Origin of the sequence: Pseudoalteromonas sp. MQS005, assembly GCF_001661605.1 — a bacterium.
In the GTDB taxonomy this organism is placed as follows: domain Bacteria; phylum Pseudomonadota; class Gammaproteobacteria; order Enterobacterales; family Alteromonadaceae; genus Pseudoalteromonas; species Pseudoalteromonas tetraodonis.
Window position 1 is genome coordinate 1 of record NZ_LYRQ01000003.1, and the last position, 57,671, is coordinate 57,671.

Genomic DNA, 57,671 nt, shown 5'->3' on the forward strand with positions numbered 1-57,671 from the left:
CATCGAGTAAATCGTCAATATCAAATTCGTCATCGTCTGCTGATGTGTCAGTTGCCTGCTCATTATTTTCATCGAGTAAATCATCAATGTCGAAGTCTTCGCCCTCTTCGGCGAGCTCTTCACTGAGTGCAGCCATATCATCATTCGATTCACCTTGGGGTTCATCTGGTAATGAATCGTCATCTTCTTCATCAAACAGGCTATCTAAATCATCCGCACTTAAAATATCATCCGATTCGTCAAGATTAATTGTATCGCCCGTGTCATCTTCATCAGGGCTATCAAAATCTTGTTGCATGAAAACATCAAGTTCATCGCCCTCAGTATTTTCATCTTCAAAAACAACATCATCATTAAGTAAGCTTTCTAACTCATCTTGATCTAATAAACTGTCATCATCGAGATCATCATTAAACTCCACATCATCATCAAGTAATACGTCATCCATGTTCTCATCTAACTGCACACTTAAATCATCAAGTGGATCGGGAGCAGGCGCTTCGTCAAGCGTGGGTTCTGGCATTTCATCTAGAGGGTCAGTATAAGCAGGCGCTTGTGGTATAAATTCATCATCGTTACTCTCAGGCTCTTGGTTATTACCACGCTTACGCAGCCACATAACTACAGCAAAAATAATCAACAACGCTGGAATGGTCATTAATAAAATGAGTACCAAAGGATTCGAGAGTAATGCAGCAAAGCTAAATTCATTCTCTTGCTCTTCATCTTTTAATTTTTGCTGTGCAATGATCTCGTTTTGCTTAACGATTAATTCTTTTAACTGTTGTTGAATTTCACTATCTTGGCCTAGTTGTAAACGAACGTTTTCTAACTCGTTTGAAATACCTGTCAGCTGTTTTTTAAGGTTGTTGTTTTCAACTAAAATCTCTTCTACGTTACTAACCGAACTTTTAAACTGCTGCTGAAGCTCAACTAATTTATTACCTTGATCTGTTTTAATCGCTTTTAATTCTTGTTGTAATTCTTTTTTGGCTTCATCAACGTCTGCTTTGCGGGCTTGGGTTACTTGTGTTTGTGCTGAATTGATCTCTGCTTGAGTGAGTGTGCCATTTTTCTTTTTTTCCCACAGTTCATCGTCTTGCTCAGAACGTTGCTTAGCTAATTGCGGGTTTACTCGTCTAATTTCTGCCAAAGTAGGTATTTTTAAATACGAACCACTTTGCATGTGATTTAAGTTTTGTTCTAAAAATGAGTTGGGGTTTTTGTTATACAAGGCCTGCATAACTTGATAAATGCTGACTGAGTTATCTGGGCGAACTTTAACGGCAATACGCCAAAGTGTATCGGTTGGTTTTATTGGCCCAATAGAGCGACCCTGCGCGCCGTAATCTGCGCCTTTAGGCCCTCTTAATTGGGTACTGTCTTGAGAGTAAACAGTCGTTACCATCAGTGCAGACGCTAATATAATAAGTGAAACGAAACCGCGCATGCTGATCCTTTAATGTTTAAATGTTAACGCAGCGCTTTAAAATTAGCGCTTAAACATTGATTATTCTTGCCGTTGTTAGCCACGTGGCCAACGCACATTTTTATTACAATCTATTTTTATTGCAAGCTCTATTCCAGTTACAAACTATAAACCAGTTAAGCCATAATATCCATCGCAACGCATTGAAAATAAATACCTTAAACATCATGATAAAAATGTTTTTATGTTGTTTATCAAGATGTTTACACTCTCTCAGTTAATAAGTGGCAAAAAAATGGCGGTTAAAGCATAAAAAAACGGCAAACCACTGTGGTTTGCCGTTTATTGAAATTATCACTATTTTCAGGCTAATTATATATAATTAGCAATCAGTTCTTCTGCTATTTGTACACTATTAGTTGCAGCCCCTTTACGGGTATTATCACTTACTACCCACATATTTAATCCATGTGGGTGTGAAATATCAGCACGTAAACGGCCGATATAAACAGTATCATTACCACTGGCATCCGACACAGCCGTTGGGTAATCGCCAGCATCATCAATTAGCTCAACACCTGGCGCATCACTCAATAGTTGCTTTACATGCTCAAAATCATAAGGCATACGCGTTTCAATATTAATTGACTCAGAATGACCAAAAAATACAGGGACGCGAACACAAGTCGGGTTTACCGCAATGGTTGTATCGCCTAAAATTTTATGCGTTTCGTTTACCATTTTCATTTCTTCGCGCGTATAGCCGTTATCTTCAAAGCTATCGATTTGCGGTATTACATTAAACGCAATTTGCTTAGGAAATATTTCGTTTTCCATTGGGCGTGCATTCATTAAATTTGCAGTTTGTTTAGCCAGTTCATCAACTGCCTCTTTACCCGCTCCCGACACCGCTTGGTAAGTTGAAACGTTAATACGATCAATGCCGTATGCATCATAAATAGGCTTAAGCGCAAGCATCATTTGAATGGTTGAACAATTAGGGTTGGCAATAATATTACGATTTCTAAAATCGGCTAAGCTCGATGCATTTACTTCTGGCACAATAAGCGGCACTTCAAAGTCATTTCTAAAGTGCGATGTGTTATCAATAACGATACAGCCAGCGTCTGCGGCAATAGGGGCATATTTTTCAGATACACTGCCACCAGCAGAAAATAAACCGATATGCGCTTGGCTAAAGTCAAAGCCTTCAACATCACGTACTTCTATGGTCTCACCACGAAACTTTATATCTTCGCCAGCACTGCGGCTGCTTGCTAATAAAAACAGCTGATCGACCGGAAATTTACGATCTTCCAAAGTTTCAATGATTTGACGACCTACAAGGCCTGTAGCGCCGAGTACGGCAACGTTATATTTTTGCGACATATTTCATCCTCTGTAAGCACGATTAAAACAACCGTGCTAATTAAATTAGTTTGCTGTAGTAAAACCAAGCTGCGCAAGTGCAGCAAGCTCGGTGCTATCACCTTCAACCACCACGGTGCTAAACTCACGTCGGGTTGGATAATTTTTTCGTAAACTGTCAAAGCCTTCATCGGCCAAGTGACGCAGTAAAATGCCATCATCACGGCGTACGTCATAAACTAAGTGCACTAAACGGGCTATATCTGTTTCGCTAAAACTACTTCCTAGGGCGACTTTTTTAATTGCAGGAGGCGGTAAAAAATCATCAAGTGATTTTATTGCGTTAACCCCTTTTAGCTCACACAAGCTTTGATACAACATTTGTGTACCCCGAGCTTTACCCTCAAGAGTATGTCCGGCAATGTGCACACTGGCATAGCGAACATGCTCAAGTAACTCGGTTAAAATGTTAGGTTCGTTTTCCCACACATCCAACACTAAATCGAGCTCAGCGCCGGCTTCCATCACCTCAAGTAATGCTTGATTATCAATCACATCACCTCGGCTGGCGTTAATTAAAGTAAGCCCAGGTTTAAGCGTAGTTAAGCGCTTTTTATCAAGCATATGCAGTGTTTTATGCGTACCTGTTTTTACTAACGGCACATGAAACGTGACTATATCTGACTGCGTTAATAGCTCATCAAGCTCAACGTGCTCGGGTAATAGCCCTTGCTCATACTTTATTGGGTCGCACAATAGTAAATTAACGTTAAGTGCTTTTAGCTTGTGCGCGAGGCAACTACCAATATTACCCACACCCACAATACCAATTGTTTTCCCGCTTAATGGGCTGGCGTTTTCTTGACTTAATGCAAATAAACTACTGATCACATATTCAGCAACCGCAATCGCATTGCAGCCTGGTGCACTGGTAAAAGCAATATTTTTTGCGTTGAGCAAATCGGTATCAATATGATCCACACCAATCGTAGCGGTACCTACAAAGCTTAGCTTATTAGCCTGTGCTAATAATTCACTATTGACCTGCGTGACTGAACGAGTGAGTAATACATCAACATCAATGAGTTGTTCTGGAGTTAATTGCCTGCCATCAAATCGTTCAACCTCACCCATATCTTTAAAGAATTGCTCAACTAAAGGCATATTTTGATCGGCAAGAATTTTCATTGTGAATCCGTTTGGCAAAATGAGACCCTATTGTAACGAACAACCGCCTATTTGCACAAACGAAAAAGCCGAGCATTTTGCTCGGCTTTAAAATAGTTAAAGGTTTACTTAGCCTTTGTATTTGCTCATTACTAATGTGGCATTGGTGCCGCCAAAACCAAAACTGTTAGACATAACCGTATTTAGTTCAACGTCTTTGGCTTCAGTTACAATGTTCAAGCCCGCTGCTTGCTCATCAAGCTCATCAATATTGATAGATGGCGCAACAAAACCATGCTCAAGCATTAGCAATGAAAAGATGGCTTCGTGTACACCTGCCGCACCCAGTGCATGGCCTGTCATTGCTTTAGTTGCGCTGATCATTGGCGAGTTACCACCAAATACTTCTTGAATAGCGCCCAGCTCTTTCACATCGCCTACGGGTGTTGACGTACCATGGGTATTCAAGTAATCAATGCTATCAACGTTTTGCATTGCTTGGCGCATACAACGTACTGCGCCCTCACCTGATGGTGCAACCATATCGTAACCATCTGAGGTTGCGCCGTAACCGGTAATTTCAGCATAAATGTGCGCGCCACGTGCAAGTGCGTGTTCTAGCTCTTCAACAACCACAATACCGCCACCGGCTGAAATCACAAAACCATCACGGTTAGCATCGTATGTACGTGATGCTTTTTCAGGTGTGTCGTTATATTTAGTCGAAAGCGCGCCCATAGCGTCAAATTCCATCGCTAGCGTCCAGTGAAGTTCTTCACCCCCACCTGCAAAAATAACGTCTTGCTTGCCTAGTTGAATCTGCTCAACGGCATGGCCAATACAATGCGCAGAGGTTGCACACGCAGAGCTAATTGAGTAGTTAACGCCTTTAATTTTAAATGGCGTTGCTAAACAAGCCGAGGTGGTGCTCGCCATAGTACGTGGCACCATGTAAGGGCCAACGCGCTTAACGCCTTTTTCGCGAAGGATATCGGCCGCTTCTACTTGCCATTTTGATGAACCGCCGCCAGAACCCACTAATAAACCAGTGCGCTCGTTTGATACTTGTTCGTCGCTAAGGCCCGCATCTTCAATCGCTTGTGCCATTGAGATATAAGAATAAGCCGCTGCATCACCCATAAAGCGCATTGCTTTGCGGTCAACATGCTCTTTAACATCAATATCAATTTTACCTGATACATTGCTGCGCAATTTGTAATCAGCAAATTCTTGGTTAAAAGCAATACCGCTTTTACCCGCTCTTAGTGACTCTAATACTTCTTCTTTATTATTGCCGATGCTTGATACAACACCGATGCCTGTTATTACGGCTCTTCTCATGGGTAATTCCCTTAGCTTAATACTTAATTGTGTTCTATTTTACGCGAATTTAATCACCTAAGTGGTCAGCTTTCTAGCGTACACTTGTACTCTGAACCTACAGCTTATAAATAACGCCAGACTATTTCAAAGAAAACACGTAAAATAATTAAAAAATTATCTATAAAATTGAATTGGTCATGATAAAAAACGCCCACATACACTTTAATGATTTAGGGACACCGGTTGCTAATGACTTTGATGATGTTTATTTTTCTAATGACGACGGCCTCGCTGAATCTCATTATGTGTTTTATCAACAAAACAATATAGAGTCACGGTTACAAAATCATGACCGTGAGCACTTTGTTATAGCCGAAACCGGTTTTGGTACAGGGCTTAATTTTTTAAATACATGGCAGCAGTTTTATGACCACCTGCAATGCCCACAAGTTCAAAGTCAACAGTCTAATAACGTGCAACGACTGCATTTTATTTCTTTTGAAAAATATCCACTTAGCGTAAATGATTTAAAACAAGCCTTGCAAGCTTGGCCTAGTTTAAGTCATTTAAGCGCCCAACTCGTCTCCCACTACCCGATTAATTTAACCGGTTGTCATCGCCTTGAATTTGCCAATGGCCTTGTGGTGCTCGACCTCTACTTTGGTGATGTGCTGGAATGTATTAATAGCATGAGCTACCCACAAAGTGGACTCGTTGACGCATGGTTTTTAGATGGTTTTGCACCGAGTAAAAACCCCGACATGTGGCAGCAAAGTGTATTTAACGCCATGGTTGATATTTCCAGATGCAACGCGACATTAGCCACGTTTACCGCTGCGGGCTTTGTTCGCCGTGGTTTAATTGAAGCGGGCTTTAGCATGCAAAAAGCTAAAGGCTTTGGCCGAAAACGAGAGATGCTAGTTGGCACACTCGCTCAGGCTAATTCAAAACAATCGGCCCCCGCCTATTTTGAGCATCACTTCTCTCCCCTTACCAATGTGGCTGTTATTGGCGGTGGTATAGCCAGCAGTTGTATTCTTTATAGCCTTGCGAAACGCGGTATACCAAGCCACTTATTTTGCCAAGATAAACAACCGGCCATGGGGGCATCTCACAATGTACAAGGGGCGATATATCCGCATTTACAAGCAAAAAATTCGCCACACAGTGAACTATTTGCCCATAGTTTTTTATACGCAAAGCGGCTTTACAATCAATTACTCAACAATGGCTTTTTGTTTGATCACCAGTGGTGTGGTGTGCTGCAACATGCAGTAAAAAAACCATTGGCAGAGCGTCATCAAAATCTCGCTGATAAACAACTGTGGCCAGAGCAGCTTATGCGAAATGTGACTGCTGATGAGGGTGATGCTATTGCTGGGGTTAAAACAGGTTACTCAGGGGTGTTTTTTGAACAAGGCGGCTGGGTTAATCCCCCCCAGTTAGTCAGTGCTATGTTAGATGCCGCACAGCAATTAAATGAGTTTGAGAGCCTATTTAATTGCCACATTGAGCAACTTAACAAACAACCCGATGGCTGGTACTTAACCACGCAAAAACAAACATTTGGCCCTTTTAGCGATGTGATTATTTGCGCCGGTGAACACAGCGATGCATTTGCGCAAACTAAAACGCTCCCTATTGTTGGCGTACGCGGACAGGTGTCACATGTTCAAGCAAGCACGCAATCACGTAAGCTAAAAACCGTGTTGTGTCATAAGGGGTATTTCACCCCCGCTTATTTAGATCACCATTGTATGGGCGCCACCTTTGAAAAAAACAGTAAAAGTCGTGAAGTGACCGAGCAAGATAATCAAACCAACCGCGAGCAACTGCTGAGCTTTTATAACAACACTGAATTTGCCACCAGCTTAGGCAAAATTAGCTCAGCTAAAGCCGCTGTTCGCTGTAGTTTTATTGACCATTTACCTATGGCCGGTGAATGGGTGGAGCAAACTGACTATACACATGCATTTGCTAATTTACGTTTGGGTAAGCGCTATCAATACCAAGCATTAAAAAAACCACAACAGGGCCTGCATATTTTTACCGGCTTTGGCGCGCGAGCATTATGCAGTGCACCGCTATCTGCCGAGCACATAATTAGTAGTTTAAACAATGAACCTCGCCCACTAAGCGAACGCGTAAGCCAAGCTATTCACCCAGGCCGCTTTATTGTTCGTGACCTTATTCGCAATAAAATTTAAAGGTAATAATACCTACAAAGCCCTTTACCGTAATTACCAAGAACGCAGTGTACGTATTGGCTTATACCACCGTAGCTTTGTAACCGAAGTAAGTATAATGATCGAGTAAAAAGTTCTAAAAAACGCCTTAAAAAATAGCTAATTTTAATACTCAGTTAAGTAATAACTTTTCACTAATATGTTTTTTTTAAATAAGCTCGTTTAAATCCCATTTACTCTTTAAAAATAATTTCCTACCCCAAGGTCTGTTTGTACGAACAATCTTTACACTATATTGAGAAGGAATTAATTATGAGTAAGACTTTAATTATTGGCGCAAGTGGTCAAATTGGTAAAATGGCTACCAAACTACTTTTAGAAAATGAGCAAAATGTTGTTGCACTTGTAAGAGACAAAAGCAAACTGCGTGATTTAGAGAGCCCATTTTTAAGTATTGTTGAACAGGATTTAGAAGGTGACTTTTCAAGTGCCATTAATGGCTGCGACCAAGTTATCTTTGCAGCAGGTTCAGGTGGAAGTACAGGCACAGATAAAACCGTACTTATTGATTTGTGGGCAGCGACAAAAGCAGCAACTTATTCTAAAGAGCACGGTGTAAAACACTTTATTATGGTCAGCTCTATTGGTGCAGACGATCCTGATGCGATAGATAGTGACTTAAAGCCTTATCTTGTAGCAAAACATATGGCTGATGAGCATTTAATTCACAGTGGACTCAATTACACAATTGTCCGCCCAGGAACATTAACTGACGAAAGTGCCTCTTTGGAAGTAACAACAGAGCGCCCTAGCGATCAGTCAAAGGCTAAAATTAGCCGCGAAAATGTAGCCAACGCATTGCTTCACGTTGCTACAAACTCATTTAATAGCAATCGTATTTTTGAGTTATTTGATGGCGACAAACCAATAAAAGCCGCTATTAAGTAAGCATTACACTCACCCCTTGCCATGCAAGCTGCATGGCAAGCAGAGTTAAAATCACTTTAAAAATAACCCTAAAACGCGCCACCGAGAGCCGCTTAAGTAATCCAATCCCTAACCAGGTGCCAATGGCTCCGCTTAAAATCATCGCCAGTGTTAACGGCAACCATTGCCAAAAGCTAAAACCCAGCCCCGCATAAACAACGGCTTTTAAGCTATGCTGCAAGGTCATAATACTTGAAAATGTCGCGGTAAATTTAAGCTTATCGTAATGATTAATGTGTAAATAACTCGCCACCAGAGGCCCACTTGCTCCCACAAAAGTAGAAATAAATGCCGTAACTACACCCGCTATTAAACGCCCTAATCGTGAGTCTTTATTAAATTCAGGGATTGTTCCCCACAGTAAATAAATCACAAATAAAGCCACAAACAGCTTCATGCTATCAAGGTTAATATCGCTCACTACTTGGCTCGACAACCCGGCACCAATTAACCCACCCAGAGTAAAATACAACAACATCGGCTTATCAAGATGAGCAATACTTAACAATAATCGATTGGCATTAGAGCCTAACTGCACTAAACCATGAACCGGCACAACCATTGCCATCGGCATAACCGACGCCATTACCACCAACAGCATTAAACCGCCACCCGCACCAAAGGCCGCCGATACAAACGAAGTAAACCCCGCCAGTAAAATAAGTAACAGCGAGATCAAAGGGGAAATGTGTTCAGCTGTAAAAATATCCATATCAAAGCTCGCAGTTAATCATTGGCTCATGATACAAAAAATAGGTAAGTAAGCGACTAGTCTATTAGTTGTAAGGGGTTCGGGATCAGCGGTCAGCGGTCAGCGGTCAGCGGTCAGCGGTCAGCGGTCAGCGGTCAGCGGTCAGCGGTCAGCGGTCAGCGGTCAGCGGTCAGCGCAAGATAAATCAAAGCACAATAAATTCAATCATTTTAGCCATAAAAAAACCCGCAGCTTGATTGCTCAAGTTGCGGGTTTTTTAGGGTTTTTAAACAAACGAATTTAAAAACCGTTATTGGTGGAGCTGGGGGAATCTTAACTAAACATATAACCAACTGAAAAATAACAAAACCCACCTACAAGAAACCACTTGTTGTTACCATTGTTGTTACAATTTGTTTTTGTGTGGGTTCAAATTCGCGTTTTGCAGCTGAACTAACTTAATAACATAGATGCTACTATATTTACTTTGCATTAAAAATGGATCTTGGTGTATTTTAAGAAGCAATTTTATAATGACTTATCAAAGCCTGCTAATGGTTAAAGGAATAACTATGCTAATCCGTATTATTTTATCTATCTTCCTTATTTTTTCTACAAGCTGTTTATCAGCAGAAATTGAATTAGGTATCAACTACGTAACTATAAAAAAATTAAATGTACGCAGCTCTCCCTCGATCAATGGGGATATTGTAAGTAAAAAAATTTTTAGACAAGGCGTAGAAGTAGTTGAATTAAAAAACGGTTGGGCAAGAATATATTTCCATGACAAAAACATTCAACATTGGGTTTCTGAAAAGTACTTAGCTCGAAAGCAGCCAAGTGCAACAATACTTGAGTCAGCAGACCATCACTTCATAAACGAGTTAATTCCAAGAACAATGAGCGATAAAGCGATCTACTATCTACTAAAGGTAAGTAAAAAAGAAAAAACAATAGTAACAATACATAAGCGAGTTAGTTCAAGGTCTATAGGCTACTCCAAAACCGAAATTAATTGCAAAGACAGCACATATAGATCACTTGGATACACTGAAACAAACCCTGAATACTTTTTCAGCTCTAAGGATAAACCTAGAAATTGGACTAAAATTATTAATGGTTCGAGTAAAAGTGATCTGGTTAAGTTCATATGCAATATAAGACAATACCAATAACCCTAAGCTTTACTGATTTAAAAGTCAGGTTTATAAACTAAGCTGAGTATAAAGCCTATATTACAACACTATGAGCCTACTAAACTGACTTCCGAAAACCCGTGTAAGATAAAGCCCAAAAGCCATGACAGATAAAACTTACAGGGCTTAGAATTTTAGCTCGTTTAGAGCTTAATGAATACACGTGCATATCTCTCCGTAAAACAGCTGTAAAGTGTATATTTGGTACTGTCTTTTTATGAGCCTAAAATGATAGGTTTTGTAAGGTTTTGTTAGGTTTTGTTAGGCTTATCAAACTAAGTTTTACTAAGTATTAACGGCTCATACAGTTGAGGTTTTATCAGGTATAAAGACTAGGATAATTTAGATTTCATCAGTGCAAAAACAAATCCATTCGCTAAGCTCTTAAAATAAATAGAGCCATTTAAAAATCAATTTTTGACAATGTTTGATAACCTGACAGCAAACAAAGTTAGATATAAAGTGTTTAATTGCTTTGTATTGTATACATTCCTTAAAGCTTAGGCTTAACCCTACTTGAGCCGTGGTTTTTAGTTTGTATTGGTTTATAGCCCTTCCCTCTGGCTTTAGCAAGGTAAGACATACGCCATATAGCGCCTTGCTTTTTATCATGCTCATTTCGTTTAAATCTATAAAAACAATTTTTTGGTATCCATGGACGCACACCCAATGTATTTCCCATTTCTAAAATAAATTCATTTATCTTACTTGGGTAGCATACTTTGTTAGCATCAAGAATAACTACCACATGATAATGCTGCTTTTTCGCTCTTTCTTGCTCCCGCGTCCAATGGTAGCCAAAGATAGGCATTTTATACCTTTGCTTTATAAAACCGCTTAAACTTTCCATAACAGCAATAATAAAACGGTTATCATTTGTTTGATATGGAATACCGATATCAAATCGTAAAACTAAAACTTGGCTATAGTGTGTTAAAACTGCCTCAAGCTGATCTAACATACTCTTCATTTGCGCTGTGTAAATGCCGCTCTTTGACGTATGAACTTGCCAAATGTTCTGTTTATGGCAAATTACAGGTGAGTGACTCACATACTGATAATTAGACACAAATACTTCCTATTAGATAATATAAATATCCGAATGATAAAAGGGGTGTTTTCACTAGTGTCATTATTCCACGGCTTGCTAACTCGACCTTATACAGTAAGTAGTAACTAACAACCTTCATTTTTAATGAAAACAAACCTATAAACCACTGCCGCTAAAGACCGCAATAAAAAAGGTTTAAGGGAAAAGACTGGATACACACGCCCTTCAATGTTAGTGGAAACTCACATGAAAGCCTTTTTTATTATGAGCTTTACTTATTATATAATGCTAAAAGCTGGTGGCAGTTTAGCTACTCACCACCAGCCCTCAAAATAACCAATCTAAAGCCGTCTAACTAATCCTTAGCCGGTTTTTCTTTATCAAAGACAGGCTCATTAGCCGCACCAGTAACCTTTAAATGCTCGGTCACAATAATAGTTTTAACCTGCTCAATACCCAGTTGTTTAAGGATTTTAACAAGGCTCTTTTTTGCCCTTTGTTCTCTTTCCTTTTTGACTTTATGCTTAACTTTTTCACGCTGAGCCGCTCGTTTATTGAAAAACTCAAATCGTTGTAGCTCTGTCATAGAGTGAGAAACCTTTAACCCAACCTCACGCTTACTTTGATAATCAATAAAGCATTTCATTTTAAGGTGGCTATGCTTTGCATCTTCCTTATCTAATTCAACATTGGCATACCCTCTACCAATTGGGCTTGTAGATTGACCGTTGAGCCATGCGAGCAAGATTGAACGGTGAATAATGTCCATTCGAACTAGCTCCTCAAAAGCTGCTGGCGCTAACTTTTCCATATATTCCAATGTGATTGGTGTTGGCAGTTCATTTAAATTAATCATTAGCTGCCTCCAAGTGAGTGTATTTTTTTAGTAACTCTTTGCGTCTTGCTACAAGTTCAGAAACAAATTTTTTAATTTGCTCATCGTTATAGCCTACTATTGTTACGGCAAGCGTTGCGTTTATTTCTGTTTCATAATAAGCGACACCACGTTGTCCAGTTGATATTGGTGGGGGCATTAGTCCAGCTTTTATTTTTTCTTGCTGCTTAGTTCGAGCCCAAGGAACAATTTCCATTAGCTCTTTGGTGCGAATTAATTTAAGAATATCTACCATCTTGTTACCTCTTGTTGAGTGTTGTTAATAAACTAAGAGGTAATTTATGAGATTTTAAAGTAGCTAACGGGGAAGATAATTTAAAAAATTAAAGAAGATTTTCCCTTTCTAGCTTTTTAATAGCTTTTTTGACTGCATCAATATTAGAGCCTGAAATGTGATACTCCTCAAATATACAAACCAATATTTTTCTAAACATAGTTTTTTTGTCATCGTTTAAGCCTGCTTTATTAGCAACTTTGCACCAACCACCAAACAATCGAATAATGAAATAATCCTTAGATGTTAGCTTTCTATGTTTTAGCTTAAAATTTGTTAAATCCTTTTCAAGGGTATCAATAGAACTCCATTGTTCACGTACTTTTTCACCTTTGTAATACCTTAAATCATTTCTTATTTTTTTTATTTCTGATAGTTTTTTTTCAAGCTTTGATATTTCAGCAATTTCATTTTTCATTAAGTCAGATTTAGTGCCATCTGTTGCCTGCTCAATGTTAGAGGTTGCAATCATCACAAGCAGGTTTATCCCGTTCAGTATAAGTGTGTTATTTTGATGATCCTTTAACCCCAATTCTATCATTATATTTTTAGCTAAATAGTTAACGGTTTTATTACCCTCAAGCTCAGAGTAAGTAACTAACTCATTTGTTTTCATATTACTTTCAACCCCTTGATCCCTGCCAAGGAGCTACTCCCACTAGCCGCATTTTCGATATATTCAGACCACCAGCACATCATCACTTTTCTACGCTCAAAGTAATCTGTACGGTTATATGCTCGCCTTACTTCGTTTGTATCAACATGCGCTAAAGCTGCCTCTATTACGTCAGGGTCAAATCCTTGTGCGTTAAGTGTTGTACTAGCAAGCGAGCGCAAGCCATGCGCCACCAGCTCGCCTTTAAACCCCATACGCTTTATTGCTGCATTAGCTGTTTGCACGTTCGCGTGGCTGCGTGGGTCTCTATCTGCGGGAAATACATATTCACGGTGCACGCTTATTGGTTTCATTAATTCAAGTAAAGCGAGTGTTTGCGGTGTAAGGGGTATGCGTTGCTCTTTACCCTTTTTCATTTGCTCGGCTGGTATAACCCACATGCCAGTATTTAAGTCTATATCTTGCCATTTAGCTGTTGCAGCCTCATTAGGGCGTGTCATGGTATGTAATTGCCATTCGATTAAACAACGCGTTGTAAGCTTAATACTGGCACGATTTAAGGCACTCATTAGCTCTGGCAATCTATCCACTTCAATAGACGGCATAGCGCTTTTTTTAGGCGTTTGGAATGCTTGCCTTATATTCGCTAGTGGATTGGCTTCTATAAGCCCACAGTTAACCGCATGCACCATTACTTCGTTAATGCGCTGGCATAGTCTTTTTACAGTCTCTAAACTGCCCTTTGCCTCTATGGGTCGCACTAGCTCTATTACCTGAAAGGCTTTTAGTTTACTTATTGGTTCATCACCAAACGCAGGAAAGGCATGATTAGTTAACAGATTTAAAGCGGCTTGTGCTGTTTGTGGTTTTATTTCTGTTTTCTTTTTTTCAAACCACATTAAAGAAACTGCTTTAAATGTTTGTAGGTGTGTTTCATGTGCTTGCTTTTCATCTAGCTGGCGCTGGTGGATAGGATCGATATTTTCAAGCACTAGGGCTTTATATTTCTTATGGCGTTCTCTAGCAGTTTTAAGGCTTATATCAGGGTAAGAGCCAAGCCCCATATTTTTACGTTTTTTAGTAATTGGCGCTGTGTAGTTATAAAGCCAAAATTTACCGCCACTGGGCTTTATTCGTAATGTTAAGCCGCCACCGTCAGTAAGGTTATATTCTTTATCATCTGGTTCAGCTGATTTAACTCGGTTTGCAGTGAGTTTGTGAATAGCCATTTGTAACAACGATCCCTATGTAAAATTCCAGTTGTTACGATTAGTGTTACAACAAATCGCGGTTGTTACAAGTTTTAAACGGTCACTAATGGTTAAACTATAGGCATAAAAAAACCCGCAAGGCTCGAATTAACTAGCGTTGCGGGTCTTTTACGGTTCTTAGCAACGTATCTAAAAACCTTTATTGGTGGAGCTGGGGGGATTTGAACCCCCGTCCGAAAAGCCTCGACCGTCGGTACTACATGTTTAGTATTGTCATTTAATTAACCTTTAAATCCCGGACAAACACGGTAGATAAAGGCGAGGCCGCTTAGTTTTAACGCTTCAACCCCGGCCAGGGTTTCCGTCGCGATCAGGTGTTAGGGTGACACTCCAAAATCCAGTCCACAAGAATACATGGAAGGAGCGCTAGCCAGCCTAAGCTGCTAGAGAGTAGTTATCGTCGTTTGCGATTACTTTAAATTGCGGCTTTTTTACGAGGCAAACCGCACCTCGACATGCACCTTGGGCTTCTTGAATTCCGTCGAATCCTAATCAGCCCCTGAATAAGGTTACTCATTCAGAGCGTACAAGCAGTATAACTGAGTAACCCATCAATACTCAACACCTTAGGCGTTTTATTTTATTGGTTGGTTAATCCTGCATCAAATACACTTTTAAATGTAAAATATTGGATAATTAAGAAACAATTACTTAACAAGTATGATGCTTTATGCTCAAATGTAGGGCTAGACCTTGGTCTAATACAATATAAAAAATAATAACAGGCATATTACCTAGAGGATTTATAAATGTCGGTTTTTTCTTTTGATGAGCAAACGGGGCATATCTCTTTGCTCTCCCACCCTAATGTCTCAGGTTTAGCCTCAACAGCAACACAGCTTATTGAATTAATTAGTCAGTCAGAATATTGCGAGTGTGACATTATTGTTAGCAATATTGGTAAGTTGTTTGCTCAAAATAACGCCGAAGAAGCCCCCTCTTTGGTGGTTGCTCAAGCCATTGATGCAAAACTAACCATTAACATTGATGAAAAAAATATGCTTGTTGAAGCTACCCTTATTACTGCTAAGGGCGGTAAATTACTTAACATGGAACAAGCTATTGACGTGTTAGCTCAGGCAGGGATTGTAAAGGGTATTAGCTCTCATGCATTAGAACAGTTATTGGCACAACAATTTGAACAATCCTCAGGAAGCACGCATTGCGCTGAAGTCGCTTTTGGTCGCGCGGCTAAAGTGGGTAACGATGCCAAATTTGTGCGTCTTTGCTGCACAGCGCAAGACCGCGTACTTAGCCCGCAAGCTAAGGGCGGTGGTAAAGTCGATATGAGAAACCTAGGTGATATTATTACTGTAAAACCTGGGTGTGAACTAATGCGGCGTATTCCAGCAACATCGGGAGTTGATGGCTTTACTGTGTTTGGAGATGTGCTAACTGCAATCCCTGGCAAAGAGCATAAATTACAACCTTTTGACGGTACTAAAATTGCGCCCGATAACCCCAACTTACTAATTGCCGACTGTACTGGTGTACCGGTTGCCCTTCCCCGTGGTATGCGTGTTGATGATGTTTTATGTTTTCATAATATTGACCCAAGTACCGGCCATGTTGAATTTGATGGCAGTATTATAGTCAGTGGTGATATAAAAGATGGCATGCGCGTGACTGCTACCGGCGATATTACTGTTTTAGGTTTTGTTGAATCGGCGCAGTTAAAAAGTAATAACGCCATCACAATAGTAAAGGGGGCAATTGGCAGAAAACGAGAAGCCGATGAGCCATTCACCTGTTCTATTTTTGCTAAACGAACCGTTGCACTTGGTTACTCTCAATACTGTGACATAAAAACGGAGCAAAACTTATTAATAGAACGCCAATCATTACATTGTGACTTGAGTGCTGGAAATTTAATTAGGGTTGGCAGCGCAAAAGATCCTAAAGGGAAAATTATTGGTGGTCATATTCTAGACGCAATGCGCATTGAAACAGGTGAATTGGGCGCACCAGCAGGAACTAAAACCCGTGTTTGCATTGCACAGCGATGGTATGTGCTAAAACAAAAACAAGCGCAAATCACTGACTTTGAAAAAGTTTTAATTAGTAAGTCAATTGAACTACAGCAAGCGCGCCAGCGAATTAGTAAACAAGTTGCAAGCGCACAGCGTCAGCAGTTTTTGAATAAAATAACAACGAATGAAGAACACATAGCAAACCGAAGCGCCAGTATCAGTCAGCAAAAGCAGTTGCTAAGAAAGAAAATGGCGCAGCTTTTAGCGCTCAGTCGTTTAAAAGTGAATGAGCTTATGCACCCCGGGGTGGAGCTTAAAATTGCACGAGAATCAATTAGCTTTTCGCGTAATTATCCACCACATTTAATCACTCACAGTGAAGGTAAAATAACGCAATCGTTTTAATAACGCATATTAAGACTGGCTCAGCCCACACAGTGAACACTCATTAATATGAGCTGAGTTTACGCTAATCTTGGTTGCTTACTTCGTCTTCGTTTTGTTGTGTTTCATCTATAGCAAGTGGCCAACCACCTAGTTGCTGCCAACGATTAACAATTAAACAATATAATTCAGCGGTGCGTTCTGTATCGTATAACGCAGAGTGTGCTTGTTTGTTATCAAACTCTATTCCTGCCGCGCGGCACGCTTTAGCCAATACTGTTTGCCCTAATGCCAAGCCTGCAAGTGATGTGGTATCAAAACTAACAAACGGATGAAATGGTGTGCGCTTAATATTATTACGCTCAATAGCCGCATTTAAAAAGCCATGATCAAAAGCAGCATTATGAGCAACCACCACTGAGCGCTGACACCCTGCGGCTTTTTGCGCTTTGCGCACTACTTTACAAATTTCTTTAATCGCCTCTTCTTCAGGGACTGCCCCTCTCAGTGCTGAAAAAGGCTCAATCCCATTAAACTCAATAGCGGCTTGTTCAATGTTTGCACCCTCAAACGGTTGCACATGAAAATGAACGGTATGATCGATACTAAGCAGTCCTTCGTCATCCATTTTTAAGACGGATGCTGCAATTTCTAGTAGTGCGTCAGTTTCTTTGTTAAAACCGGCGGTTTCAACATCAATAACCACAGGAAAAAAGCCACGAAAGCGTTGTGCGAAAAGTGTTTGCTCAGTATTTGCCATAGTATTCTTGGTTTATAGGGATTAGCTATCTATTATGTCAAAGTTGATGGCCTGTCGGCTAGGGGATTTATTGATTAATTGCAGTTAAACTATAGGCATGTTACTTGCTTAGTAATTAGGGTCTGTTGACCTTTTCGGATTAAAATTTGTTCAAACTAGGGGCGGTTTAATCGCGGCGCGAGGTTTGTAACCTAGTGGGCTAAGTAAAAACCGAGCAACAAAGAGTAAATCGCCCCTAGGCAGAACCCAAAGGGCAGCGCCTGTTTGGCATTAATGCTGTGTTATCGCCTATTTATGGGGAATAACCACACCACATAGGCTCTGCCTTGCCTAAATACCAAACAGGCTGCTGCAAATTTAACCTTGAAAGGTCAACAGACCCTAGCGTTTGCGCTGAATTATTTGCTGTTGCGTAATATTTTACGGTTTTTGTCACTTTTTTGGCAGAGCTAGATAACTGGAGAATTCTCGATGAAGTGTAAGTTGTTATTTATTAGCCTAGGCATTAGTAGTGTGCTGTATAGTTTGAATACAACTGCGGCAATGCGCCAGTACACGGCTAACCAAGATAATTCAAACTGGAACTTGGTTAAAACAACTCGCTTACAATGCCAATTAAATCATGAAGTTCCCTACTATGGCGAGGCTATTTTTAAAGCATCTGCAAGTAAAAACAAAGATCTCACTTTTAATTTAGACATGGTGGTACGCCCAGAAAATTACGCGATTGCCGGTTTAAAAGCGGTGCCACCTAGTTGGCGAGCAGGTCGCCCTGCCCGTGATATTGCTGATATGAAATTACTTAAAAAGTTTGATGGTGAACTAGGTAATAAAACAGCGTGGGAAATGCTAACTGAGCTTGAAAAAGGCAACCAACCTACCTTTTACTATCAAGATTGGCAAAATAGTGCCGACAAAATTGCCGTGGGAATGTCTAATATCAACTTTAAACAAGCTTATTGGGCGTTTTTACAATGTCGCGACGAATTACTGCCATATAATTTTGAAGATATTTCGTTCACTATAATGAACTACGAATCCAATAGCAGTAAATTAACCAAATCATCTCAGCAACGCCTTGATAAAATTGCTGAGTATTTAAAAAACGACCCGAGTATAGAATCAATTAGTATTGCATCGTACACCGATAGTTATGGCGGTCGCTGGAATAACCTCGATTTATCAAGAAAGCGTGCTAAGGAGATTAAAGATTACATGGTTGGCTTAGGCGTTGATGAAGCTAAAGTGGTTACTGAAGGCTTTGGTGAAAAACGCTTTGTAGATACTAATGACAATATTTTAGGCCGTGATAAAAACCGCCGCTTAGTGATTCAAATCGCTAAAATGTAAATTGTCGTATTCCTTTTCGACCGACGGTGTAATGGATAACGCTTTCGGTCAATACATACCATTTTTGTGATGCCTATTTTATACATAGCAAACAACCTCCCTTTTAATTATTAACATTTAGCTTTTTATTTTTTCATTTATATTAATAAGTTAAATTTCCTTTTTTTGATGATTTTGGCTTTTTTAATACAGTTGTAAATAGAAGATTACATTTTATTTTGTCTCTTTTATGACAAAACTATTTAAGTTTTACACAACTAGTTATATCTTGCGTGTCTCTCACGTTTGATCAGGATCATTAAGTGCTTAAAAATAAAACAATAGGTAGCATGTTAATTGTTGCAGGAACCACCATAGGTGCAGGTATGCTTGCCCTGCCTATCGCCTCTGCAGGGCTTGGATTTAATACCGCGATGGTATTAATTATCGGTTGTTGGTTACTTATGACCTACACCGCTTTACTTATGTTGGAACTACATCAATACGCCCCTCGCGACGCCACCTTAAATACCTTGGCTAAGCTTTGGCTAGGTAAGCGCGGTCAGTATGTGGCTAACTTTTCAATGATATTTTTATTTTATGCGTTATGCGCGGCCTACATAGCAGGTGGCGGAGCCCAGCTACAAGAACGTATAAACACTGGTTTTAACTTAAGTATTGCCCCACAGTTAGGCTCCGTTATTTTAGCAGTGGTGATTGCAGGTGTTGTCACTTTAGGCACCAGCAAGGTAGATAAGCTTAATAGAGTGCTGTTTAGTATAAAAATAGTAGTATTGGGTAGCTTATTTTATATGCTTACGCCTTATGTGCATGGCCAGCACTTACTTGAAATGCCGGTTGAGCAAGGGCTGATACTTTCGGCTATTCCGGTGGTATTTACCTCTTTTGGCTTTCATGGCTCTATTCCTTCTATTGTTAAATACGTTGGCCTTGACATAAAAACCTTACGCAAAGTTATGATTGCAGGCGCCTCTTTACCACTGGTTATTTATGTATTTTGGCAAGTATTAAGCCAAGGTATAATGAGCCAAGCCCAACTTCTCGAAAGTGAAGGCTTAAGCGGGTTTGTAGCCAGTGTGGCAAATATTGCTAACAACACGAGCGTTTCTACAGCGGTTAAGCTTTTTGCTGATTTAGCGCTGGCAACGTCATTTTTAGGGGTGAGCTTGGGGTTGTTTGACTTTTTTGCTGACACATTCAAAAAAGCAGATACGAGCGCAGATAGAATAAAAACCGCATTTATTACCTTTATCCCTCCTCTTGGGTTTGCTTTATTTTATCCGCAAGGGTTTATTATGGCGTTAGGTTATGCCGCCATTGCATTGGTGATATTGGCTGTATTTTTGCCGGTGAGTATGGTGTATAAACAGCGTCAAGGTGTTGAAAAAAGCGGTTATAAAGTACGAAGCGGTAATATTGGTTTAGCCATAGCCGCTTTGTGTGGCATTTCAATTATTAGTGCGCAATGCCTGCAAATGGCAGGGCTAATACCTGCAATAGGTTAATACCCAATAATAAGTAATACTCTATTGGCAATACCCCCAAACAAGAGTTTGGGGGTATTGCCATGCAAACGCTAACGTTAAAACACGATTGCTTTTCCTCTACCGCTTTGCTCTGACGCCGCATCTAATTTGCCATTATGATTAATAATCACATGCATATCACCAAAGTGGCGTTCGTCCACTGTGTAGCCCATTTTTATCAGCTGTTGTATTACTGATGGCTCCAAGCCGGCATGTGCTCTGATCACATTTTTTGGCCATAACTGATGATGAAAACGTGGGCTATTTACCACATCATCGGCGCTCATATTAAATTCAATCGCGTTGAGTATCGATTGATACACCGAGCTAATAATAGTAGTGCCACCTGGCGACCCTGTTACCATTTTCACCTGATTATTACTGAGTAAAATAGTGGGGGTCATAGAGCTGAGCATACGTTTATGCGGCTGAATTTCATTTGCTTTGCCGCCAATGGCACCAAATACATTCATAACCCCGGGTTTAGCGCTAAAGTCATCCATTTCATCGTTTAAAATAAAGCCTGCGCCTTCTACCACCACACCACTACCAAAGCCTAAATTAATGGTGGTGGTATTAGCTACAGCGTTACCCATGTTATCGACAATGGAAAAGTGAGTGGTTTGCTCGCTTTCTTTTAAACCGGGTTTAATGTTTTCGGTGGTTGAAATAGCCTTTAAATCTATACTGCTACTACGGTTTTTAAGATAGTTTTCTGCAAGTAGTTTTGCTGTAGGTACTTGGTAAAAATCAGGATCGCCTAAGTACTCTGCTCTATCGGCAAATACTCGCTTACCTATTTCAGCCAATAAATGCACATACCCTACTGAATTATGTTGTTGTGCAGGCGTTGGTTTTTTAAGCTCATACATTTTCAGCCATTGCAATATAGCAATGCCGCCTGAACTTGGTGGCGGTGAAGTAAGCACTTGGTAGCCATTCCAGTTCGCTTTTATAGGAGTCCGCGATTTAGCACGATAACGTTTTAAGTCATCTTGGTTAATGATCCCGCCATGTTGGTGCATAAATTTTGCAATAATTGCGGCAGTTTCACCTTGATAAAAGCCATCTTGACCGTCATCGCGAATGCGTTTGAGTGTGGCAGCTAGCTCTGGTTGTTTAAAAAGCGCACCTGCCGTAGCTGTAGCAAAATAACTGGCAAAATTTACTTTAATGTTTTTATTATTTAGATGCGCTATATAGTCCTCAATCAGCTGAGCCAACTTTTCAGGCACAACAAAGCCCTGCTCTGCTAATGTTACCGCAGGTTGCACTAACGCTTTCCACGGTAACGTACCATGCTTTTTATGGGCTAACCACATTCCTGCGACACTGCCAGGCACGCCACTAGCGTGTATGCCGTAAATAGATTTATTTTCAATTACTTGCCCCTGCTCATCTAAATACATATCACGATGCGCGGCACTGGGCGCGATTTCGCGGTAATCTATAAAATCACCTTTTCCATCTTTATGGATAAGCATAAACCCACCGCCACCAATATTACCCGCTTCGGGGAGCGTAACGGCTAATACAAACTGAGCAGCAATAGCGGCATCAATCGCGTTGCCGCCTTGCTCTAACACGGCTTTTGCAGCGTGGGCACTAAATGTGTCGGGCATGGCAACGGCACTCTGTTTAGCCGCTACATTAAAAAAGCCTACTTGTATTATTAAAACACTGCTAATAATTAGCTTGCGTGGTGAAAAAAGTGATCCCATCCCATATCCTTAGGTTATTTTTATACATTGATGGCAAACATTAATGCACAGTAACAAACACTAGGTCAATATTTATACGCCACATTTAAAGAGCTTAGGATTGTTATTAGATTATCCACATGACTTTGAATAAAGTACGGCTGTTAAATTTGAGCCATCCTCTGTATGAATATAATAATGTTTAAGCTGCATACCGAGTTTTTTCATAACATTAATTGAGCCAACATTTGAGGTCAGTGCTGTAGCGCTAATTGCCTTTACTTGGCGTTGTTTTTCAAGCTCTGAACAAATAGCGCCTGCCGCTTCAATAGCATACCCTTTGCCCCAACTCGCTTGCTTAAACCGCCAGCCCACTTCAATATCACTAAAATCAGGCGTATCTGAAAAAAAGCCCATCGGCCGAACAAGCACCCATCCTATAAAGGCATTGCTTTCACGCAAGGTTACTTGCCATAACCCCCACCCTTGTTGCTCGTTACGATAAGCAAGCATTCTAGGAATACTGACTGTTTTTATCTCTTCAAGCGAAGTGGGTTTACCTTGTGTTAAATACTGCATAACGGCTGGGTCTTGATCGAGCTCGTATAATTGCGGCCAATCATGTTCGTCCATTAATTTAAAACTTAATCGTGTTGTTACAGCTATGTTCATTTTCATTGTTGTATAGTTACCTCTGAAATATAATTTTCTCTAAAGGAGATAGTCAATGAAGAAGTTAGCAGGTTTAGCTTTATTAGGCACTTTAATTACGTTAACTGGCTGTGAAGATGCCAACGAAGTAAAACAAGATGCAAAAGAAACAAGCGCTCAAGTGAAAGAAAAGCTTGATGAAACTTGGAATGAAGTAAAGGAAAAAACCAATGAGCTTAAAAATGATGAATCATTAAATGAGCTACTTGAAGAGAGTAAAGAAATGGGCTTAGACATGTACGACGACGGCAAAGAAGTAGCTGTTGATGCATGGATTAAAAGCAAAGAAGCGGCTGGCGAGCTGACTGAAAAAACCAAGCAAAAAGCACGTGAAATTGCCGCAGAAATTGAGCAGGCACGTAAAGAACATAAAGAAGGTTAATTATTTTTAACCATAAAAAAAGGTAAGCCATGGCTTACCTTTTTTGTTTTACTTTTAAAGTAAAATATAGATTATAGTTCAAAGTCTTTTTTGAATTTTAAACCAAACTCACTACGATCATTACTGCGCATAACGCCAACAAAGCCAGTTTGCTGTAGACGTCCTACATCGTAAACTTCGTTTAATACGTTTTCGCCATATAACGTTACTTCCATATCACCGTATGGGTTAGTGTAAGAAATATTAAAGCCAACGAGCTCACGCGAATCAATCGTTTCACTCTTATTGAAAACTGATTGACCTTGCATTTCACTGCGGTATGAGTAATTTGCATTCAATGCAACTGTGCCACCATTACTTAAATCTACAAAGTAAGAAGGCGCAACCATCACTGTCCAACGCGGAGTCAATGCTGGTGAATCACCTTTACCAATACCTTGTACGCCCTCGGCGACTTCGGTAATCTCTGAGTCTAAATAACCTACCGCACTGCGAATAGTAAAGTCATCAGTTATTGCAATTGTGGTTTCAAGTTCAATACCTTGCGCTTTAGACTGACCTGCATTCTCAACGATAGTGACAAAGCCACCACCCGCAGTTGGATCTGAGAATGGTAGTGCTAAGTCAGTGTAGTCGGTAACAAACATCGCAAGCATCATAGACACATTTTCATGTACTTGGCCTTTTAAACCAATTTCGTAGTTAACTGCTTTGGTTTCATCAAACGATACAAACTGATCTGGACCACCAAATGGGCGCGGCGGGAAACCACCTGTTTGATAGCCTTTTTGTACTTGGCCGTACACATTCATATTATTGCTAAGCTGATATGAAGCATTAATATCCCATGTCACTGCATTAAAGTCTGCACTAATGTCCTTTCGCTCAGGGAAGGTTGGGAAAATAGCATTCGCATCTTTTTTATCTTCTGAGTAACGAAGGCCACCGCCTATTGTTAAATCATCAGTTAAATCGTAACTACCATTAATGTAAGCTGCGTATGAATTTGTTTCTTGATTGATTTCAAAAAATCCAAAGCCACCAAATGACGGAGTAACACCATCATTTAGCACGCCATCAAGTGTATTAAACGGGCTAAATACAAAATCTTCTGAGCGAGTAAAACCATCTTCATTAAAGAAGTATAGACCCGATACAAAGTCCATTTTATCAAACGTTGCGTTTAGCTGAACTTCAAAAGAGTATTGATCTGCACCGCCTACTTCTGGGAACTCAGATAAGTTAAGTGGTGATGCATCATCATCTAAGCCACCTTCATACTCAGAAGTACGGTAGCTTGAAATAAACTTAGCTGTATACGTATTATTAATGGCCCAATCAGCTGTAAATGACGTGCCCCAACCAGAATATGAAGTTGACTCAATACCAGCAACCGTTGTGCCTAAATCATCAGGGTTTTGAGGAATTAAGTCTTCAGTTAATAATGGGAAATCGCCATTGAATACATCATTTGAATCTAATGAATCTGTTAGTTCAATAGTATAAGGTGATTGACCTGATTCATTATCAACCCCATCTAATGAGAAAGTAAACGCTAAATCACTGGTGGCTTCATATTTAAGCGCGATACGACCACTAAACTCTTGCTCTTCACCAATTTCTTTTTCAGGGTTAGCTAAATTTACCGCCGTACCTACACCGTCACGTTGTTTGTATGACGCACTGGCTGACATGCTTAAATCATTGGTTAGTGCATTATTAAAATAAATATCGCCAGCAATACGTCCACGGCTACCCACTTTAGCAGTTGTCGTTAAAATACCTTCATCACCAGGTTGTTTAGTTATTACATTTACCGCGCCACCTAATGTATTACGACCATAAAGCGTGCCTTGTGGTCCACGCAGAACTTCAACTCGCTCAACATTAGGAAGCGATAAGTTAGACCCCATTTGGCGACCTAGGTAAACGCCATCTAGGTAAACACCTACACCGGGATCGGTTGTTATAATGTGATCTTGTAAACCAATGCCGCGAATAAATACTGAAGCATGTGCCGCGTTACCAACACCATAACGAGTAATGTTTAAGTTAGGAACGTATTTGCCAATGTCTTCTAAGTTACCCATATTGGCTTTATCAATAAGGTTAGCGCCTATTGATGTAATTGCAGTTGGAGATTCGAACAAGCTCTCGGTACGTTTACGTGCTGTAACTTCAATTTTTTCAAACGCGTCTTGTTTGGCAGTGGTTTTAGCTTCTTGTGCATTTACGGAAGTTGTTAGGGCTGCAATAACTGCTAAACTTAACTGTGAGAGGGTGCGTAATTTCAAGGTTTTCTCCAAAGGGTATTAATTTAATTATGCGTTATATGTTGTGTAAACATAAACTGTAGGCATAAAAAAAGATGCTTAGATGCATCTTTCCTCTGGGAGTGTATTGTATTACATAAAAGTTACAAAATGTATATTTAACTTTAGTTTATACAAAAAAATTAATTTTCAGTTTTTAGTCTGAACTAATTATCTCAATAATGACGCAACTTTGGTTTTAAATTAAGACTTTAACATTAGCCAGCAGTCATGTTGTGCATAAATCGCACACATAATTTATTGTGAAAAATACATTAATGCTACATGAGATTATGACAATATCCAAAGACCCTTTATATTTAAGTTTACAGTAAAGCCATTTTTAGGTGAAAAGCATGACAAAAAAACAGACCACACAATCAGCTAACATGCTTTTTAACAACAACCACTATAATCCATTATTTTTTACTACATTGAATAACGACATATTGTTAGTATGCTACTCAGCCCTTAACTCCCTAACTAACTACGAACTTTTAAACCAATTTATTCATACAAATAATTACCAAGGGTTAGTTATTTTTAATATCCCTAAAAATACCGATGCGGCTTCACTCAAAGAATGGCCAAATTTAAAAGGTCTTTTTTATCAAGATACTAGTGAAGAGTTGTTTACTAGGGGGCTAGAAGCAATTAAACAAGGTGAATTGTGGTTTCCACGAACCATTAGTGACATTTGGATGCGTCAAATGCTCGATACAGAACAAAAGAATGCTTTGCAAACAAGTAATTTAACCGATAAAGAAATTAAAGTACTCAACCTACTTTTTAGTGGGCTTCACTCCAGTGCTATTGCTGATAGTTTATTTATAAGTGAAGCAACAGTAAGAGTTCACTTACATAAAATTTATAAAAAAATAGCGGTCAAAAATAAGCAGCAGGCAATTCGCTGGTGCCATGATAACCTAAAAAATATAAATTCGCGTTTATGACTAAAAAAATAATTACCACTTAATGCGTACTGCAGTAAATATTATCTCATCATAAATAATTAAAAAACTCAGCTAGTTACATTACCTTAAAATATAAAAGCCTTAATTTTCAATCACAGTCATGTGTTCCTGTTGCAAAAAGGTAGTGAAAAGCACTTAATTTGTTAATTTTAATTAGAAAAAAGTTAATACTCGTCTTATACTGCAGCGGTATACACATGAAATTAAATAGGATACACAATGAAAAAACTATCTGTAGCAGTAGCAATTTGTTGCGCACTTGCCACAAGCAACGCGAGTGCTGAAGTTCGTATTAATGGGTTTGCTTCTATTGTCGGTGGTAAGTCGCTCGATAGTGATCAAACTTTATATGGATATGATGATGATATTTCATTCAAAAATGAAAGCGTATTTGCTCTTCAGCTAACTGCTGATTTGCAAGAGAAGCTATCCGCTACAGCCCAAATAGTGGCTCGCGGCGAAAATGATTTTGATGCCGATTTTGAATGGGCATACTTAACTTATGAGATATCTGACGAATTACAGATCAGTGCTGGTAAAATGCGTGCACCGTTTTATCGTTACTCTGACTTTTTAGATGTTGGCTATACCTACCGCTGGGTGCGCCCACCTCAGTCTGTATATAACTTACCTTTTTCAACCTATGAAGGCCTAAGCTTATTATATACAACTCAGCTTGGTGATTGGGACTCTACTCTACAGGTTATTTACGGCAGCTTCGATGATAATATCGCGGTTGTATCAGTAAATGGTGATACCGAGCTTAATGATATTGCAGGGTTAAACTGGACATTAAGTTACGATTGGTTCAGTGCTCGCGCTGCTTACTTTGTTGCCGAAACGAGTATTGAGATTGAAAATGATACGGCCGAAGGTATGGCCCTTAACGGCTTAGAACAAGCCCTTCGTAACTCAGGTTTTGTTGACCAAGCAAACAGTATTGCTATTGACGAAGACGATGGTGCATTTTTAGCGCTTGGCTTTTCAATTGATTACAACAATATCTTGTTTGACGCTGAATACACACAGTTTGAAGTAGATAACAGTGCGCTCGCTAAGCAAACTCAATATTACACATCTTTAGGCTACCGTATGGATGAATGGCTTGTTCATTTAACCTATGAAAATAACGATGATGAGCATGACAGTAATCGTTATAATGCAATCCCAACTGTGCCGCAATTAAATGCTGGCCTTAACCAAGTTTTGGAAGGCTCTAAAGCAAAAAGTAATGTGTACACTATTGGTGCTCGTTATGATTTCCACCCAATGGCTGCCTTAAAAGTAGACTTTAGCCGCTTAAAAGATGACATAACAAATACTGAAACCGACGTAGTGGCCGTTGGCGTTGATTTAGTATTTTAATTGGAGCGAATCATGAAAAAATTAATTTTAGCCAGCATGCTAACATTATGTAGCTCAGCAGTTTTTGCTGAAGTTGCAGTCATCATTAATCCTGCGAATGCTAATGCAGTAAGCCAAGACGATATTAAAAAAATATACCTTGGCAAGAGCAAATCGTTTGCCGATGGCACCAAAGTTAATCCTGTTAATCAAAATGGCACTGCAGTCGCTGATGAATTTAACGACAAACTTGTTGGTAAATCGGGTAGTCAGTTAAATGCCTATTGGTCAAAGCTCGTATTTACAGGTAAAGGCACACCGCCGGGTAAACTTGATAATGACCAAGCTGTGATTGATTTTGTCGCTGCTAATGCAGATGCAATTGGCTATATCGATAGCGCCAAAGTAAGTGATAAAGTTAAAGTAGTGGGTAAATTTTAATCTGCTAAATTAAAATAAAAGCCCGCAATAAATACTTTATTGCGGGCTTTTTTATCCCTTAACGTTTTACAAAATCATAAAACGTTAAAGTAATGTGCTTTAGCAACTACTCAATTTTAAACTTAGCAGTTGCATCTAATAAGTTATCTGAAAGGTAATGTAAGTTTTTAGCCACATCTCTTACTGCTTTTAGTGAGCTCATAGTATCTTCAAATGAAACATGCATATTAGATACGTTGTCTACAACCATTGCAGCAACAGAGGTTTGCTCTTCTGTTGCTGCTGCAATCTGCGAGTTCATGCCATTAATTTCTAGTATTTGCTCTGCAATTTTTTCAATCGAAACACCGGTTTGCTCTGCTGCACTAGCATTATCGGTTGCCATATCTCTTGCAGAGGTCATCGCGCTTACAGATTCATTAGCTGCCACACTTAATGTACTTAACAATTCACGTATTTCATTAGTTGACTGCGCCGTACGAGAGGCAAGCTCACGGACTTCATCTGCAACCACGGCAAAGCCTCGGCCATGTTCACCCGCCCTGGCCGCTTCTATTGCTGCATTTAAGGCTAATAAGTTTGTTTGCTCGGCAATGGATGTAATTACATTTAATATTTGTGATACATTTTTAGTGTCATCAGCTAACTTATTAATGGTGCTGGCCGCTATATTAATTTCATCACTTAGCGTTCGCGACGCATTTACAGACATTTTTACTTGTATTCGGCTTTGATCTACTTCTTTTTCTGCGGTTTGCACGGCATTAGATGCGCTTGCAGCTGATTGTGAAATATCACCAACGCTTTGCTTCATTTCTTCCATCGACTGCTTAACAACATCTGCATCGGTGGTTTGTTTGGTGGTCGCTCTCTCCGCTCGCTCCATCCCTTGTACAAGACGGGTTGAATTTTCCATTAACGGTTCACATACCGCGATGACTTCTAAAACGGTTTCTCTAAGCAGGCTAATAAAAGCATTAAAGTTTATAGATACCTGTCCTATTTCATCCTCTGAGTTAACAGCAAGCTTGGTACTTAACGACCCTTTTCCACTTGCTAAAAGGCTTAAATTATTAGCGGCATCACTAGCTGATGAACCGATATTACGCGCTATCCAAATAGCCATAAGTAATAACAGTGCTAATGAAACTACCGCAACAACCAGCATTAAGTTAAGTGCGTCATCTGAGCGTGCTTTTGTATTAGCAACAAGCTGGAAAAAGCGATCATCTGCTTTTTGCTGTGCGCTTTTAAAGCTGGTTAATACGGCTTCATATAGGCTTGTTTTAAGCTGAGCTTGTTGTTGAATTTTACTGAAATCTGCCGTGCCATTAACCATACCATTGGCAATAGTTGCAGATATTTTTTCGTAATTAGCTAGTCGTGTTTTTGTATCATTATCAATATAAGAGGTATTAATTGCCTCAATCGCACCAAGATTAGTAACCAACTGCGCATAGGTTTCACTCGCCTTTGTTACTAAGTCTTGCTCACCAAAGGTTACAGCCTGAGTGTATAATTCATCTAATTTTTCTAAAATACTTACGTTAGCCAAGGTTAATTTGGCTACTTTATAAGACGATTTCTCCATTTCATTGAGTGATATGCGATTTTCGTTCATGGCAAAGTAGTTAACCAAAACGATTACTAAGAATGCGATGATCGCTATAGATGTAATTGCATGTATTTTTTTAGTAATGCTGAGGTTTTTAAAAGAGAAACCTGAAGCCATATTCATTTACTCCGTTTAATTATCTATAGTTATTATCGGCTTAAGATGCAGAAATGTTAACTTTATTTTTAACTTTAGACGCTTTTTATACATAAAGTTAAATATACAGTAGTATTCTTTCATAAACACTAACAATTGAAATATAGAGTGTTCTCCCCAATGTTCAACATTAATCCAAAAAGAGTTGTTTAATATTTTAAATTTTAGGCACAAAAAAACCAGTAACATTGCTGTTACTGGTTTTTGTATTTGGTGCGGATGGGGGGACTTGAACCCCCACGCCCGAAAGCACTACCCCCTCAAGGTAGCGTGTCTACCAATTCCACCACATCCGCATTTTTTAAGCTATTGCTTAGTGTTAAGTCCGCACGTTTATTTGAGGGAAATAAACAACTTAACGATTTAAAACTAAATTAATTTGGTACGTCAGAGCTTTGCTCTTTAGTTGATGTGACTGGCACATCTTCTTCAACTGGAGTCACTGTTTCAACAGCTGGAGCCGCTTCTAGGTTTTCCCATTCGTCAGTCTTTTTAATTTGACCGGCAGTTAGGTTACCTAACACAATACTAAGCACAAAAAAGATTGTAGCTAATACCGTTGTCGTTTTCGTCATGAAATTCCCAGCCCCAGAAGAACCGAAAACTGTAGACGATGCGCCGGCACCAAATGATGACCCCATGTCCGCACCTTTACCTTGTTGGATCAAAACCATACCAACAAGCGCTAAAGCTACAATTAAATACACTACTAATAAAATTTCGTACATCTTATACGGTCCCTTTTGCACTATTGCAGATAGCAGTAAATGATTCTGCTTTTAAACTTGCGCCTCCAATTAGGCCGCCGTCTATATCTGTTTGCGCAAATAATAATTCGCTATTTTTTTCATTAACGCTACCACCATATAAGATGGTTAGCCCTTGTGCTAAATCGCTATCTAGTGCAGCAATTTTGTCACGGATAAATTTGTGAACACTTTGTGCCTGTTCAGGCGATGCAGTCTTACCTGTGCCTATAGCCCAAACGGGCTCATATGCTATCACAGATTCTTTTAGTGCTGCTACACCTAATTTATTAATTACTGCGTCAATCTGCGCAGCAACTACTTGTTCTGTTTGACCGCTTTCTTGCTCTGTTTCGCTTTCGCCAACACATAAAATAGGCGTTAGACCTACTTGTTGCGCGCGAGAAAATTTTGCAGCAACGGTATCATTGCTTTCTTTGTATATGCTGCGTCGTTCAGAGTGACCAACCAGTACATATTTCGCACCTAGCTGCTTAATTAGCTCTGCATCTACTTCACCAGTAAACGCACCTGGGGTATTTTCAGACACTGTTTGCGTGCCTGTTGTTACACCACTTGCAATCATTGCTGGGACTAGAGGAAACGGAGGAAATAAAACAATGTTTACTTCAGAAGATTTAACATCGTTAATAGCATCAGACAGTTGTTGAACGAGTTCTAATGAACCATTCATTTTCCAGTTGCCTGCGACCATCGCTTTGCGTGCTGCCATTTTTCCACTCCACATTAGAAAGCGGGCGAGATATTAACTCGACTCGCCCAAAGTTACAAGAGGTTATTGTTATCAATCAGTTTGTTTGCTCATAGATTCGACAACCGCTGCTATTTTCTGTGCACTATCTATTACTATTTTTTCTTGCTGAGCTTCAACCATTACTCGTACTACAGGCTCAGTGCCTGATTTACGCAGTAATACGCGCCCTTTATCTGCTAAGCTTTGCTCTACTTCAGCAACTGCGGCAAGCACCTCTGGAGCTTGGGTCGGATCAGTACCGGCAGTGTAACGTACGTTAATCATTTTCATTGGGTACTTAGTAAAACCGGCTCCTAAGTCTTGAAGTGTACGATTTTGTGCTACCATAGCAGCAAGCACTTGTAAGCTTGAGATGATGCCATCCCCCGTGCTGATTAAATCTAGATTCAACACATGGCCTGAGCTTTCACCGCCAATTTTCCAGCCTTTTTGCTGCAGCAGTTCCATCACATAACGATCACCGACTTTACTGCGAGCAAAAGCAATGTTTTTTGCTTTTAACGCATTTTCAAGCCCCATATTCGACATAACCGTGCCAACAACACCACCGCCTAAATTGTCATCTTGTGCAGCTTGGCAAGCAATAATATAAACCAAATCATCACCGTCGAATACGCGGCCATTATGATCAACCATCATCACACGGTCGCCGTCGCCATCATAGGCGATACCGACATCCGCTTTGTGTTCAAGTACTTTACGCTTTAATGTATCAACATGGGTTGCGCCACATTCATGGTTAATGTTTACACCGTTTGGCTCACATGCATGGGTGATCACCTCTGCACCAAGCTCTCGCATTACAGAAGGAGCAATATGGTATGTAGCACCATTAGCACAATCTAAAACAATTTTAATTCCTTCAAGGGATAATCCTTGTGGAAACTGGCTTTTACAAAATTCAATATAACGGCCATCAGCGCTAGATAAACGTGTTGCTTTACCTAACTTGTCAGAAGCAACACAGGTCATAGGCTCGTCAAGCATCGCTTCAATTTGTAGCTCTACCTCATCATCTAACTTTAAACCTTGGCCATTGAAAAACTTAATGCCGTTATCATAATAAGGATTATGTGATGCGCTGATCACTATCCCCGCTTCAGCGCGAAACGTTTGCGCTAAATAAGCAACTGCAGGCGTTGGCATGGGCCCTAAAAGAATAACATCAATACCTGCTGCAATTAATCCAGCCTCTAGGGCAGTCTCCAACATGTAACCTGAAATACGAGTGTCTTTACCTATAATGACTTTTTTAGTGCCATGAAGTGAGAGTACACGCCCTGCGGCCCAACCCAATTTCATCGCAAACTCTGGGTTAATAGGACCTTGACCTACTAAACCACGCACACCGTCCGTGCCAAAATATTTTCTTTCTTTCATTTAAAGTACTCCTTGTTTGCAGGCTTGATATACGCCAAGCACATCTGCGGTTTCTTTTACATCATGCACACGAATAATGTGTGCACCGTTTTGTGCGGCGATCAGTGCTCCAGCTAAACTGCCTGCCAATCTATCGTCTGTGTCTCTATTTAATAATTTACCAATCATTGACTTACGCGATAATCCCGCGAGCAAAGGAAGTCCCAATTTTGCATAATCGTTAAATTGAGCCAATATTTGATAATTATGCTTTAGTGTTTTTCCAAAACCAAAACCAGGATCTAAAATTAACTGGCTTTGTTTAATGCCAGCAGCTTCACATGCGGCTATTCGCTGGCTAAAAAAATCGTTTATCTCACCCGCTAAGTCATTATAGTGAGGAGCGTGTTGCATACTACGAGGTTGCCCTTGCATATGCATTAAACACACTGCTACCTCAGGAAACTGTGCAACCACATCGATTGCGCCGGGCTCTTGCAATGCCCGTACATCGTTGACAATATCAGCACCGGCTTCAATCGCTTGGCGCATCACCTCAGCTTTACTGGTATCGATTGAAATAACGCAGTCACTTTGCTCACGAATAGCTTTAATAATAGGAATAACACGCTTTAGCTCATCTTCAAGGCTAACATCAGGTGCGCCTGGGCGTGTTGACTCGCCACCGATATCTAAAATGGTCGCACCATCATCAAGTAATTGCATCGCATGACTCAGCGCGGCAGTTGTATTTAAGAACTGACCGCCATCAGAAAATGAATCAGGGGTAACATTCACGATCCCCATAATCACAGGCTCTGCAAAATCAAGCGTTCGGCCACGCGCAAGGTTAATTTTATTATTCATCGCTAACCTTAATATGTGATAATTTTAGTTATTTACATCAAACTGATACAAAAAAGCCCCGAACTTCGGGGCTTTTGGATATGTTATTTTAACGATTATTCAGCTTTATCATCAAGGTTTGTTTCATCTTTTTTAGATTCATCAGCTGGTTTTTGTACTTCATCAACTGGTTTGTCTTTAGAAACATCTTCTTTTTCTGGTTTAGCTTCATGACGGTCATGCGCATCACGTGGTTCACGTACAGGCTGACGAGCCATTAAATCATCAATTTGCTTCGCATCAATGGTTTCATACTTCATTAATGCATCTTTCATTGCATGCAGAATATCAATGTTTTCTTTCAATATTGATTCTGCACGTTGATAGTTGCGGTCTGAGAATAAACGTACTTCTGCATCAATTACTTTCGCCGTCTCATCAGACATGCTCATAGAGCGACCACCGCCGCCACCCATGTACATCTCACTTTGATCTTCAGCGTAAAGTAATGGACCTAATTTTTCGCTTAAGCCCCACTGAGTCACCATCTTACGCGCAATATCAGTGGCACGTTCAATGTCGTTGCTTGCACCTGTGGTTACTTTGTCTTCACCATAAATGATTGCCTCAGCAATACGACCACCGTAAAGGCTTGAAATCATTGATTCTAAAAGCTCTTTAGAGTGACTAACACGATCTTGTTCTGGTAAATACATAGTCACACCTAGCGCTCGGCCACGTGGGATAATAGATACTTTATAAACCGGGTCGTGCTCTGGCACCATACGACCTACAATTGCGTGGCCAGCTTCATGGTAAGCCGTCATTTCTTTCTCTTGCTCACTCATAACCATGGTCTTGCGCTCAGCGCCCATCATGATTTTATCTTTCGCAGCGTCGAATTCAGCCATACTAACAACACGTTTATTGCCACGCGCAGCATACAAAGCCGCTTCATTTACAAGGTTAGCGAGATCAGCACCCGAGAATCCTGGTGTACCACGTGCAATCACGGCCGCTTCAACGTTATCGCCTAATGGCACTTTACGCATATGTACTTTGAGAATTTGTTCACGACCACGAATATCAGGTAAACCGACCACTACTTGACGGTCAAAACGACCAGGACGAAGTAACGCAGGGTCTAGTACGTCAGGACGGTTTGTCGCAGCAATAACGATAATACCTTCATTACCTTCAAAGCCGTCCATTTCAACAAGCATTTGGTTTAGAGTTTGCTCACGTTCATCATGGCCGCCCCCCATACCAGCGCCACGTTTACGCCCTACCGCATCAATTTCATCGATAAAGATAATACAAGGAGCTGCTTTTTTAGCTTGTTCGAACATGTCACGTACACGTGATGCACCTACACCTACAAACATTTCAACAAAGTCAGAACCCGAAATAGTAAAGAACGGTACTTTTGCCTCACCAGCAACCGCCTTGGCAAGTAATGTTTTACCTGTACCTGGAGGACCGACCATAAGTACGCCTTTAGGAATACTACCGCCTAATTTTTGAAACTTAGAAGGGTCACGTAAAAAGTCCACCAGCTCGGTTACATCGTCTTTGGCTTCATCACAACCAGCTACATCAGCAAAGGTCGTTTTGACTTGATCTTCACTCATTAAGCGGGCTTTACTTTTACCAAATGACATGGCGCCTTTGCCACCGCCACCTTGCATCTGACGCATGAAGAAAATCCACACACCAATAAGCAGGATCATAGGGAACCAAGAAATAAAAATGCTTGCTAAAAACGATTGCTCTTCAGGTTTAACACCTTTAACGTTCACATCGCTTTTTAACAAATCATTTAAAATGTCTTTGTCATAAATAGGCATAATGGTTTGAAAACGCTCGCCACTATTTTTTATGCCAGTAATTGTGCCACTACCACTTTCAATGGACACTTCTTGTATAGAGCCGCTACGGGCGTCTTTTACAAATTGACTGTAACTTGTTTGACGATCAACTTGATCGCCGCCATTAAAGCTCTGAAATACTGACATAAGCACTACTGCAATAACCAGCCAGAGTATTAGATTTTTCGCCATATCGCTCAAGGGGTTAACCTCTTGTATCCAATTAATTTAAATTCAACTAAACGCCAAGCAACTGTACTACAGTTTGTATCCAGTCGCTACTATATATACTTCCCGAGAACGGGGACGCGAGGCATCCGGTTTACGTATCTTCACTGCTTTAAAACTATTACGTACATCTTGCAAATATTGATCAAAGCCTTCACCTTGGAATACTTTAACAATAAACGCGCCATTTTTCTTTAAAACTTGGTTGCACATATCAAGTGCAAGTTCAACCAAGTACATGCTGCCTGCCTGATCAACCGAGTTATTGCCACTCATGTTAGGTGCCATATCAGACAATACCACATCTACATTTTTACCATCAATGCGTTTTAACAATGCATCAAGTACCGCTTCTTCACGAAAATCGCCTTGTAAGAAGTCAACGCCCGCTAAAGAGTCCATAGGTAAAATATCACACGCAACCACTTGGCCTTTGTCACCCACTTTTTCAGCTAAGTATTGTGACCAACTCCCTGGGGCTGCGCCTAAATCAACAACGGTCATCGCTGGACGCAATAACTTATCTTTGTTTTGGATTTCGTCTAATTTGAAAACAGCTCGAGAGCGCCAGCCTTTTTTTTGCGCTTCTTGAACATATTTATCATCAAAATGTTCTTTAAGCCAACGTTGTGAACTGGCTGACTGTTTTTTATTTGTCATAAATTAACACGCAACTAATTAGTAATATTCTCTAGATGGCGTTAGAATACCCTTAATTCAAGCCATATTCAGCAAAATTTGTAATATCATGACATTATCAAACAAACAAAAGCAGTTTTTAAAAGGTCAGGCGCATAGCCTTAAGCCTGTAGTTTTACTAGGTTCTAACGGTTTAACCGAAGGCGTAGTAGTTGAAATCCAAAGCGCACTAGAAATTCACGAATTAATTAAAGTGAAGGTGCCAACAGACGATCGTGAAACCAAAAAGCTTATTTTTGATGCTATTGTTCGCGAAACAGGGGCTACTAAATTACAGACTATCGGTCATACGATTGTGCTTTATCGTCAAAGCCCTGAGAAAAAAATTCAATTACCTCGTGGCTAATAAGGCCATTTAAAGGTAAAACAAAAAACCAGCCATTGCTGGTTTTTTTATGCCCGCTTAAAAACCCATTGTCAGCGTTTTAACTTCATAACTATTATTTTCTAGTTTACTCACTAAATAATAATGCCCGTACTGACTCTCATCCATACTTTCAATAGCTTGGTTACTCAATAATGAAGCCAACTGCGGTGTGGTATTACTATGCCCTATTACTACCACAACGCCATTTTGTGCTAATAATTGTTTTTTCAATGTCATTAGATCAGCAGCATCATAGATAATAACTTTAATATTATAATACGCGGCTAATGGCGCTGCCGTGTTTAGGGTACGGTTATAGTTACTGCTGAATAACGTTATGTTTGGATAGGTGTTAACTAACGAAACCAAGTGCTCAGCACGCGCTTGGCCTTGGGCAGTTAGAAATGGATTTTCCCCTGTTTGTTTTTCGCTATGTCGAAACAAGTAAACCTGTTCAGGGGCAGAAAAGGCGGGTTGGCAAATAAGTAATAATGCTATTAACAATGTTTTTATGTGGGCGTTCATTATTGCTTCTCTCGTTTATATGCTAATAGGCGATTTATAAACTCAGTAGTAAGCTCATTTATGAGTCCAGTTTCTGCATTTAAAATTAAGCTAAAGCCAACATTTAAGTGTGGAAACACAACCAAATCACTGCGATAACCTTGCACCCAACCACTGTGGTAATAAAGCGTTTCATCATCATAATCATACACACGCCAGCCTAGCCCATAGTAGGCTTCGTTCATGTGCTCTCGCCATACTCGTCTGTAGCGTTCTTTTTTAGTATGTGTATAAGGACGCGTTTGCGTGGCCAATGCATCTAAGGATAATACCGATGGATATTGCCCTAATTGCGCATTTAACCAAATAGCCATATCTGACGCACTGGCGTTTACCCCAGCCGCCGGAGCGACTTTATAATAATTCTTTTTCAAACGGGCACTGTACCAACGCTTTTTCCCACGCACATGAGGGTGTGCGTAGTTACTATCTTGCACCATGGCATCGTAGCCTAAGCTTGCATCGTTCATTTTTAGAGGGATAAAAAATGCGTCATTGAGCCACTGAGTATAAGTTTTGTTGGTGCTTTTTAAAATCACGTCATCAATTAAACTAAACATGACATTTTGATAGCCATAACAGTCACCGGGTTCGCATATGGGTTTTACACTTAATAGCTTTTCTACAATATCGCTATACCCCATTCGCGATTCGATTAAATTATCGTATGCATTCGGTACTAGCCCACTAGAATGGCTTAAAATATGAAAAACCTTTAAATCATCTTTGTAGTCGGTTTGTTTAAATTCAGGAATGTAATGACTAACAGGAAAATACAAATTAAGTTGTTCTTCATTTGCAAGTTTTGCCGCTAACGACCCTGCAAACGTTTTAGATACTGAGGCCAAACGAAACCGAGTGTGTGGATTAATTTTTTGCCCACTGCGCACTTTGGTATGCCCCATAGTATGAATATAGTCAAGCGCTTGTGCATTGACGATGGAAAGCGCTCCGCCCGGAATCTTTTTTACTTTTAGTTTTTTTTCTACGTAGCGTCCATAATTTTTAACAAAAGCTTCCCAGTCAGGATCTGTGCTTGCGCTTGCCTGTAAATGCGTCCCTAAAATACATAAAGCAAAAAAATAAAAGGGTAAGGAGTTAAAATACTTCATTCTTAGCTAATTTTTCTTTTTTAGTCATAATCAGCCTCTATAATATCATGAACTTTTGCTCGGACTAACGTACAATATGTTCGATTAATGGCTTTTGAGTGGATGTAAAATATTTATGCGTTTTTTAGTTGTATCACTTTTTATTGTATTAGCTTCAGGTTGTGCCGTAGTTAAGCAGCCTGCAGAACCTTTAGCAATGCCTGCAAAACCTTTGCTTAAGAGTCAAACTTACCAACTTAAATATGAAACCGAGCATGCTTCACCGAAAGTAAAATCGGTGCAATTACCTGCACATAACATTAAAAAAAATCAGACTGTCAGAGTGATCGTAGACCGTGCAAGTGTCACTGACACATTAGTATCTCAAATTAGCCAAGCACTTAACGATAAACAACTAAAAGTTACCACAACCGATAACAGTGATTACACGTTAGCTATTCATCAAGTTGACCTTGAGTTTATAGATGATGCTAAGTACATCCTAGCGCAGCCAGAAAAACCTTATTCATTGTTTTCAAAAGTAGCACAGCAATTCCCTTCTCAACAATGCGCAAATATACTGGCACAAGTTAGTATGCGCCTTACACACAAAGCATCGGGAGATGTAGTTTGGTTTGCCAAATCATCAATAGATAGTGCAAGCTTTCACCGTGAGCCCCTAATCTATAGCTTTACTGAAGAAAAGAAGATCACTAACGAGTTAGAAGTTGTTGCGTTTATTCATAAACATAATACCGAACAGGCTCGGCTTAAGCGTGCTGAACTTAAAAATGAAGTAACGGCCCCTGCTTATAAAACCATTACTAAACTGAGTCGTTTAACTAAATTAAATGGGCCATGTACACGTACTGAGATAAGCGCATTAACTCCCATGATGCAATTTTACTTAAGCAGTATACTTATCGATAAAATTAAGGTTCAGTAGTTGCAGGACGACCGCTACATTTTTTTACAGATTTAGCCAAGAGTTTGACAATATACTACCCTTTTAAGCAAACTCTAATTTAGGTTCCAAGGATGAAGCATTTCCCACAAAGACATTTTTTCCGTTGTGCAGCCTTATTGTTTGCGCTCATTTTTAGTAGCCAGAGCACAGCAAGCAATCGTTACTATGCCGATAACACATTGGAACCCACTACAGGGTTTGCCTGGGACTGGAGTGCGGGAGCAGGTTATTACATAGAAGATTCTTATTTGGTGGGCATGAATTCTTATGATGTTGGCGCCGAGTTAGATTTAAGCCTTGCGGTTTCTTACGATAATTTTTACCTTGATTTTGATCATAATCAACTCAGCGGTGGACTTGTTTTAGGCTATAGCTTAATTAACAAATACGATTGGGGCCTTGATTTATTAGGCACTAATTCCCAAGCCGGGTTTGACGAACAAGGCTTAGGTATTTATAACGATGGCATTATTGAGCCACTGCGCGGTATCAAAAAACGTAACTATGATTTTGATACCGGCCTTCGATTAACACGTCGATTTGAAAACTCACAAATTTCCCTTGAATACTTACATGACATATCTGGTGCTCATAATGGCTGGGTGGCAAACGTATTTTTTAGTCATATTCAGCCTTGGCGTAATTGGGAGTTTCGCTCTGGTATTGGCCTAAGTGCCTACTCTGCAGATTTTACAAACTATTATTTTGGTATTGATAGCGATGAAGCAAACGCAACTCGCCCTATTTATCAAACCAATGCCAGTACCAGTATTATGTTTGAATTTCATGCTGAATACCCCATTAACCAAGATTGGGTCTTTTTAGCAGGCTGGTTAACGACGTGGTTTTCAAAAGAAATTGATGACAGCCCAATTATTTCCCAAGGATATCAACACAAAGCCAAGGTAGGCGTGCGTTATGTACTTTAGATTTTTTTACTGTTTATTGTTTAGTTATTCAGGCTCTTTGCTGGCAGCCCCAGTGCAAATACCCGCTCAATTGAGTGCAGTACCTGATACCTGTGTGGCCTTACGTGAAGGACGTCACTGTTACGCCGATGTTGTTTTGTCATGGCAGCAAGTAGAAGTGGGGAATTATTGTCTACGCGATGCCACCTCAAAGTACATTATGCAGTGCTGGCTTAAACAGCGACAAGGTTCGTTTAATTATGCCTTTGACTCAACGCAAAGTATTTCGTTTGAACTATTTGACAGTAATACATCACAAGTCATTGCCGTCACAGAAGTAAAATTACAATGGGTGTATCAAAATAGGCAAAAAAAGCGGCGTTGGCGGTTATTTTAGTCACACACTATAAACATTATGATAGCTAAACATCATTTAGGTATGCGAAGAAAGCTTATGGATAATTACGGTACTATTTTACTGGTTGAAGATGATATTTCTCTTGCACAGTGGGTCACTGAGTATTTAACAGAGCAAGGCTATGTTGTACATGTATGTCATCGAGGTGATGAGGTTATAAGCCAAGTAAAACGTTTAAACCCACAACTTATTTTACTCGACATTATGCTGCCAGGGCTTGATGGTATTAGTGTATGTCGTGAGCTACGTAGCTTTTATCATGCCCCAATTATAATGCTTACTGCCCGCGATGAAGAAATGGATGAAGTCATTGGGCTAGAAGTCGGTGCTACCGATTATATAATAAAACCAGTACGCCCTCGCGCATTGCTTGCACGCATTAAATCTGCCTTGCGCTATAGTAGCGACACGCCTAAAACCGATGATCAAGCAAATATGATCAATATCGGTCAATTAAGTATTAATACCGAGTCACGCAACGTTTCCCTTAACCAACAGGATGTGAACATTTCAAGCGCAGAGTATTTATTACTGCATTACTTAGCCAGTAATGCTGGACAAGTTGTTTCCCGCGATGCGGTGTTTAAAGCAACCAAAGGCAGGGAATATGATGGCCTAGATAGAAGCGTTGATGTGCTTATTTCTGCCTTGCGTAAAAAGTTTAATGATGACCCACAAAAACCAGAAAAAATTAAAACCATTTGGGGACGTGGTTATTTGTTTGTGACTACAGCGTGGTAAGTTTTAATGCCTGAGTGCTTAAAATAATTAGCGCGATAGTAATAAAAGTCACTTCAATACACCCAGCCTATTATGGAATAGCATCAATGAAAAAGTTTTATATTTCACTACTAGGCAGTGCGCTGCTTTCAATTATTGTTTTAGGTTGGCTTATTGATGCATTTAGCCAACAAGCGCATGCGCCTTTGGATGAGTTTAGCGTTCAAAGCCAGATTATTGTCGGGTTAAGTAAACAGCTCACGGCGCTTAAACCCGATGCTCGCCCGCAACAAGTAACAAAGCTCGCCGCTGACTTTGACCTTATACTTAACTACAAATTAAATCAGTCGCTGGCACTGCCCTTAGCGCTATTAGATAAAATGCAAACCCAAGGCGGATTAATACTCGAAGACGAGCAAGGCTTTTATATGCTCTATACAAATGATGAGTTAAGTCCTTATCATTTAACCATGCGTTTAGATAAACCCTATGAGGCCACACAACGAAACGATATTATTTTAACGCTATTATTTTACACTGGCTTATGTGTTTTTATGGGTTTTATTATTACCCCTTTAGCAAAGCGCCTTACGGTGTTAAACGAAGCAGCAAAGCAATTTGCATCTGGTAATGTTAAAGCGCGTATTACCCCCTCTCGATTTACCTATATAAAAGATGTGGAACTGACCTTTAACCGTATGGCGAGTCAAATTGAAAAGCTAGTTGCTGAAAACAAGCTAATGGCCTCCAGCTTATCGCATGATATTAGAACTCCAATTGCTTGCTTACGCTTTGGTGTCGACGCCGCTCTTGATAGTCATGACGAGAGTAAAATAAAGCATTATTTAACTCGCATGGAAACCGACTTGGATCATATGGAGTCAATGCTAAAAAGCTATTTAACGTTTGCTACTTTAGAGCAAAATGCGAATAAGCTTACTTACTCATCAGCAAACCTTAAACAATACCTAAGTGATATTGTATTGCAACTTGAGCCTAGAATAACCTCTCGCTCGCTTAATATTTCTTTAGAATGTGATGATCATACCGTTTATGCTGACTTACATTGGCTGGCAAGAGCAATCACCAACTTAATTAATAATGCCTGCGACTTTGCAAATCACAGCATTCAAGTAACCGCTTCAGTACAAGAACGTTTTCTGGTGGTGAACATCGCCGACGACGGACCAGGCATTGCTCAAGAAAATAATCATAAAGTATTTAGCCCATTTTTTCGTGAACGCAGCCACCGTAATCGCAGTGATAATAGTTATGGCTTGGGGTTAGCAATCGTCGCCAAAGTTGCCGATTGGCATCATGGCACCGTAAAAGTGAGTAAAAGTGAACGACTCTCAGGCGCCTGTTTCACATTAACCATCGCTCAGTTTGAACATTAATCAACAATGCAAAGATGCTCAATACAGCTGATAAACGAAATATAATTAAAAAAATTGTGCTATTTATAATCAAAATACGCACGTGTTATTTATACAGCTAAATAAAACGCAATAATTGTGCAACAGAGACAAATAAGCACTTTTTATTTAATTACAATTCCAGTAGATTGTCACGGCGTCGAAAAAATAGAGAAGCAGAATAATATGAGTGCAGTAAGAGGTGAGTTTAGCTCCCGCTTTGGTTTTATAATGGCTGCGGCAGGATCAGCTGTTGGCTTGGGTAATATTTGGGGTTTTCCGACTCAAACAGCAAGTAATGGGGGCGCTGCATTTTTAGTCGCGTATTTAGTACTGGCTTTCTTTTTAGCCTACCCCGCTTTAATGGCAGAACTGATGATAGGTCGCCATGGGCAAGCTAATGCGGTCTCTTCATTAACTAAATTAACCACGCGACCATGGCAAAAGCAATTTGCCTTTGCTGTCGGTTTTGGTGGTATTTTATGTGCTGGATTTATTTTAAGTTTTTATGCCATTGTTGCCGGTTGGATGTTAAGTGCCACTTTAGAACCGGTAACCACATTGGTCGGCGCTGATGCCGCCTCTTTATGGTTAAGTGAGCAATCGCTTACTCGTAATATTCTTTTCACTGTTTTATTTATTATTTTAACTGTTGCTATTATCAGCCGCGGTGTAGAAAACGGCATTGAAAAATGGTCTAAACGCTTAATGCCCGCTCTGCTCGGTATTTTGTTTGCCTTAATTGCCTACGTGATGACTCAAGAAGGCGCTGTTGAGGGGTTAAAAGCTTACTTAGTCCCTGACTTTTCTTCTATTTTTGACCCTACATTGTTAGTGAGTGCCTTAGGCCAAGCTTTCTTTTCACTGTCACTGGGCACCAGTGTGATGATTATATATGGCTCATATATCAGTAAAAAAGAAAACCTTGTGTCCCTTGGCGCGTATGTAACCTTAATTGATGTGTTTATAGCGTTTGTAGCGGGTTTATTGATCATCCCTGCTATGTACGTGGCACAAGCGCAAGGTGTTGAAATATTCTCTTCAACTACAGGTAAACTTCTCTCTGAAGATACTCTCGTATTTCAGGTATTGCCTGCCTTATTTGATGGCATGGGTGGTGTAGGTTTATTTGTTGGCTTTGCTTTTTTTGCATTGATGAGTATTGCCGCACTAACTTCATCTATTTCCATGTTAGAAGCGCCAGTGTCGTACACGGTAGAGCGCTTTGCGATGAAACGTGTTCAAGCAACGTGGTTAATAGGCGCTTTAATTGCCATAGTGAGCATTACCATAGTGTGTAACCTAGGCACTTTATTTGGCTTAGTGATCACCCTAACAACCAAAGTTGCACAACCTTTATTAGGGCTTATGTGCTGTATATTTGTAGGTTGGATCTGGTACAGATCGTCACTACTAAAAGCGATTCAACAAGGTAACCCTGAGGTGCATAATACGTTATTTTGGAAGATATGGCCTTGGTATACTAAGTTTGTATGCCCTATTGCCATTAGCTTAGTATTCTTACATTCCCTACTAAGCTAGTTAAAAGATGCATAAAAAAGGCCCACATCAGTGGGCCTTTTTTATTGGGAATCAGCTTAGTGCTTTAAAATCATATCTTGATGGGGTATACCATCTTCTAAATATTCATCACCAACACATTCAAAACCGAATGAGCGATAAAAATTCAGTAGGTAGGTTTGTGCGCCAATATAAATATCGCGAGTCGGCCATTGCGCCTTACAGCATGCTATTGCTTCATTGACTAACCGTTTGCCTAATCTAGAACTTCGCTGTGATTGAGCAACCAATACACGCCCTATCGCACTGTACTGAGCATCTTTTTCATAACAACGGGCATAGGCATTCACCGATAGCCCATCAAGTAAATAGACATGATGTGTAGTGTCTGCGATATCGTGATCATCAAGTTCGGGGTAAGGACATGCTTGTTCTACAACGAATACGTCGACACGTACACGCATGATTGAAAACAGGGTTTGGGAGTCGAGCGCAGAGAATGGCTCACATTTAAACGCCATTTAAACACCTTTTTTATTGCAGGGGCTGCTTAAAGCCCCTATCACTTTGTTAAGCAAATAACCGTTCTAGCTGATCACATAACTGCGATAAATTAACATGGTCATGCTCTATGGTTAAATCAACATAGCCATCACTTCTAAATGCCCTGTCTAATTCAATCAATACATGGGTTTTATGCGCTTCAGGAATAAACGACAACTCAATTTCTTTTATGCCAAACAAACTGCGGCTATTAGGCTGATACTCAAGCTCTTGATAACACCCCGACACAGATTGAAAAGTAGGGGCACGTAAATGGCCTTGTTCTACATCGGCTTTAACTAAACTAAAACCAAGCTTTTCCATCGCTTGCATGCATGTTTTAACCGCTTCATTAGGATAAATGTGTAAATGGTCTTTATCTGTTGGATCAAGCGCAAGGTCAATATCAAGGCCTGTTTCTAACCATACATAAGATTGATTATAACCTGCATTAATTTCAGTTATAGGCGTTTCTGAGTGTAAACGGGCTTCAAACGGAATAGTTCTTACTTCACCGGGCTCAATAATACCAATATCGGTAATGCGCCACTGGTCAATCACATGATTAGTGAAATAATCACCGTCTTCACTCGCCACTTTGACACGGGTAACTAACATTAAGTCTAAACCGGTAATTTCTTGGCTCACATCGCCTGCAGTAATTACAATTTGCGCGTTAAATAATTGCCCTGGCTGAAGATGCTCGGTCTCTAAAATAGTATCTACTTTGGCGGCACCAATGCCTACCGATGCTAAAATCTTTTTAAACATATTTTCTCCTTAAGCTAAGCAACTCTAATGTTTGCTTACGCTTAAACTCCTTAGTTATGGCATCTTAACCACATTTAAAAGCTCTTGTCAGCGAAAAACTGCTATTTACATGCTGTTTACCACAAAACTAGCCATATATGTGCATTTTTTATACATTGAAGCTACTTTACCTCTGCATAAACTGACAGTAGCAATCATTTGATAAATACTCACTATCACGCAACTAACTGCGTTAAATAAGTAGATTAATTGTCAATAAGCATTGTTTTTCGCTACACTACAGTGCCTAAAAAAGTGGTATTAATAACTATGGAACTAATTTATTTTGCTACCGCCTTCGTCTGCGGTTTTGGTATATACCAGCTAAAATTGCCGCCACTTATCGGCTTTCTTATGGCTGGATTTATTCTTAATTTAGCGGGTTATAAAAGCACGGAACTGCTGGAAACAATTGCATCTTTAGGGGTTACACTGCTACTTTTTAGTATTGGCCTCAAGCTTAAAATTTCAAATTTAATAAAACCTCAAGTCTGGGCTCCGGCCACCTTACATATTATTCTAAGCAGCGCTTTATTTAGTGGCTTTATGCTACTACTGGGTGTTTTTGCACTGCCATTATTCGTCGATTTAAGTTGGCAAAGTGCGCTGTTAGTTGGTTTTGCTCTGAGCTTTTCAAGCACCGTATTTGCGGTAAAAGTTCTTGAAGAGCGCGGTGAAATGGCAAGCCTGCACGGTAAAATAGCCATTGGTATTTTAGTTATGCAGGATATATTTGCGGTTATATTTTTAGCGGTCAGTACCGGTAAGTTGCCGAATATTTGGGCCTTAGGGTTAATTATTGCCTTACCTTTATTTCGCCCTGTTATGTACTGGGTGTTAAACCGCTCTAAACATGGTGAGTTACTGCCGCTATTTGGGTTTTTCTTTGCCTTAGTAGCAGGTTATAACGCCTTTGAATTTGCAGGTCTCAAAGGTGATTTAGGTGCTTTGATTGTGGGTATGATGTTCGCACCACACAAAAAAGCCGGTGAATTGTCTAAGTCATTGCTTAGCCTAAAAGATATATTGCTAGTTGGCTTTTTCCTAAGCATTGGTTTAAGTGCAGAGCTTACTGCCCACTCCTTAGTCGTCGCTTTAGTGCTGGTATTAATTATTCCAATTAAAACCCTGCTTTATTACATACTAACCAACCTATTTAAACTTCGTGCGCGTACCTCTTTGTTAACAGCATTTAGCCTAGCTAACTTTAGCGAATTTGGTTTGATTGTCTGTGCAGTTGCCGCATCTAGCGGCATGGTTACCTCTGAGTGGCTTGCTGTTATTGCGATTGCGGTGTCGATCACCTTTGTAATTGCTTCTCCTTTAAATAAACGCTCTAACGAGCTATACGTTAAAATTGAACGCTTTTTATTAAAGTTTGAAAGCAAAACCCGCTTAGCTGAAGAGCTCCCAGTAAACTTAAATGACACAAAAATTGTTATTTTTGGTATGGGTAGAATTGGCACAGGTGCCTATGAAACAATAAACGCAACTCATCCGGATGTTGTTGCAGGTATTGATATTAAGCCTGAGGTAGTTGATAAGCATGTAAAGCGAGGTCGCCGAGTATTAATTGCCGATGCCACCGATCCTGATTTTTGGCAACGTGTTAACCACTCCCACGTTGAAATGGTAATGCTAGCTATGCCTAAGCACATGCAAAATATTTTTGCCTTAGAGCAATTACAAGCATCGGGTTATAAAGGACAAGTAACGGCGATTGCCAACTACCCCGATCAGCAAAAAGAATTAGAAGAAATGGGAATAGACTCTACTTACAACTTTTACTTAGAAGCAGGTAGCGGTTTTGCAGAGCATGTAAAGCAAACCCTGTTTCCTTAATAGGGTTTAGATGCAAATGGATTGTATTTACATTCCTTTACATCTGCGTATTTTATTGGTTTAAAAATAAGATAAAATATCTGTGTTGGTTTAGTAAAGCTAATACCTAAGTGTGTATTTAAATAAAAATATACACAACTGGACCCCTTGCTTTTAATTAACCAATAAGATTCTCAAATTAGAGGGCCTACTCCCTCTATCAATAGGCTGTTACTTGCCCGTTACAGCCTATTTTATTTCTTTATTATCCCTTACACTTAGCATCTCTATTCATAAAAGATGTCAATAATGGATCCTCAACAACTTAAAGTCGCTATTAATACCATTATGCCGTTTGGTAAATATGCGGGACGTCCCTTACTTTTGCTGCCTGAGCCTTATTTAGTGTGGTTTAAACAGCAAGGCTTTCCTGATAGCAAGCTCGGCTCTCAACTTGCAATGATGTACGAAGTGAAGCTTAATGGTTTAGAGCAAATGTTGATGCCATTACTAGAAAAAAATAGTAAATAAAATAGAACTTTTCTAAAAGTGGCCTGTCTATCTATTTGCTACTTGTTGATTTTTTGGTTTTAAACCGCAAAAAAGCGCCTTTACGGCGCTTTTTTATTGTTTGGGATTTAGGGTCTGTTGATCTTTCAAGGTTAAATTTGCAGCAGCCTGTTTGGTATTTAGGCAAGGCAGAGCCTATGTGGTGTGGTTATTCCCCATAAATAGGCGATAACGCAGCATCAATGCCAAACAGGCGCTGCCCGAAGGGTTCTGCCTAGGGGCGATTTACTCTTTGTTGCCTACATGGATGTAGGTAAGGGGCGTGAGCAGGACGCGGAAGCTTTGCTCAGTTTTTACTTAACCCACTAGGTTACAAACTTCGCGCCGCAATTAAACCGCCCCTAGTTTGAACAAATTTTAATCCGCAAAGGTCAACAGACCCTAGTTGTCGAGCGTAATAATAAACTTAACCCCACCCAGTGTTGAGTCTTCAATTGCGCACTGACCTTTGTGCCATGACACAATTTTACTCACTATCGCCAGCCCTAACCCAAACCCACCGGTTTTTTTATCACGACTTTTATCTAAGCGCGTAAACGGCTTAAATACTTTTTCGCGCTCAGAGAAGGCAATGCCGGGGCCATCATCTTCAACCACTAGCAGTAACTTTTCATCGGCAGTACTTAAACTAATATGTACACTTTTCGAGGCATGTTTAAGTGCATTACTGATTAAGTTTTGCAGCACCCGCGACATAAAATGACTATCGCATAAGTAAATAAATTGAGTGGGGAGCGTTGTTGTTAGTTTAATACGGGTATCAAAGTTTACTTTTTCAATATTAGTTTTAATTAATGCAACGATATCGCAAGGGGCTAATTGTAGACTAGGTTGCTGTGTATCTAAACGGGCGTATTCCAACATTTCAGATACCAAGGACTCCAGTTCATGAATATCCATTTGCATGTCAGATAAATACTGCTGTGCTTTGGTATCGTGAGTTTTATCCTCAAGTATTGCAATAGCAAACTTCAACCGCGCTAATGGCGTTCTAAATTCATGAGATACAGAAGAGGTGAGCTCTTGCTGAGCACTCAGTAAAAACTCAATACGTTGCTGCATTACTTGCAATGTATCGGTGATGGGTAAGAAGAATGACTTTGAGCCATGGCTTAATTGAAAGTCTTGCGAGCCACCCACTGCCTCGCATGCATGACTCAGCTTTGCAAAGTCTCGCCACAACAAAAAGCTCCACAAACCTATTGGTAAACTTATAATAAACAACACCAGTAAATACGGTAACACAGTCCCTGAGCTGCTGTGTTTAACACCCACAGGGCCTACTTGTAGCAATTGTGAATTATTTAGCGTTACATACCAAACGATACGCTGCTGTTTATCATATAAATAAAGGTAATGGTTTTGAAATAGTTGTGCTTGCTGTTCAGGTGGGAGCACTAGATCTTGCTGGGCAATGACTTGGCTATCAAAATTATGTTTAAGCTGCTCAAGCCCATCTGGGGTTTGTGAAAGCAGCCATAAAGACTGCCCAAATTCGTCATCTAACAATACACTTTGCTGAGATTCATCATAGGGCCAAAACTGCTCTATAACGCCACTAACAATAAACAAAGAGACAATAATATACACGTAAAGGCTTATAAATAGCTTTCCCATTAACCTAGCCTAACACCTTGCATTTATTACATATCCCACGCATCTGATACAAATAGATAGCCTTGCCCCCATACCGTTTTAATTCGATAGGGTTTATCACTGTTATCACCGAGCTTTTTACGAATGCGTGATACACGAACATCCACCGTGCGGTCTAACCCGTCGTACTCACGCCCTATCATATGTTGATGGACATGCTCTCGACTGAGCACTTCACCAGCATTTGAAGCCAATAACCACAGCAATTCAAATTCATGAGAAGTCAGGACAATTTCAACACCGCTTAGCTTTACAATGCGGCTGGTTTTATCTATTGATAAGTCACCAAATTGAAGTTCTTCAATCGCTTTAACACTTGGCTGTCCACGGCGAAGCAATGCACTAATTCGAGCAAGAAGTACACGCGGCTCTGCCGGTTTTATAACGTAGTCGTCAGCCCCGAGTTCTAAGCCTATGACTTGATCGAAGTCTTCACCCTTTGCTGTTAGCATTAAGATAGGGAGAGTGTATTTGTCACGTACTTGTCGACATACGCTAAAGCCATCTTTTCCTGGCAACATTACATCTAAAATGATCAAGTCGACGTGGTTTTCACTAAGATAAGGGAACACTTCGTCACCGCGTTCTAAAACGTCAACTTCTAAGCCATTATGCTCAAGATAGTCTTTGGTTAATTGTTGCAACCCTAAATCATCTTCAACAAGTAATATCTTTGGCATTTACTGCTCCTAAATTAAAAAAAGCTCCAAGGTGAGCGTAGCCGATGTTTTTTCTTAGCGTATGCGGTTTGCACTTCTATTTGCACACTCGCTAACGATACACCTGTATGGGGATTAATCAGGGAGTATATGGTCTCCACCTGAACACGCGCTTTATAACTAAGTTGGCCTTTTTTGACACCTTGCCAGCATTGTAATTGTGTATCTTGTTGGTATAAACATACATCGCTAGCGGCTGACAGTTGCCACTTAAATTTTAACTCAAGATCACAAAATTCTTGTTGTTCGGAAACCACACAGACTTTGGGTGATACGTTAAGTGAAGAGGCTTTTGCAACGCTAGCGTTGCTAAAAAATGAAGCTGCAAGCACAACCAACATAAAACACTTCATATTAAAATGTATGTTCGAATCCTATAAAGGCGGTCATTGAATAGTCATGTTCAAAAAGCGGGCTGCTATCCATTGCTGAATAATCATAATAGGCTAAATGAAAACGAAGCGCGTTGACTCCATCTACAGGCCAACGGGCGTCGATTTTAGCATAAGGTTGCCAACTACTACCAACTTCTATTTCACCGTAAATAGATTCAGCGCTATTTAAACCATAAAAATAGTTATTTAGTTGGGCTGATTTGTAATTAACGCCTAACGTCGACTTTAACGTTAATTGCTTAAACTCATGGTGATATTGCCATTGCAACGATCCCCTATAGCCATTATAAACGCTGTTTACATCATGCAATAATTGCGCAGAAAATACTTGCTGCTGCTTTACAAAAAAATAGCTGATACCGGCATCAAGTGCGACTCGTCTTTTTTGTATATTATTTATATTTACTTGACGAGGTGAGTCAGTGTGTAGCGATTCTAATATCTCGTTTTCAGACGTTGTTTTAAAGGGGAAAATATTTTGTGGATGCCAATCAATAAAAAAACGTGATTCAGGGTTAATTTCTGACACAAAACTAACGTTATGTTGTTTGCTTTGTAAAAAAGAATAACCAAGGCGGCCATTATCAAAAAACCAATTTTGACCATAATAGGCCACTTGCGGAATAACAACTAAGGGGATGTTATCTGCACCATACAGAGGATTTGTGATCACCCCAACACCAACACTCACACTAAGGTTAAGCTCATCAGTGGATATATGTTGCTGCTTCTGAGCAATCGCATTAGTGCTTAATAGCACTAATAACAGGCATGTGTTTATTCTCAGATGGAACCGCATGAAGTTAATCGCTAGTTTATAAAGTGGCTTTGACCCTATAGTAGCAAGTAGTATGAACACAAGCTCTAGAGGGTTACAATCATTAACAAATTTGATACAAACAGAACACGTTTACATATCGGCCGCTATTTCTACCCGATTACGACCATGGGTTTTAGCTAAATAAAGTGCTCTATCTGCCTTTTCAACTAATAAACAGCTCTTACTAAAAGGTTCCATTAAAGCAATGCCGAAACTGGCTGAAATATTACGTTTATTATTACTGTCTTCTTTTTTACGAATCGTCAATTTGGCAATGCTCAAACGAAGCTGATTACAAAATGCCATCGCATCATTAATGCTTTCAAAGTAACCCGTAATACAAAATTCTTCACCACCAAAACGATAAGCTCTGTATTGCTCTTGTACACTATTTTGCACTTTTTGAGCGACTAGCTTGAGTACCTCATCGCCTTTTTGATGGCCAAAATCGTCATTAAAACGTTTAAAATGATCAATATCGAACATAATCAACACCGCTAATTTACCGTGTTCATTTTGTGAAGAGGCGTTCAAACAAAACTCAACAATGTCTGTGTCAAACTTACCGCGATTAAATAATCCGGTTAAGGAATCTTTATCAACCGCTTCTTGGGTCACGCTAAGCGCTTCTTTTAAATCTTTAATTTCGTTGTACGCTTGCGCTAATTTGGTTTGGAATCCACGGGCGTAATCTTGCATCGCAATTGATTCGTCAGTTAGGCGCTCAACGCAAGAAAGGATCTCATTAAATGAGTTAATACTAGAGAGTGTTTTTAATTCATTTTGTGAATCAACTAACGAGGTAGTAAAGCTTTTCGAATATTGAATGGAGTCACTAAGATCAAACTGCATTTGCTCTACGGTGCCATGAAACCTTTCAGACATTTGTTGAAAAAATGCAAGCTCTTCGTCATTAATATGCTTATTAAAAATTTCTTGGGCGGTTTGAGCTGAACACGTATTGTGCAAAGAGATGACTTTATCAAGCTCTGTGTTTAGTTGTGGGTTGTCGCCCTGTACATAACAGTACCAAATAGCATAATTTATTGGCGTTACAGGCATTTTGTATTTAACCATCAACGGAATGGCTTTTTTTAAACACTGGGCAGAATGAGCAAGTGAAACCGTATTATCCATAATTAAAACTCTTAGACATCACAACAAAGATGTTAATAAACACATAAATATTAGCGGTTTATATTAACAGTTTTTTATCATCCAACAAGCCTATATTATGTTTTCCCCCATATTTTGTGCAATATTCCAAAGCGCACTAATAGCAGGGTCGTTTAGTTCTTTATGTAATACAGCCAAACCAATTTTAAACCCTTGTGGTGGCTCGCCTTTATACTCTAAAACCTGAACCTTATCGTTAAGCGGACTATTATCGAGTACAATTTTTGGGATCATGGCCACGCCTAACCCTAAACTCACCATAGATACCATAGCTTCATGCCCTGCCACTTGCGCGTAAATTTTTCCTTGTACATTATTTTTTCGCCACCACTGCTCCAACCTTTGCCGTGAAAATCCTTGTTCAGCAACAATAAATTCAAGCTCAGACCAATCAATAGTTTCGCTACTAGTGGCTAATTTTTCTGTGATCGGACATTGAATAGTGGGTGCAATTAATACCAATGGCGAGTAGCCAATATCTACAAATGCAATTTGTGCAGGTAATTTACTGGGTCTGGCTGCAATGGCCATAGATTCATGTCCATCTAACACTCGGTTAATAGCCAAGGCGGGATCGCCCGTATTTAAGGTAATTTCAATATGCTGATGCTGAGCTCTCAGTTGCTCTAAAATATGATGCAAAAAACTGTAAGACGCGGTAACGGAGCAATAAAGGCTCACATTGCCATAAATATGTTGTTGCGGTTCGTTTAAATTAGCTTTAAACCGCTGCCAATGACTAAGTGTTGCACTGGCATACTCCTTAAATGCAACGCCTTCGCGGGTAAGCTTTACACTGCGATTATCACGCTGGAATAACATCACCCCTACTTCATCTTCTAACTGCTTAATATTACGACTTAAAGTGGGCGCACTTATGTGGCATAACTCACTGGCACGAGAGAAATGAAGCGTTTTTGCCAACGCCAAAAAGTAATTTAAATGCTTATGATCCATAACAACACCAGTATTTCATATTATGAAACACTTTAATTCAAATATATCATTTTACGCAAGAAAAGATTTTCCATATTGTTATTCCAAGCAAAGCAAAAGCAATGCATCTAACAAACTGAATTAATAGGAAACTTATCATGGCAAATTATTTTAATAGCTTACCTTTACGCGAACAATTAGCGCAATTGGCACAATGTGAATTTATGGGCGCAGACGAATTTAACGACGGTGTTGCTGCACTTAAAGGTAAAAAATTGGTAATTGTAGGCTGTGGCGCTCAGGGCCTAAATCAAGGCTTAAACTTACGTGATTCTGGTTTAGATGTAGCCTATACACTACGTGATTCAGCCATTTCTGAGCGTCGTCAGTCATTCTTAAATGCATCTGACAATGGTTTTAAAGTGGGTACATATGAAGAGTTAATCCCAACAGCCGATGTAGTACTTAACTTAACACCTGATAAACAACATACTGCAGTTGTTAATGCCATCATGCCATTAATGAAACACGGCTCAACCCTTGCCTATTCACATGGCTTTAATATTGTTGAAGAAGGCATGCAAGTTCGTGAAGACATTACCGTTATTATGGTTGCACCAAAATGCCCGGGGTCAGAAGTACGTGAAGAGTATAAACGCGGCTTTGGCGTACCTACATTAATTGCGGTTCACCCAGAGAATGATCCTCAGGGCCATGGCTTGGCACAAGCAAAAGCCTATGCAGCAGGTACAGGTGGTCATCGCGCGGGGGTACTTAAATCATCATTTATCGCTGAAGTGAAATCTGATCTGATGGGCGAGCAAACCATTTTATGTGGCATGCTACAAACTGGCTCTATTTTATGTTTTGACAAAATGATTGAAAAAGGAATTGATGCCGGTTACGCCTCAAAGCTTATTCAATATGGCTGGGAAGTGATCACAGAAGCACTTAAATATGGCGGTGTGACAAACATGCTTGACCGCTTATCAAACCCTGCAAAGGTTAAAGCGTTTGAGCTAAGTGAAGAGCTTAAAGTGATTATGCGTCCTCTTTATAACAAACACCAAGATGACATTATCGATGGCACATTTTCACGTGTAATGATGGAAGACTGGGCAAATGATGACGCTAACTTACTAAAATGGCGTGCTGAAACTGCAGAAACTCATTTTGAAAAAACCCCTGCAGGCGATGTAGAAATTGCTGAGCAAGAATTTTTTGACCACGGTATTTTAATGGTGGCAATGGTAAAAGCGGGTGTAGAACTGGCATTTGAAACTATGACAGCGGCCGGTATTATTGCAGAATCTGCCTATTATGAGTCACTGCATGAAACGCCGCTGATAGCCAATACTATTGCACGCAAAAAGTTATTTGAAATGAACCGCACTATTTCAGATACCGCTGAGTACGGCTGCTATTTATATAACCATGCCTGTTTGCCGCTTCTACAAGAATTTATGCAAGGTATTGATACTGATGTTATTGGTAAAGGCTTAAATGAGCAAAGTAATCAAGTTGATAACCAAACCTTGATTCAAATAAATACGGCTCTACGTGAGCACCCTGTTGAGAAAGTAGGCGCAAAATTACGCGGCTACATGTCTGCAATGAAAAAAATAGTTTAACCCAAGGGTCCTAGAACTTTCACTTGTTAGAAACCAAGCCCACTTGCATTTTGCTGTGGGCTTTTTTAAGTGCAAATTAATCATCAATAGCTGAAAATAAATAATGTGCTAAAATAATTCCCCTCATTGCCTCAGTTGTAAATATAAGCACTATCATGACGATACAAAATCTCTCTATTACTCAAAAAATAACAGCCCTTGGAAGCATTATTGCTATTTGTGTTGCTGTATTAATTGGTTTGACGTCTTTGCATAACTCAAAGAATATTATTGAGCAACGCATGATCGAATCTGAACTGCCAAGTAAATTGCAAACAATCAGTAATCATATTGGTGGCGAGATCAATGAACTTCTTGGTGCAGCACAGCAGCTTTCGGCAAATACCTTTATTTTAGATTGGGCAAATGCTGGCAACAACAACGACACGCTATTACTTAAAGAGCTCAATCGTTTGGTTGACCAATACGATCTTGCCACGGCTTCGTGGGCGAATAAAAACACTGCACAATATTGGAATCAAGATGGCTTTTTACGTGTTTTAAAAAATGATGCCGCAGATGGCTGGTTTTTTGCTTTTACACAATCAAAGCAACCTTACTCAATTAGTATTTATCAAGAGTCTGAAAACGATGTAAAAATGTTTGTTAACCACCAACAACCTAATGGTTTAGGCTTGGCAGGCTTAGCAAAAAGCATTACAGATATGCAAAAGCTGCTACAACAATTTAAAATTGAGCAATCAGGGTTTGTGTTTATTGCCGATAAAAACGGATTAATTCAGTTACATAAAGATGCAGACAAAGTCGCTAAGGTTAATATAGATAGTATTTACAGCGCTAATATTCATAACAAATTACTTAATAAAAACGGCTTCGCTTTAGAGGAAGTAAATATCAACGGGCAAGCCACACTCATTGCAGCCACACCGATTAAAAACACTGACTTATTTGTATTAGCTCAAGTCCCAAAAAGCGAAGTCTTTTCTAGTGTAAATACCCTAGAGTGGCAAATATTCACTTTCACTATCATCACTGCGCTAATCGCAAGCGTGATCAGTTACTTATTAGCTCGCTCTTTAGCTTCACCGTTATCAACAATGGCTGAGTTATTTTCGCGTTTAGGGCGTGGCGACGCAAATTTAGCCTATCGCTTACCAACATCTCCCCAACCTGAGCTAAATAATTTAACCACCGGCTTTAATCAATTTATTGAAAAAATAGAAACCGCTATTGTGCAAGTAGCTAATGAGAGCCACGGTATTCGCCACAGCTCAGATCATGTATTTTCGCAAGCCAAGCAAAACTCTTTAGCGCTTGATAAGCAAAAAGAGCAAACTATTTCAGTTGCAGCAGCCATTAATGAAATGGGCGCTACAGTGCAAGAAATAGCGCAAAGTGCTGCCAATGCAGCTAAGTTAACCAACGATAGCCGCGATAACACTAAGCAAAGCCATCAACAAGTGTTACAAAGCCAAACGACAATCTCAGCCCTTGCCAGCGACATTGACGGCATAACCGAGCAAGTTGCTTTACTTTCTAAAAAGACTATTGATATCGCTAGTATTGTGGATTCAATTAGAGGTATATCTGAACAAACCAACTTACTGGCTCTTAATGCAGCCATTGAATCTGCTCGTGCTGGTGAACATGGACGAGGCTTTGCTGTAGTTGCTGATGAAGTAAGAGCGCTGGCGAATCGTACCTCACAATCGACCACTGAAATTCAATCAATGATTGAAGAGCTCACTCATATTTCAGATGACGTTGTCAGCGATATCGGTCAATCAAAAGATAAAGCACAACAAAGCGTAAGCGCAATGCAAAACTCGGTTGAGTTACTTAATACCATTACTGAAACAGCCAATGAAATTAACGATATGGCGACCTTAATTGCCACCGCCACCGAACAGCAAAGTAGCGTTGTGAATGATGTAGGTCGTAGTATTGAGCAAATAAGTGAGATCAGTGATAAGTCAATGAGTGAACAAATCAATACAGAACAAGCAATTCGTGATTTAGCCAC

General features: G+C 39.9%; 52 protein-coding genes, 1 tRNA gene and 1 other RNA gene (1 of these 54 running past the window's edge). 21 read left to right on the plus strand and 33 right to left on the minus strand.

What is annotated here, in order from left to right; translation table 11 throughout:
* The 4 genes from A9479_RS02050 to fabB form a co-directional block, all read right to left on the minus strand.
* Nucleotides 1-1,450: FimV/HubP family polar landmark protein (locus A9479_RS02050; RefSeq protein WP_331711876.1), on the minus strand; the 1,450-nt coding region annotated here is incomplete at its 3' end.
* 351 nt (nt 1,451-1,801) lie between these two features.
* Entirely contained in the window at nt 1,802-2,818 is a 1,017-nt protein-coding gene (locus A9479_RS02055; protein ID WP_064662573.1) for an aspartate-semialdehyde dehydrogenase, read from the minus strand.
* Nucleotides 2,819-2,863: 45 nt separating this feature from the next.
* Nucleotides 2,864-3,985 (minus strand): 4-phosphoerythronate dehydrogenase, encoded by a 1,122-nt coding sequence (locus tag A9479_RS02060; RefSeq protein WP_064662574.1) that lies wholly within the window; start codon nt 3,983-3,985, stop codon nt 2,864-2,866.
* Nucleotides 3,986-4,093: 108 nt separating this feature from the next.
* Complete coding sequence (gene fabB / locus A9479_RS02065) at nt 4,094-5,305, minus strand: beta-ketoacyl-ACP synthase I (RefSeq protein WP_013465470.1); 1,212 nt, start codon at nt 5,303-5,305, stop codon at nt 4,094-4,096.
* A 179-nt stretch (nt 5,306-5,484) separates the two neighbouring features.
* On the opposite strand from fabB, the gene mnmC reads away from it, so the two are divergent.
* Nucleotides 5,485-7,494, plus strand: a complete 2,010-nt coding sequence (mnmC, locus tag A9479_RS02070; protein ID WP_064662575.1) for a bifunctional tRNA (5-methylaminomethyl-2-thiouridine)(34)-methyltransferase MnmD/FAD-dependent 5-carboxymethylaminomethyl-2-thiouridine(34) oxidoreductase MnmC — start codon at nt 5,485-5,487, stop codon at nt 7,492-7,494.
* A 291-nt stretch (nt 7,495-7,785) separates the two neighbouring features.
* Nucleotides 7,786-8,421 carry an NAD(P)-binding oxidoreductase gene (locus A9479_RS02075; RefSeq protein ID WP_064662576.1) on the plus strand — a complete coding sequence of 212 codons (636 nt, stop codon included), beginning with the start codon at nt 7,786-7,788 and terminating at the stop codon, nt 8,419-8,421.
* On the opposite strand, the gene A9479_RS02080 is transcribed toward A9479_RS02075, so the two are convergent.
* Entirely contained in the window at nt 8,414-9,172 is a 759-nt protein-coding gene (locus A9479_RS02080; RefSeq protein ID WP_064662577.1) for a sulfite exporter TauE/SafE family protein, read from the minus strand. The genes A9479_RS02075 and A9479_RS02080 overlap by 8 nt on opposite strands.
* Nucleotides 9,173-9,684: 512 nt before the next feature.
* On the opposite strand from A9479_RS02080, the gene A9479_RS02085 reads away from it, so the two are divergent.
* Nucleotides 9,685-10,326: an SH3 domain-containing protein gene (locus A9479_RS02085; protein ID WP_156520087.1), complete on the plus strand. Its 642-nt coding sequence runs from the start codon at nt 9,685-9,687 to the stop codon at nt 10,324-10,326.
* A gap of 514 nt (nt 10,327-10,840) precedes the next feature.
* On the opposite strand, the gene A9479_RS02090 is transcribed toward A9479_RS02085, so the two are convergent.
* The 6 genes from A9479_RS02090 to ssrA form a co-directional block, all read right to left on the minus strand.
* On the minus strand, nt 10,841-11,416 hold the full coding sequence (locus A9479_RS02090; protein ID WP_064662579.1) for an inovirus-type Gp2 protein: 576 nt from the start codon (nt 11,414-11,416) through the stop codon (nt 10,841-10,843).
* Between the two features lie 337 nt (nt 11,417-11,753).
* Complete coding sequence (locus A9479_RS02095; protein ID WP_064662580.1) at nt 11,754-12,254, minus strand: hypothetical protein; 501 nt, start codon at nt 12,252-12,254, stop codon at nt 11,754-11,756.
* Nucleotides 12,247-12,528, minus strand: a complete 282-nt coding sequence (locus tag A9479_RS02100; protein WP_064662581.1) for an AlpA family transcriptional regulator — start codon at nt 12,526-12,528, stop codon at nt 12,247-12,249. Before A9479_RS02100 ends, A9479_RS02095 begins: the two co-directional genes overlap by 8 nt.
* Before the next feature lie 88 nt (nt 12,529-12,616).
* Nucleotides 12,617-13,183 (minus strand): hypothetical protein, encoded by a 567-nt coding sequence (locus A9479_RS02105; RefSeq protein ID WP_064662582.1) that lies wholly within the window; start codon nt 13,181-13,183, stop codon nt 12,617-12,619.
* Complete coding sequence (locus A9479_RS02110) at nt 13,180-14,412, minus strand: integrase domain-containing protein (RefSeq protein ID WP_064662583.1); 1,233 nt, start codon at nt 14,410-14,412, stop codon at nt 13,180-13,182. The genes A9479_RS02105 and A9479_RS02110 overlap by 4 nt, the downstream gene beginning before the upstream one ends.
* Before the next feature lie 185 nt (nt 14,413-14,597).
* Nucleotides 14,598-14,954, minus strand: a transfer-messenger RNA (tmRNA) gene (gene ssrA, locus A9479_RS02115).
* A gap of 249 nt (nt 14,955-15,203) precedes the next feature.
* On the opposite strand from ssrA, the gene A9479_RS02120 reads away from it, so the two are divergent.
* Nucleotides 15,204-16,829 (plus strand): DUF342 domain-containing protein, encoded by a 1,626-nt coding sequence (locus tag A9479_RS02120; protein WP_064662584.1) that lies wholly within the window; start codon nt 15,204-15,206, stop codon nt 16,827-16,829.
* 64 nt (nt 16,830-16,893) lie between these two features.
* Here A9479_RS02120 and rnt read toward each other — a convergent pair whose 3' ends face one another.
* The gene (gene rnt / locus A9479_RS02125) at nt 16,894-17,568 is read right to left on the minus strand and encodes a ribonuclease T (protein ID WP_013465481.1); all 675 of its coding nucleotides are present in this window, start codon (nt 17,566-17,568) and stop codon (nt 16,894-16,896) included.
* 471 nt (nt 17,569-18,039) lie between these two features.
* On the opposite strand from rnt, the gene A9479_RS02130 reads away from it, so the two are divergent.
* Nucleotides 18,040-18,918 (plus strand): OmpA family protein, encoded by an 879-nt coding sequence (locus tag A9479_RS02130; protein ID WP_064662585.1) that lies wholly within the window; start codon nt 18,040-18,042, stop codon nt 18,916-18,918.
* A 302-nt stretch (nt 18,919-19,220) separates the two neighbouring features.
* Complete coding sequence (locus tag A9479_RS02135; protein WP_082918291.1) at nt 19,221-20,423, plus strand: aromatic amino acid transport family protein; 1,203 nt, start codon at nt 19,221-19,223, stop codon at nt 20,421-20,423.
* A gap of 77 nt (nt 20,424-20,500) precedes the next feature.
* On the opposite strand, the gene ggt is transcribed toward A9479_RS02135, so the two are convergent.
* Together ggt and A9479_RS02145 are read right to left on the minus strand one after the other, a co-directional pair.
* The gene (ggt, locus tag A9479_RS02140) at nt 20,501-22,165 is read right to left on the minus strand and encodes a gamma-glutamyltransferase (RefSeq protein ID WP_064662586.1); all 1,665 of its coding nucleotides are present in this window, start codon (nt 22,163-22,165) and stop codon (nt 20,501-20,503) included.
* 111 nt (nt 22,166-22,276) lie between these two features.
* The gene (locus A9479_RS02145; protein WP_064662587.1) at nt 22,277-22,822 is read right to left on the minus strand and encodes a GNAT family N-acetyltransferase; all 546 of its coding nucleotides are present in this window, start codon (nt 22,820-22,822) and stop codon (nt 22,277-22,279) included.
* Nucleotides 22,823-22,871: 49 nt separating this feature from the next.
* Here A9479_RS02145 and A9479_RS02150 point away from each other — a divergent pair, with 49 nt between their 5' ends.
* A complete protein-coding gene (locus A9479_RS02150) occupies nt 22,872-23,237 on the plus strand; it encodes a hypothetical protein (protein WP_013465487.1) in 366 nt (121 codons plus the stop codon).
* Between the two features lie 71 nt (nt 23,238-23,308).
* On the opposite strand, the gene A9479_RS02155 is transcribed toward A9479_RS02150, so the two are convergent.
* The gene (locus A9479_RS02155) at nt 23,309-25,531 is read right to left on the minus strand and encodes a TonB-dependent receptor (protein WP_064662588.1); all 2,223 of its coding nucleotides are present in this window, start codon (nt 25,529-25,531) and stop codon (nt 23,309-23,311) included.
* A gap of 374 nt (nt 25,532-25,905) precedes the next feature.
* On the opposite strand from A9479_RS02155, the gene A9479_RS02160 reads away from it, so the two are divergent.
* The 3 genes from A9479_RS02160 to A9479_RS02170 all read left to right on the plus strand — a co-directional run bounded on the left by A9479_RS02160 (nt 25,906) and on the right by A9479_RS02170 (nt 28,308).
* Entirely contained in the window at nt 25,906-26,502 is a 597-nt protein-coding gene (locus tag A9479_RS02160) for a LuxR C-terminal-related transcriptional regulator (RefSeq protein ID WP_064662589.1), read from the plus strand.
* Between the two features lie 240 nt (nt 26,503-26,742).
* Nucleotides 26,743-27,888, plus strand: coding sequence for a porin (locus A9479_RS02165; protein ID WP_064662590.1), 1,146 nt, complete (start codon nt 26,743-26,745; stop codon nt 27,886-27,888).
* 12 nt (nt 27,889-27,900) lie between these two features.
* Nucleotides 27,901-28,308, plus strand: coding sequence for a hypothetical protein (locus A9479_RS02170; protein ID WP_064662591.1), 408 nt, complete (start codon nt 27,901-27,903; stop codon nt 28,306-28,308).
* Nucleotides 28,309-28,414: 106 nt separating this feature from the next.
* Here the strand turns inward: A9479_RS02170 and A9479_RS02175 are convergent, their stop codons facing one another.
* The 8 genes from A9479_RS02175 to rlmE all read right to left on the minus strand — a co-directional run bounded on the left by A9479_RS02175 (nt 28,415) and on the right by rlmE (nt 36,561).
* Complete coding sequence (locus tag A9479_RS02175; RefSeq protein ID WP_013465493.1) at nt 28,415-30,040, minus strand: methyl-accepting chemotaxis protein; 1,626 nt, start codon at nt 30,038-30,040, stop codon at nt 28,415-28,417.
* Nucleotides 30,041-30,290: 250 nt separating this feature from the next.
* Nucleotides 30,291-30,375 (minus strand) — tRNA-Leu (locus tag A9479_RS02180).
* Between the two features lie 78 nt (nt 30,376-30,453).
* Entirely contained in the window at nt 30,454-30,807 is a 354-nt protein-coding gene (gene secG, locus A9479_RS02185) for a preprotein translocase subunit SecG (protein ID WP_013465494.1), read from the minus strand.
* Nucleotide 30,808: 1 nt separating this feature from the next.
* Nucleotides 30,809-31,558 carry a triose-phosphate isomerase gene (gene tpiA / locus A9479_RS02190; RefSeq protein ID WP_064662592.1) on the minus strand — a complete coding sequence of 250 codons (750 nt, stop codon included), beginning with the start codon at nt 31,556-31,558 and terminating at the stop codon, nt 30,809-30,811.
* Nucleotides 31,559-31,630: 72 nt separating this feature from the next.
* Nucleotides 31,631-32,980, minus strand: a complete 1,350-nt coding sequence (gene glmM / locus A9479_RS02195; protein WP_064662593.1) for a phosphoglucosamine mutase — start codon at nt 32,978-32,980, stop codon at nt 31,631-31,633.
* A complete protein-coding gene (gene folP, locus A9479_RS02200) occupies nt 32,981-33,826 on the minus strand; it encodes a dihydropteroate synthase (RefSeq protein ID WP_013465497.1) in 846 nt (281 codons plus the stop codon). It lies immediately after the preceding gene.
* Nucleotides 33,827-33,921: 95 nt separating this feature from the next.
* A complete protein-coding gene (gene ftsH / locus A9479_RS02205) occupies nt 33,922-35,865 on the minus strand; it encodes an ATP-dependent zinc metalloprotease FtsH (protein WP_033104106.1) in 1,944 nt (647 codons plus the stop codon).
* Nucleotides 35,866-35,931: 66 nt separating this feature from the next.
* Entirely contained in the window at nt 35,932-36,561 is a 630-nt protein-coding gene (rlmE, locus tag A9479_RS02210; RefSeq protein WP_013465499.1) for a 23S rRNA (uridine(2552)-2'-O)-methyltransferase RlmE, read from the minus strand.
* A gap of 88 nt (nt 36,562-36,649) precedes the next feature.
* Here rlmE and yhbY point away from each other — a divergent pair, with 88 nt between their 5' ends.
* The gene (gene yhbY, locus A9479_RS02215; RefSeq protein WP_008112687.1) at nt 36,650-36,946 is read left to right on the plus strand and encodes a ribosome assembly RNA-binding protein YhbY; all 297 of its coding nucleotides are present in this window, start codon (nt 36,650-36,652) and stop codon (nt 36,944-36,946) included.
* A 57-nt stretch (nt 36,947-37,003) separates the two neighbouring features.
* Here the strand turns inward: yhbY and A9479_RS02220 are convergent, their stop codons facing one another.
* Nucleotides 37,004-37,492: a histidine phosphatase family protein gene (locus A9479_RS02220; protein WP_064662594.1), complete on the minus strand. Its 489-nt coding sequence runs from the start codon at nt 37,490-37,492 to the stop codon at nt 37,004-37,006.
* Nucleotides 37,492-38,643, minus strand: a complete 1,152-nt coding sequence (locus tag A9479_RS02225) for a serine hydrolase (protein WP_064662595.1) — start codon at nt 38,641-38,643, stop codon at nt 37,492-37,494. The genes A9479_RS02220 and A9479_RS02225 overlap by 1 nt, the downstream gene beginning before the upstream one ends.
* Before the next feature lie 115 nt (nt 38,644-38,758).
* Here A9479_RS02225 and A9479_RS02230 point away from each other — a divergent pair, with 115 nt between their 5' ends.
* The 6 genes from A9479_RS02230 (at nt 38,759) to A9479_RS02255 (ending at nt 44,592) form a co-directional block, all read left to right on the plus strand.
* On the plus strand, nt 38,759-39,568 hold the full coding sequence (locus A9479_RS02230; RefSeq protein WP_013465502.1) for a hypothetical protein: 810 nt from the start codon (nt 38,759-38,761) through the stop codon (nt 39,566-39,568).
* 92 nt (nt 39,569-39,660) lie between these two features.
* Nucleotides 39,661-40,518 (plus strand): MipA/OmpV family protein, encoded by an 858-nt coding sequence (locus tag A9479_RS02235; protein ID WP_064662596.1) that lies wholly within the window; start codon nt 39,661-39,663, stop codon nt 40,516-40,518.
* The gene (locus A9479_RS02240) at nt 40,508-40,894 is read left to right on the plus strand and encodes a DUF3019 domain-containing protein (protein ID WP_016899250.1); all 387 of its coding nucleotides are present in this window, start codon (nt 40,508-40,510) and stop codon (nt 40,892-40,894) included. Before A9479_RS02235 ends, A9479_RS02240 begins: the two co-directional genes overlap by 11 nt.
* Before the next feature lie 57 nt (nt 40,895-40,951).
* The gene (locus A9479_RS02245) at nt 40,952-41,656 is read left to right on the plus strand and encodes a response regulator transcription factor (RefSeq protein ID WP_024602060.1); all 705 of its coding nucleotides are present in this window, start codon (nt 40,952-40,954) and stop codon (nt 41,654-41,656) included.
* Between the two features lie 86 nt (nt 41,657-41,742).
* Nucleotides 41,743-43,032, plus strand: a complete 1,290-nt coding sequence (locus A9479_RS02250; protein ID WP_033104097.1) for an ATP-binding protein — start codon at nt 41,743-41,745, stop codon at nt 43,030-43,032.
* A gap of 204 nt (nt 43,033-43,236) precedes the next feature.
* Nucleotides 43,237-44,592 carry a sodium-dependent transporter gene (locus A9479_RS02255; RefSeq protein ID WP_013465507.1) on the plus strand — a complete coding sequence of 452 codons (1,356 nt, stop codon included), beginning with the start codon at nt 43,237-43,239 and terminating at the stop codon, nt 44,590-44,592.
* 56 nt (nt 44,593-44,648) lie between these two features.
* On the opposite strand, the gene A9479_RS02260 is transcribed toward A9479_RS02255, so the two are convergent.
* Complete coding sequence (locus tag A9479_RS02260) at nt 44,649-45,092, minus strand: GNAT family N-acetyltransferase (protein ID WP_064662597.1); 444 nt, start codon at nt 45,090-45,092, stop codon at nt 44,649-44,651.
* A 49-nt stretch (nt 45,093-45,141) separates the two neighbouring features.
* Complete coding sequence (locus A9479_RS02265; RefSeq protein WP_013465509.1) at nt 45,142-45,885, minus strand: sporulation protein; 744 nt, start codon at nt 45,883-45,885, stop codon at nt 45,142-45,144.
* A 309-nt stretch (nt 45,886-46,194) separates the two neighbouring features.
* Here A9479_RS02265 and A9479_RS02270 point away from each other — a divergent pair, with 309 nt between their 5' ends.
* Together A9479_RS02270 and A9479_RS02275 are read left to right on the plus strand one after the other, a co-directional pair.
* Nucleotides 46,195-47,766 carry a cation:proton antiporter family protein gene (locus A9479_RS02270; RefSeq protein WP_064662598.1) on the plus strand — a complete coding sequence of 524 codons (1,572 nt, stop codon included), beginning with the start codon at nt 46,195-46,197 and terminating at the stop codon, nt 47,764-47,766.
* A 288-nt stretch (nt 47,767-48,054) separates the two neighbouring features.
* Complete coding sequence (locus tag A9479_RS02275; protein WP_010387988.1) at nt 48,055-48,276, plus strand: DUF3820 family protein; 222 nt, start codon at nt 48,055-48,057, stop codon at nt 48,274-48,276.
* 420 nt (nt 48,277-48,696) lie between these two features.
* Here A9479_RS02275 and A9479_RS02280 read toward each other — a convergent pair whose 3' ends face one another.
* From A9479_RS02280 to ilvY, 6 genes are all read right to left on the minus strand, one after another.
* The gene (locus A9479_RS02280; RefSeq protein WP_064662599.1) at nt 48,697-49,932 is read right to left on the minus strand and encodes an ATP-binding protein; all 1,236 of its coding nucleotides are present in this window, start codon (nt 49,930-49,932) and stop codon (nt 48,697-48,699) included.
* A gap of 26 nt (nt 49,933-49,958) precedes the next feature.
* Nucleotides 49,959-50,651 carry a response regulator gene (locus A9479_RS02285; protein WP_013465514.1) on the minus strand — a complete coding sequence of 231 codons (693 nt, stop codon included), beginning with the start codon at nt 50,649-50,651 and terminating at the stop codon, nt 49,959-49,961.
* A 14-nt stretch (nt 50,652-50,665) separates the two neighbouring features.
* On the minus strand, nt 50,666-51,031 hold the full coding sequence (locus tag A9479_RS02290) for a DUF3019 domain-containing protein (protein WP_028834008.1): 366 nt from the start codon (nt 51,029-51,031) through the stop codon (nt 50,666-50,668).
* A gap of 13 nt (nt 51,032-51,044) precedes the next feature.
* Entirely contained in the window at nt 51,045-51,884 is an 840-nt protein-coding gene (locus A9479_RS02295) for a MipA/OmpV family protein (RefSeq protein WP_064662600.1), read from the minus strand.
* 111 nt (nt 51,885-51,995) lie between these two features.
* Nucleotides 51,996-53,042, minus strand: coding sequence for a GGDEF domain-containing protein (locus A9479_RS02300; RefSeq protein WP_013465517.1), 1,047 nt, complete (start codon nt 53,040-53,042; stop codon nt 51,996-51,998).
* A 90-nt stretch (nt 53,043-53,132) separates the two neighbouring features.
* Nucleotides 53,133-54,038: an HTH-type transcriptional activator IlvY gene (gene ilvY / locus A9479_RS02305; protein ID WP_024602050.1), complete on the minus strand. Its 906-nt coding sequence runs from the start codon at nt 54,036-54,038 to the stop codon at nt 53,133-53,135.
* 137 nt (nt 54,039-54,175) lie between these two features.
* Here ilvY and ilvC point away from each other — a divergent pair, with 137 nt between their 5' ends.
* On the plus strand, nt 54,176-55,648 hold the full coding sequence (gene ilvC, locus A9479_RS02310) for a ketol-acid reductoisomerase (protein ID WP_064662601.1): 1,473 nt from the start codon (nt 54,176-54,178) through the stop codon (nt 55,646-55,648).
* Nucleotides 55,649-55,803: 155 nt separating this feature from the next.
* Nucleotides 55,804-57,671, plus strand: the 5' portion of a protein-coding gene (locus A9479_RS02315; protein ID WP_013465520.1) for a methyl-accepting chemotaxis protein. 52 nt of this gene lie beyond the right edge of the window; 1,868 of the gene's 1,920 nt are visible here — the first part of the coding sequence; its start codon is at nt 55,804-55,806; its stop codon lies off the right edge, out of view.

Excerpts from the sequence above, each read along its gene's own strand:
- A9479_RS02160 (WP_064662589.1), top strand. The coding sequence starts at position 25,906 with ATGACAAAAAAACAGACCACACAATCAGCTAACATGCTTTTTAACAAC.
- A9479_RS02250 (WP_033104097.1), top strand. The coding sequence starts at position 41,743 with ATGAAAAAGTTTTATATTTCACTACTAGGCAGTGCGCTGCTTTCAATT.
- A9479_RS02245 (WP_024602060.1), top strand. The coding sequence starts at position 40,952 with ATGGATAATTACGGTACTATTTTACTGGTTGAAGATGATATTTCTCTT.
- fabB (WP_013465470.1), bottom strand. The coding sequence starts at position 5,305 with ATGAGAAGAGCCGTAATAACAGGCATCGGTGTTGTATCAAGCATCGGC.
- A9479_RS02300 (WP_013465517.1), bottom strand. The coding sequence starts at position 53,042 with ATGGATAATACGGTTTCACTTGCTCATTCTGCCCAGTGTTTAAAAAAA.
- A9479_RS02080 (WP_064662577.1), bottom strand. The coding sequence starts at position 9,172 with ATGGATATTTTTACAGCTGAACACATTTCCCCTTTGATCTCGCTGTTA.
- A9479_RS02100 (WP_064662581.1), bottom strand. The coding sequence starts at position 12,528 with ATGGTAGATATTCTTAAATTAATTCGCACCAAAGAGCTAATGGAAATT.
- A9479_RS02220 (WP_064662594.1), bottom strand. The coding sequence starts at position 37,492 with ATGAACGCCCACATAAAAACATTGTTAATAGCATTATTACTTATTTGC.
- A9479_RS02260 (WP_064662597.1), bottom strand. The coding sequence starts at position 45,092 with ATGGCGTTTAAATGTGAGCCATTCTCTGCGCTCGACTCCCAAACCCTG.
- A9479_RS02235 (WP_064662596.1), top strand. The coding sequence starts at position 39,661 with ATGAAGCATTTCCCACAAAGACATTTTTTCCGTTGTGCAGCCTTATTG.
- A9479_RS02290 (WP_028834008.1), bottom strand. The coding sequence starts at position 51,031 with ATGTTGGTTGTGCTTGCAGCTTCATTTTTTAGCAACGCTAGCGTTGCA.
- rlmE (WP_013465499.1), bottom strand. The coding sequence starts at position 36,561 with ATGACAAATAAAAAACAGTCAGCCAGTTCACAACGTTGGCTTAAAGAA.
- A9479_RS02285 (WP_013465514.1), bottom strand. The coding sequence starts at position 50,651 with ATGCCAAAGATATTACTTGTTGAAGATGATTTAGGGTTGCAACAATTA.
- A9479_RS02230 (WP_013465502.1), top strand. The coding sequence starts at position 38,759 with ATGCGTTTTTTAGTTGTATCACTTTTTATTGTATTAGCTTCAGGTTGT.
- folP (WP_013465497.1), bottom strand. The coding sequence starts at position 33,826 with ATGAATAATAAAATTAACCTTGCGCGTGGCCGAACGCTTGATTTTGCA.
- A9479_RS02175 (WP_013465493.1), bottom strand. The coding sequence starts at position 30,040 with ATGGCTTCAGGTTTCTCTTTTAAAAACCTCAGCATTACTAAAAAAATA.
- A9479_RS02055 (WP_064662573.1), bottom strand. The coding sequence starts at position 2,818 with ATGTCGCAAAAATATAACGTTGCCGTACTCGGCGCTACAGGCCTTGTA.
- A9479_RS02225 (WP_064662595.1), bottom strand. The coding sequence starts at position 38,643 with ATGAAGTATTTTAACTCCTTACCCTTTTATTTTTTTGCTTTATGTATT.
- ilvY (WP_024602050.1), bottom strand. The coding sequence starts at position 54,038 with ATGGATCATAAGCATTTAAATTACTTTTTGGCGTTGGCAAAAACGCTT.
- A9479_RS02270 (WP_064662598.1), top strand. The coding sequence starts at position 46,195 with ATGGAACTAATTTATTTTGCTACCGCCTTCGTCTGCGGTTTTGGTATA.
- A9479_RS02120 (WP_064662584.1), top strand. The coding sequence starts at position 15,204 with ATGTCGGTTTTTTCTTTTGATGAGCAAACGGGGCATATCTCTTTGCTC.
- A9479_RS02095 (WP_064662580.1), bottom strand. The coding sequence starts at position 12,254 with ATGATTAATTTAAATGAACTGCCAACACCAATCACATTGGAATATATG.
- A9479_RS02165 (WP_064662590.1), top strand. The coding sequence starts at position 26,743 with ATGAAAAAACTATCTGTAGCAGTAGCAATTTGTTGCGCACTTGCCACA.
- A9479_RS02280 (WP_064662599.1), bottom strand. The coding sequence starts at position 49,932 with ATGGGAAAGCTATTTATAAGCCTTTACGTGTATATTATTGTCTCTTTG.
- A9479_RS02105 (WP_064662582.1), bottom strand. The coding sequence starts at position 13,183 with ATGAAAACAAATGAGTTAGTTACTTACTCTGAGCTTGAGGGTAATAAA.
- A9479_RS02110 (WP_064662583.1), bottom strand. The coding sequence starts at position 14,412 with ATGGCTATTCACAAACTCACTGCAAACCGAGTTAAATCAGCTGAACCA.
- glmM (WP_064662593.1), bottom strand. The coding sequence starts at position 32,980 with ATGAAAGAAAGAAAATATTTTGGCACGGACGGTGTGCGTGGTTTAGTA.
- A9479_RS02060 (WP_064662574.1), bottom strand. The coding sequence starts at position 3,985 with ATGAAAATTCTTGCCGATCAAAATATGCCTTTAGTTGAGCAATTCTTT.
- A9479_RS02275 (WP_010387988.1), top strand. The coding sequence starts at position 48,055 with ATGGATCCTCAACAACTTAAAGTCGCTATTAATACCATTATGCCGTTT.
- A9479_RS02170 (WP_064662591.1), top strand. The coding sequence starts at position 27,901 with ATGAAAAAATTAATTTTAGCCAGCATGCTAACATTATGTAGCTCAGCA.
- ggt (WP_064662586.1), bottom strand. The coding sequence starts at position 22,165 with ATGGGATCACTTTTTTCACCACGCAAGCTAATTATTAGCAGTGTTTTA.
- secG (WP_013465494.1), bottom strand. The coding sequence starts at position 30,807 with ATGTACGAAATTTTATTAGTAGTGTATTTAATTGTAGCTTTAGCGCTT.
- rnt (WP_013465481.1), bottom strand. The coding sequence starts at position 17,568 with ATGGCAAATACTGAGCAAACACTTTTCGCACAACGCTTTCGTGGCTTT.
- A9479_RS02150 (WP_013465487.1), top strand. The coding sequence starts at position 22,872 with ATGAAGAAGTTAGCAGGTTTAGCTTTATTAGGCACTTTAATTACGTTA.
- A9479_RS02240 (WP_016899250.1), top strand. The coding sequence starts at position 40,508 with ATGTACTTTAGATTTTTTTACTGTTTATTGTTTAGTTATTCAGGCTCT.
- A9479_RS02265 (WP_013465509.1), bottom strand. The coding sequence starts at position 45,885 with ATGTTTAAAAAGATTTTAGCATCGGTAGGCATTGGTGCCGCCAAAGTA.
- mnmC (WP_064662575.1), top strand. The coding sequence starts at position 5,485 with ATGATAAAAAACGCCCACATACACTTTAATGATTTAGGGACACCGGTT.
- A9479_RS02085 (WP_156520087.1), top strand. The coding sequence starts at position 9,685 with ATGACTTATCAAAGCCTGCTAATGGTTAAAGGAATAACTATGCTAATC.
- A9479_RS02130 (WP_064662585.1), top strand. The coding sequence starts at position 18,040 with ATGAAGTGTAAGTTGTTATTTATTAGCCTAGGCATTAGTAGTGTGCTG.
- yhbY (WP_008112687.1), top strand. The coding sequence starts at position 36,650 with ATGACATTATCAAACAAACAAAAGCAGTTTTTAAAAGGTCAGGCGCAT.
- A9479_RS02075 (WP_064662576.1), top strand. The coding sequence starts at position 7,786 with ATGAGTAAGACTTTAATTATTGGCGCAAGTGGTCAAATTGGTAAAATG.
- ilvC (WP_064662601.1), top strand. The coding sequence starts at position 54,176 with ATGGCAAATTATTTTAATAGCTTACCTTTACGCGAACAATTAGCGCAA.
- A9479_RS02295 (WP_064662600.1), bottom strand. The coding sequence starts at position 51,884 with ATGCGGTTCCATCTGAGAATAAACACATGCCTGTTATTAGTGCTATTA.
- ftsH (WP_033104106.1), bottom strand. The coding sequence starts at position 35,865 with ATGGCGAAAAATCTAATACTCTGGCTGGTTATTGCAGTAGTGCTTATG.
- tpiA (WP_064662592.1), bottom strand. The coding sequence starts at position 31,558 with ATGGCAGCACGCAAAGCGATGGTCGCAGGCAACTGGAAAATGAATGGT.
- A9479_RS02145 (WP_064662587.1), bottom strand. The coding sequence starts at position 22,822 with ATGAAAATGAACATAGCTGTAACAACACGATTAAGTTTTAAATTAATG.
- A9479_RS02255 (WP_013465507.1), top strand. The coding sequence starts at position 43,237 with ATGAGTGCAGTAAGAGGTGAGTTTAGCTCCCGCTTTGGTTTTATAATG.